The organism is Ruegeria lacuscaerulensis, from assembly GCF_013031245.1.
Classification (GTDB): domain Bacteria; phylum Pseudomonadota; class Alphaproteobacteria; order Rhodobacterales; family Rhodobacteraceae; genus Ruegeria; species Ruegeria lacuscaerulensis_C.
The window spans coordinates 1-56149 of the sequence record NZ_WPZL01000005.1 but is presented as its reverse complement, the minus strand read 5'-3'; the positions used below and the strand labels follow the sequence as shown (position 1 = coordinate 56149).

Annotated in this window: 56 protein-coding genes and 1 pseudogene (1 of these 57 cut by a window edge); 31 read left to right on the top strand and 26 right to left on the bottom strand. The window is 58.4% G+C overall.

The window, feature by feature from the left end:
• The 3 genes from GOX66_RS08475 to miaB all read right to left on the bottom strand — a co-directional run.
• Window positions 1-343: the 5' end (the start) of a PhoH family protein gene (locus tag GOX66_RS08475; RefSeq protein WP_170761564.1), read on the bottom strand. Its footprint begins 680 nt before the window's first position; the window shows 343 of its 1023 coding nt (coding positions 1-343); the start codon lies at window positions 341-343; its stop codon lies beyond the left edge, outside the window.
• Window positions 344-507: 164 nt separating this feature from the next.
• On the bottom strand, window positions 508-1272 hold the full coding sequence (locus GOX66_RS08470) for an outer membrane protein (protein WP_336509460.1): 765 nt from the start codon (window positions 1270-1272) through the stop codon (window positions 508-510).
• A gap of 182 nt (window positions 1273-1454) precedes the next feature.
• Window positions 1455-2774 (bottom strand): tRNA (N6-isopentenyl adenosine(37)-C2)-methylthiotransferase MiaB, encoded by a 1320-nt coding sequence (gene miaB / locus GOX66_RS08465; protein ID WP_170761562.1) that lies wholly within the window; start codon window positions 2772-2774, stop codon window positions 1455-1457.
• 120 nt (window positions 2775-2894) lie between these two features.
• On the opposite strand from miaB, the gene GOX66_RS08460 reads away from it, so the two are divergent.
• Window positions 2895-3758: a hypothetical protein gene (locus tag GOX66_RS08460; RefSeq protein WP_170761560.1), complete on the top strand. Its 864-nt coding sequence runs from the start codon at window positions 2895-2897 to the stop codon at window positions 3756-3758.
• 23 nt (window positions 3759-3781) lie between these two features.
• On the opposite strand, the gene GOX66_RS08455 is transcribed toward GOX66_RS08460, so the two are convergent.
• Window positions 3782-4579 carry a phytanoyl-CoA dioxygenase family protein gene (locus GOX66_RS08455; protein WP_170761558.1) on the bottom strand — a complete coding sequence of 266 codons (798 nt, stop codon included), beginning with the start codon at window positions 4577-4579 and terminating at the stop codon, window positions 3782-3784.
• 86 nt (window positions 4580-4665) lie between these two features.
• Here GOX66_RS08455 and GOX66_RS08450 point away from each other — a divergent pair, with 86 nt between their 5' ends.
• Window positions 4666-5556: a LysR family transcriptional regulator gene (locus GOX66_RS08450; RefSeq protein ID WP_170761556.1), complete on the top strand. Its 891-nt coding sequence runs from the start codon at window positions 4666-4668 to the stop codon at window positions 5554-5556.
• Window positions 5557-5558: 2 nt separating this feature from the next.
• Here GOX66_RS08450 and irrA read toward each other — a convergent pair whose 3' ends face one another.
• Window positions 5559-5978: an iron response transcriptional regulator IrrA gene (gene irrA, locus GOX66_RS08445; protein ID WP_170761554.1), complete on the bottom strand. Its 420-nt coding sequence runs from the start codon at window positions 5976-5978 to the stop codon at window positions 5559-5561.
• 188 nt (window positions 5979-6166) lie between these two features.
• On the opposite strand from irrA, the gene fabA reads away from it, so the two are divergent.
• The 4 genes from fabA to GOX66_RS08425 are packed head-to-tail and all read left to right on the top strand — an operon-like array spanning window position 6167 to window position 8985.
• Window positions 6167-6676, top strand: coding sequence for a bifunctional 3-hydroxydecanoyl-ACP dehydratase/trans-2-decenoyl-ACP isomerase (gene fabA, locus GOX66_RS08440; protein ID WP_058279458.1), 510 nt, complete (start codon window positions 6167-6169; stop codon window positions 6674-6676).
• A 31-nt stretch (window positions 6677-6707) separates the two neighbouring features.
• Window positions 6708-7937 carry a beta-ketoacyl-ACP synthase I gene (gene fabB, locus GOX66_RS08435; protein WP_170761552.1) on the top strand — a complete coding sequence of 410 codons (1230 nt, stop codon included), beginning with the start codon at window positions 6708-6710 and terminating at the stop codon, window positions 7935-7937.
• A gap of 5 nt (window positions 7938-7942) precedes the next feature.
• Window positions 7943-8734: an enoyl-ACP reductase FabI gene (locus tag GOX66_RS08430; RefSeq protein WP_170761550.1), complete on the top strand. Its 792-nt coding sequence runs from the start codon at window positions 7943-7945 to the stop codon at window positions 8732-8734.
• Window positions 8735-8793: 59 nt separating this feature from the next.
• Window positions 8794-8985: a hypothetical protein gene (locus tag GOX66_RS08425; protein ID WP_170761548.1), complete on the top strand. Its 192-nt coding sequence runs from the start codon at window positions 8794-8796 to the stop codon at window positions 8983-8985.
• Window positions 8986-9008: 23 nt separating this feature from the next.
• Here the strand turns inward: GOX66_RS08425 and GOX66_RS08420 are convergent, their stop codons facing one another.
• Complete coding sequence (locus tag GOX66_RS08420) at window positions 9009-9437, bottom strand: FKBP-type peptidyl-prolyl cis-trans isomerase (RefSeq protein WP_170761546.1); 429 nt, start codon at window positions 9435-9437, stop codon at window positions 9009-9011.
• Window positions 9438-9564: 127 nt separating this feature from the next.
• Here GOX66_RS08420 and GOX66_RS08415 point away from each other — a divergent pair, with 127 nt between their 5' ends.
• From GOX66_RS08415 to GOX66_RS08375, 9 genes are all read left to right on the top strand, one after another.
• On the top strand, window positions 9565-10251 hold the full coding sequence (locus GOX66_RS08415; RefSeq protein ID WP_170761544.1) for a haloacid dehalogenase type II: 687 nt from the start codon (window positions 9565-9567) through the stop codon (window positions 10249-10251).
• Window positions 10251-11078, top strand: a complete 828-nt coding sequence (locus tag GOX66_RS08410; protein ID WP_170761542.1) for an alpha/beta fold hydrolase — start codon at window positions 10251-10253, stop codon at window positions 11076-11078. The genes GOX66_RS08415 and GOX66_RS08410 overlap by 1 nt, the downstream gene beginning before the upstream one ends.
• Complete coding sequence (locus tag GOX66_RS08405) at window positions 11075-12049, top strand: threonine ammonia-lyase (protein ID WP_170761540.1); 975 nt, start codon at window positions 11075-11077, stop codon at window positions 12047-12049. Before GOX66_RS08410 ends, GOX66_RS08405 begins: the two co-directional genes overlap by 4 nt.
• A gap of 59 nt (window positions 12050-12108) precedes the next feature.
• Window positions 12109-12897 carry a 3-oxoadipate enol-lactonase gene (pcaD, locus tag GOX66_RS08400; protein ID WP_170761538.1) on the top strand — a complete coding sequence of 263 codons (789 nt, stop codon included), beginning with the start codon at window positions 12109-12111 and terminating at the stop codon, window positions 12895-12897.
• Window positions 12898-12909: 12 nt separating this feature from the next.
• A complete protein-coding gene (locus tag GOX66_RS08395) occupies window positions 12910-13638 on the top strand; it encodes an alpha/beta fold hydrolase (protein ID WP_170761536.1) in 729 nt (242 codons plus the stop codon).
• Between the two features lie 71 nt (window positions 13639-13709).
• A complete protein-coding gene (locus GOX66_RS08390; RefSeq protein WP_170761534.1) occupies window positions 13710-14909 on the top strand; it encodes a TCR/Tet family MFS transporter in 1200 nt (399 codons plus the stop codon).
• Between the two features lie 81 nt (window positions 14910-14990).
• Window positions 14991-16085, top strand: coding sequence for a Zn-dependent alcohol dehydrogenase (locus tag GOX66_RS08385; RefSeq protein ID WP_170761532.1), 1095 nt, complete (start codon window positions 14991-14993; stop codon window positions 16083-16085).
• A 24-nt stretch (window positions 16086-16109) separates the two neighbouring features.
• Window positions 16110-17342 carry a mandelate racemase/muconate lactonizing enzyme family protein gene (locus GOX66_RS08380; protein ID WP_170761530.1) on the top strand — a complete coding sequence of 411 codons (1233 nt, stop codon included), beginning with the start codon at window positions 16110-16112 and terminating at the stop codon, window positions 17340-17342.
• A 111-nt stretch (window positions 17343-17453) separates the two neighbouring features.
• Window positions 17454-17741 carry an ArsR/SmtB family transcription factor gene (locus GOX66_RS08375; RefSeq protein WP_170762003.1) on the top strand — a complete coding sequence of 96 codons (288 nt, stop codon included), beginning with the start codon at window positions 17454-17456 and terminating at the stop codon, window positions 17739-17741.
• On the opposite strand, the gene GOX66_RS08370 is transcribed toward GOX66_RS08375, so the two are convergent.
• Window positions 17738-20734 (bottom strand): ABC transporter transmembrane domain-containing protein, encoded by a 2997-nt coding sequence (locus tag GOX66_RS08370; protein ID WP_170762001.1) that lies wholly within the window; start codon window positions 20732-20734, stop codon window positions 17738-17740. The two genes, GOX66_RS08375 and GOX66_RS08370, sit on opposite strands and share 4 nt — an antisense overlap.
• Before the next feature lie 244 nt (window positions 20735-20978).
• Between GOX66_RS08370 and GOX66_RS08365 the strand changes: the two genes are divergently transcribed.
• Window positions 20979-21338, top strand: coding sequence for a DUF3307 domain-containing protein (locus tag GOX66_RS08365; protein WP_170761999.1), 360 nt, complete (start codon window positions 20979-20981; stop codon window positions 21336-21338).
• 163 nt (window positions 21339-21501) lie between these two features.
• On the opposite strand, the gene GOX66_RS08360 is transcribed toward GOX66_RS08365, so the two are convergent.
• From GOX66_RS08360 to GOX66_RS08335, 6 genes are all read right to left on the bottom strand, one after another.
• On the bottom strand, window positions 21502-22806 hold the full coding sequence (locus GOX66_RS08360; RefSeq protein ID WP_170761528.1) for an NAD(P)/FAD-dependent oxidoreductase: 1305 nt from the start codon (window positions 22804-22806) through the stop codon (window positions 21502-21504).
• Window positions 22803-23477: a TetR/AcrR family transcriptional regulator gene (locus GOX66_RS08355; protein ID WP_170761526.1), complete on the bottom strand. Its 675-nt coding sequence runs from the start codon at window positions 23475-23477 to the stop codon at window positions 22803-22805. Before GOX66_RS08355 ends, GOX66_RS08360 begins: the two co-directional genes overlap by 4 nt.
• A complete protein-coding gene (locus GOX66_RS08350) occupies window positions 23478-25028 on the bottom strand; it encodes a trimethylamine methyltransferase family protein (RefSeq protein WP_170761524.1) in 1551 nt (516 codons plus the stop codon).
• A gap of 2 nt (window positions 25029-25030) precedes the next feature.
• Window positions 25031-27433 carry a GcvT family protein gene (locus GOX66_RS08345; protein ID WP_170761522.1) on the bottom strand — a complete coding sequence of 801 codons (2403 nt, stop codon included), beginning with the start codon at window positions 27431-27433 and terminating at the stop codon, window positions 25031-25033.
• A gap of 112 nt (window positions 27434-27545) precedes the next feature.
• On the bottom strand, window positions 27546-28175 hold the full coding sequence (locus GOX66_RS08340) for a glutathione S-transferase family protein (protein WP_170761520.1): 630 nt from the start codon (window positions 28173-28175) through the stop codon (window positions 27546-27548).
• 18 nt (window positions 28176-28193) lie between these two features.
• Window positions 28194-28691: a class I SAM-dependent methyltransferase gene (locus tag GOX66_RS08335; RefSeq protein WP_170761518.1), complete on the bottom strand. Its 498-nt coding sequence runs from the start codon at window positions 28689-28691 to the stop codon at window positions 28194-28196.
• A 233-nt stretch (window positions 28692-28924) separates the two neighbouring features.
• On the opposite strand from GOX66_RS08335, the gene GOX66_RS08330 reads away from it, so the two are divergent.
• Genes GOX66_RS08330 through GOX66_RS08310 form a run of 5 tightly spaced genes read left to right on the top strand, consistent with a single transcriptional unit; the run spans window position 28925 to window position 36145 of the window.
• Window positions 28925-30697 carry an ABC transporter ATP-binding protein gene (locus GOX66_RS08330; protein ID WP_170761516.1) on the top strand — a complete coding sequence of 591 codons (1773 nt, stop codon included), beginning with the start codon at window positions 28925-28927 and terminating at the stop codon, window positions 30695-30697.
• The gene (locus GOX66_RS08325; protein ID WP_170761514.1) at window positions 30690-32600 is read left to right on the top strand and encodes an ABC transporter substrate-binding protein; all 1911 of its coding nucleotides are present in this window, start codon (window positions 30690-30692) and stop codon (window positions 32598-32600) included. The genes GOX66_RS08330 and GOX66_RS08325 overlap by 8 nt, the downstream gene beginning before the upstream one ends.
• Window positions 32601-32613: 13 nt before the next feature.
• Window positions 32614-33642, top strand: a complete 1029-nt coding sequence (locus tag GOX66_RS08320) for an ABC transporter permease (RefSeq protein ID WP_170761512.1) — start codon at window positions 32614-32616, stop codon at window positions 33640-33642.
• Complete coding sequence (locus GOX66_RS08315) at window positions 33639-34793, top strand: ABC transporter permease (protein WP_170761510.1); 1155 nt, start codon at window positions 33639-33641, stop codon at window positions 34791-34793. The genes GOX66_RS08320 and GOX66_RS08315 overlap by 4 nt, the downstream gene beginning before the upstream one ends.
• Complete coding sequence (locus GOX66_RS08310) at window positions 34790-36145, top strand: CoA transferase (protein WP_170761508.1); 1356 nt, start codon at window positions 34790-34792, stop codon at window positions 36143-36145. The genes GOX66_RS08315 and GOX66_RS08310 overlap by 4 nt, the downstream gene beginning before the upstream one ends.
• Before the next feature lie 89 nt (window positions 36146-36234).
• Here GOX66_RS08310 and GOX66_RS08305 read toward each other — a convergent pair whose 3' ends face one another.
• On the bottom strand, window positions 36235-38628 hold the full coding sequence (locus GOX66_RS08305; protein WP_170761506.1) for a mechanosensitive ion channel family protein: 2394 nt from the start codon (window positions 38626-38628) through the stop codon (window positions 36235-36237).
• A gap of 373 nt (window positions 38629-39001) precedes the next feature.
• On the opposite strand from GOX66_RS08305, the gene GOX66_RS08300 reads away from it, so the two are divergent.
• From GOX66_RS08300 to GOX66_RS08270, 7 genes are read left to right on the top strand one after another with little or no spacing between them, the layout of a single operon-like run.
• Window positions 39002-40216 carry a glycosyltransferase family protein gene (locus tag GOX66_RS08300; RefSeq protein ID WP_170761504.1) on the top strand — a complete coding sequence of 405 codons (1215 nt, stop codon included), beginning with the start codon at window positions 39002-39004 and terminating at the stop codon, window positions 40214-40216.
• On the top strand, window positions 40213-41460 hold the full coding sequence (locus GOX66_RS08295; RefSeq protein ID WP_170761502.1) for a glycosyltransferase family 4 protein: 1248 nt from the start codon (window positions 40213-40215) through the stop codon (window positions 41458-41460). Before GOX66_RS08300 ends, GOX66_RS08295 begins: the two co-directional genes overlap by 4 nt.
• Window positions 41460-42536, top strand: a complete 1077-nt coding sequence (locus tag GOX66_RS08290; RefSeq protein ID WP_170761500.1) for a glycosyltransferase family 4 protein — start codon at window positions 41460-41462, stop codon at window positions 42534-42536. The genes GOX66_RS08295 and GOX66_RS08290 overlap by 1 nt, the downstream gene beginning before the upstream one ends.
• Window positions 42533-43117, top strand: coding sequence for a histidine phosphatase family protein (locus GOX66_RS08285; RefSeq protein WP_170761498.1), 585 nt, complete (start codon window positions 42533-42535; stop codon window positions 43115-43117). The genes GOX66_RS08290 and GOX66_RS08285 overlap by 4 nt, the downstream gene beginning before the upstream one ends.
• Window positions 43114-44253 (top strand): glycosyltransferase family protein, encoded by a 1140-nt coding sequence (locus GOX66_RS08280; RefSeq protein WP_170761496.1) that lies wholly within the window; start codon window positions 43114-43116, stop codon window positions 44251-44253. The genes GOX66_RS08285 and GOX66_RS08280 overlap by 4 nt, the downstream gene beginning before the upstream one ends.
• The gene (locus tag GOX66_RS08275; protein ID WP_170761494.1) at window positions 44250-45023 is read left to right on the top strand and encodes a polysaccharide deacetylase family protein; all 774 of its coding nucleotides are present in this window, start codon (window positions 44250-44252) and stop codon (window positions 45021-45023) included. The genes GOX66_RS08280 and GOX66_RS08275 overlap by 4 nt, the downstream gene beginning before the upstream one ends.
• The gene (locus GOX66_RS08270; RefSeq protein ID WP_170761492.1) at window positions 45020-45496 is read left to right on the top strand and encodes a class I SAM-dependent methyltransferase; all 477 of its coding nucleotides are present in this window, start codon (window positions 45020-45022) and stop codon (window positions 45494-45496) included. The genes GOX66_RS08275 and GOX66_RS08270 overlap by 4 nt, the downstream gene beginning before the upstream one ends.
• Here GOX66_RS08270 and GOX66_RS08265 read toward each other — a convergent pair whose 3' ends face one another.
• The gene (locus GOX66_RS08265; protein WP_170761490.1) at window positions 45497-46636 is read right to left on the bottom strand and encodes an alpha-D-ribose 1-methylphosphonate 5-triphosphate diphosphatase; all 1140 of its coding nucleotides are present in this window, start codon (window positions 46634-46636) and stop codon (window positions 45497-45499) included.
• A gap of 53 nt (window positions 46637-46689) precedes the next feature.
• On the opposite strand from GOX66_RS08265, the gene GOX66_RS08260 reads away from it, so the two are divergent.
• Window positions 46690-47373: a DUF1045 domain-containing protein gene (locus GOX66_RS08260; RefSeq protein ID WP_170761488.1), complete on the top strand. Its 684-nt coding sequence runs from the start codon at window positions 46690-46692 to the stop codon at window positions 47371-47373.
• On the opposite strand, the gene GOX66_RS08255 is transcribed toward GOX66_RS08260, so the two are convergent.
• Genes GOX66_RS08255 through phnG form a run of 8 tightly spaced genes read right to left on the bottom strand, consistent with a single transcriptional unit; the run spans window position 47355 to window position 52625 of the window.
• Window positions 47355-47903 (bottom strand): AAA family ATPase, encoded by a 549-nt coding sequence (locus tag GOX66_RS08255; RefSeq protein WP_170761486.1) that lies wholly within the window; start codon window positions 47901-47903, stop codon window positions 47355-47357. The two genes, GOX66_RS08260 and GOX66_RS08255, sit on opposite strands and share 19 nt — an antisense overlap.
• Window positions 47900-48583, bottom strand: a complete 684-nt coding sequence (phnL, locus tag GOX66_RS08250) for a phosphonate C-P lyase system protein PhnL (protein ID WP_170761484.1) — start codon at window positions 48581-48583, stop codon at window positions 47900-47902. The genes GOX66_RS08255 and phnL overlap by 4 nt, the downstream gene beginning before the upstream one ends.
• A 24-nt stretch (window positions 48584-48607) precedes the next feature.
• Complete coding sequence (gene phnK / locus GOX66_RS08245; protein ID WP_170761482.1) at window positions 48608-49378, bottom strand: phosphonate C-P lyase system protein PhnK; 771 nt, start codon at window positions 49376-49378, stop codon at window positions 48608-48610.
• Window positions 49375-50235: an alpha-D-ribose 1-methylphosphonate 5-phosphate C-P-lyase PhnJ gene (locus GOX66_RS08240; protein WP_170761480.1), complete on the bottom strand. Its 861-nt coding sequence runs from the start codon at window positions 50233-50235 to the stop codon at window positions 49375-49377. Before GOX66_RS08240 ends, phnK begins: the two co-directional genes overlap by 4 nt.
• Window positions 50228-50500 carry a hypothetical protein gene (locus GOX66_RS08235; protein WP_170761477.1) on the bottom strand — a complete coding sequence of 91 codons (273 nt, stop codon included), beginning with the start codon at window positions 50498-50500 and terminating at the stop codon, window positions 50228-50230. The genes GOX66_RS08240 and GOX66_RS08235 overlap by 8 nt, the downstream gene beginning before the upstream one ends.
• On the bottom strand, window positions 50497-51588 hold the full coding sequence (locus GOX66_RS08230) for a carbon-phosphorus lyase complex subunit (RefSeq protein WP_170761475.1): 1092 nt from the start codon (window positions 51586-51588) through the stop codon (window positions 50497-50499). Before GOX66_RS08230 ends, GOX66_RS08235 begins: the two co-directional genes overlap by 4 nt.
• 3 nt (window positions 51589-51591) lie before the next feature.
• A complete protein-coding gene (phnH, locus tag GOX66_RS08225) occupies window positions 51592-52167 on the bottom strand; it encodes a phosphonate C-P lyase system protein PhnH (protein WP_170761473.1) in 576 nt (191 codons plus the stop codon).
• Window positions 52164-52625: a phosphonate C-P lyase system protein PhnG gene (phnG, locus tag GOX66_RS08220; RefSeq protein ID WP_170761471.1), complete on the bottom strand. Its 462-nt coding sequence runs from the start codon at window positions 52623-52625 to the stop codon at window positions 52164-52166. Before phnG ends, phnH begins: the two co-directional genes overlap by 4 nt.
• 103 nt (window positions 52626-52728) lie before the next feature.
• On the opposite strand from phnG, the gene phnF reads away from it, so the two are divergent.
• Window positions 52729-53439 carry a phosphonate metabolism transcriptional regulator PhnF gene (phnF, locus tag GOX66_RS08215; protein ID WP_170761469.1) on the top strand — a complete coding sequence of 237 codons (711 nt, stop codon included), beginning with the start codon at window positions 52729-52731 and terminating at the stop codon, window positions 53437-53439.
• Between the two features lie 90 nt (window positions 53440-53529).
• Here the strand turns inward: phnF and GOX66_RS25765 are convergent.
• Window positions 53530-53875 (bottom strand): annotated as a pseudogene (locus tag GOX66_RS25765) (ATP-binding cassette domain-containing protein); the annotation flags it as partial.
• Window positions 53876-54060: 185 nt separating this feature from the next.
• On the opposite strand from GOX66_RS25765, the gene rpe reads away from it, so the two are divergent.
• Entirely contained in the window at window positions 54061-54747 is a 687-nt protein-coding gene (gene rpe / locus GOX66_RS08205; RefSeq protein WP_170761467.1) for a ribulose-phosphate 3-epimerase, read from the top strand.
• Between the two features lie 69 nt (window positions 54748-54816).
• On the opposite strand, the gene GOX66_RS08200 is transcribed toward rpe, so the two are convergent.
• Together GOX66_RS08200 and GOX66_RS08195 are read right to left on the bottom strand one after the other, a co-directional pair.
• Window positions 54817-55482, bottom strand: coding sequence for a Crp/Fnr family transcriptional regulator (locus GOX66_RS08200; RefSeq protein WP_170761465.1), 666 nt, complete (start codon window positions 55480-55482; stop codon window positions 54817-54819).
• Between the two features lie 205 nt (window positions 55483-55687).
• Window positions 55688-55867: a hypothetical protein gene (locus tag GOX66_RS08195; protein WP_170761463.1), complete on the bottom strand. Its 180-nt coding sequence runs from the start codon at window positions 55865-55867 to the stop codon at window positions 55688-55690.
• Window positions 55868-56149: the final 282 nt, after the last annotated feature.

The following is a 56149-nucleotide window of genomic DNA, read 5'->3' as shown; positions in this document are numbered from 1 at the left end:
ACATCTCAAGCTGATCACCGTCGCGGCTGCCGGTACCGGTTTCGGAACCACCCATTCGCAGTTCACGATCCACATCAGCGGCTTCCACGTCGCGCCCGCCTTCCAGCCGGGTATACAGCGCCTGCAGAACCTCAATTGCCTGTTTCTGGGCGTCCTCGTCGCCCATAACGACAAGCTGGTTGCCGCGTCGCACGATCTGTACAGACAGCTTTTGTTCGATTTCGGTCAGATTGCGGTCATACTCGCCGCAAAGATCAATCAACAACCGGTTGTCAGGAAATTCAACAAACGCCTCTTGCTGGGGCATTTCGTCTTGTGGCGGGGTCAGGGCACCAATGGCCAATCCGTTCTCCTGTCTGGGTGTTTTCATCCCAAGCGTAGACAACTATTCTTAGGAGGCGCAAGCCACAGTTTTAAATTTTCCGTAACAGATGGTAAAACCGCCGATGGCGTATAACACAGCGCTCAAAAATCCTAGTCTGTGCATGCACTTGCTTACTTCTGTACTTAGAATTTGTAATTCAATCCAAATCTCAGGCCACGATAGCGCGGTGTGGATTTTGTCGAGAAACCGTTGGCGAATTCCACGTTTTCCGAGTCGAACTGCACGTATTCATATTCGCCCGTGATCGACCAGTTCTCGCTTAACCTGTGTTCCGCACCAATGCTGGCCGAAAACCCGGTTCGACTGTCGCTGACTTCGAATGATTGGGGCGCAGACACCGAAGAAATACTGCTGGATGTCGTGACGTCGCCACGAACATATCCAACCGACAGGAAATACAATACTTTTCCACTTTTGTTGGTCAGCCCATTGCGAAATCGAACCGACAGCACATCGGAGACTTCCGAACTGCCATTGACAGTCACGCTTCCGATTTGAGTCGATACATCATCTTTCAGCGACCCGAAATCATACCCGAGCTCAAACCCGTAGACATAATTCCGCCCGCCTTTGGCCGGCAGAACACCGCGCCAGCCCCCCCGAATACCGCCGTAGCTGCCCTTCAGGTCCAACTCGCCGATCTCGAAAATACTTGATGGCGTCCTGAGCCCGAATCGGTCAGTGCCACCGGTTGCGTAGCCTCCGCTCAGACCCAGATAAAAAGCGCTGACATCGCTGCCGAACCGTTTCGGACTAACGACGGGAGGGTCTGAAACTCCCTGATCAAGATTGCCGGCGACCGTCGCGCTGGAAAGAACCGCAAGCACCGCCGCAGTCGGCAGGGCAAACCCGAGTTTTGGTTCAAAAAACCGTTTCAGAATCTTCACTCGTACCCTCCATCGTCCCAACCCGGTACTCGGGCCAGCACGGATCTGGACTATCGGGAATGCGGAAATCAGCCCCCGTAAAAACCTGACCCTTCTCGGAACATAGTTCCAAGTGATAAATCAAGGGTAAATTTTGGAAACAACCACCAACTATGGTATTCGTACAGCGCCCAATAACCGGATTAGACCAGTGCTCCGGCCAATGAATTGGCACCTGACGCCGTGATCAGCACGTCCCTGAGTTCACCAACCTCAACTTCTGCATCGGAAACGTGAACCGAGTGCAGGTATTCGGATTTTCCGACCATCTGCCCCGGCAGACGCCCGTTTTTTTCGAACAGAACACGGACCTTCCGCCCGACCATAGAATCCTGAATTTCCCGCTGATGCCGTGTAATCAGAGCCTGCAGGCGTTGCAGGCGATCATCCGCCGCCTTGGGATCAACCTGAGGCCGCTCGGCCGCTGGCGTGCCAGGGCGTGTCGAGTATTTGAACGAATAGGCGTAGCCGTATTTGACCTCTTCCACCAGATCCAGCGTGGCCTGAAAATCCTCTTCGGTTTCTTCCGGGAACCCGACAATAAAGTCACCGGACATCATGATATCCGGACGCGCAGCCCGGATGCGCTCGATCAGACGCAGGTAGCTTTCTGCCGTGTGGCTACGGTTCATCCGTTTCAGGATTTTGTCTGATCCGGACTGAACCGGCAGATGCAAATAGGGCATCAGTTTTTCACAGGTTCCGTGCGCCTCGATCAGGTCATCGGCCATGTCATTGGGATGCGAGGTGGTAAAACGGATACGCTCCAGCCCGTCGACCTTGTTCAGCTCCCAGATCAGGCCCGCCAGTGTCATGTCTCCGTTCGAGCCGGCACCGTGATAGGCGTTGACGTTCTGACCCAGCAGGGTGATCTCGCGCACACCGCGTTCCACAAGATCCCGCGCTTCACTCAGAATGCGATCGGCGGGGCGGCTGACCTCGGCACCGCGGGTGTAAGGCACCACGCAGAAGGCGCAGAACTTGTCGCAGCCCTCCTGAACGGTCAGAAACGCCGTCGGGCCACGCTTTGCCTTGGGGCGGTTCTTCAGTTTTTCGAATTTGTCTTCTTCAGGGAAATCCGTATCCAGCGCCTTGGCACCGTCGCGCGTCTTTGCCTCCATCTCGGGCAGACGGTGATAGCTTTGCGGGCCCACCACGAGGTCGACCAGAGGCTGACGACGCATGATCTCTTCACCCTCGGCCTGCGCGACGCACCCAGCCACGCCGATCTTGAGGTCGGGTTTTTCGGCCTTCAGCCCCTTGAACCGGCCAAGCTCGGAATAGACCTTTTCAGCGGCCTTTTCGCGGATATGGCAGGTATTCAGCAAGATCATGTCCGCATCATCGGGGCTTTGGGTTTCAACATACCCCTTACCACCCAGCGTTTCGGCCATACGCTCGCTGTCATAGACATTCATCTGACAACCATAGGTCTTGATGTACAGCTTTTTGGGTTCCGACATGGATTTGGCCTTTGCGCTCGCGGGATCGGCGTCATCTATACCCTACGAACGCCGCTTGCAATGCCGTGGCGATTACCCGATTTTGGCCGGAGATTCCAGCAAAGTGGAACCGGACAACCGATGCAGTACGACTCCCTCGACGATTTTCTCAGCTCAGGCAAAGCTGCCCTTGCCAAGGGGCCGGTCGCCCTGGTGTTCATCGAAGATGATGTCGAGGTCGACAGCACCATCCGGCACCATTTGAATCTGGGTTTCCAATCCCTGATCGCCTTCATGCCACAGGATTTCGCGTTAAACCCGGATCTCACCGAGCGCATCCACCGCGTCGCTCTGAGCTGCGCGCCCCGAAACGTGGTTTTCGACACGATCAACAAGATCATTCAGGCCGCGTCCGGCATCTGGATGTACTACTGCTACAACGCCGAATACCTGTTCTTTCCGTTTTGTGAGACACGCACGATCGGCGAATTGCTGGCCTTCCACGCTGAAGAGCGTCGGGACGCGATGCTCAACCACGTTGTCGACCTTTATGCCGATGATCTGAATGCTTTCCCAAACGGAGTCGCACCGGATCGCGCGATGTTGGACAGCACGGGCTATTATGCTCACACCCGCCACGACGCCGACGGTCATCCTGCCGACCGCCAGTTGGACATGTCCGGCGGACTGCGCTGGAGGTTCGAGGATCACATCCCCTATGAACGTCGCCGTATAGACCGAATTGCCTTGTTCAAGTCCCGTAAGGATCTGAAGTTATTACCGGAACACACGTTTAATGATCCGGAATACAACACCTATTCCTGCCCCTGGCACCACAACATGACGGCCGCGATCTGCTCATTCCGCGCCGCCAAGGCACTGAAAAGAAACGCCGGGTCCACGTTCGACATCCCTACATTCCGCTGGCGCAACTCGGTTCAGTTTGAGTGGACGTCCAACCAGCTGCTGGATCTGGGGTTGATCGAATCGGGCCAGTGGTTCTGACCCGGTTCTGACACCTGCCGGTTCTAGCGTTGCAGCAGCACCGGGAACCAGTCTTCGCGCAGACGCTGGCCGGGGGTCATTTCGTGGCCCGGAAACGGAGGCGAGGTCCGGCCCGGACGCTCTACATAGCGCGCATCGTCGCCGACCAGACGCAGCGAGAATGCGCGACGGCGACGGTCTGAATGGTTTCCCCGGGCGCCGTGCAATGTACGATAGTTAAAGGCGACCGCGTCACCTGGCTCCATCTCGAATTCAACAACTTTCATGCCTTCGGCATCCGGGTCGGGGACGGGGATGTACTGGCCTTCGTCTGCGAAGAAGCCTTCTTCTGACACCCAGCGCGTCGGCAGCACTTCTTTTTCCCACTGGTGCGACCCCGCCACGCAACGCAGAGTCGCCTGTTTGACTGCGTCCAGCGTCGACCAGAAGCTTATGGTCTGTTGTCCTTCGACAAAATAATACGGCCCGTCCTGATGCCACGGGGTCGCCATCGATGTACCCGGTTCCTTGACCAGAACGTGGTCGTGGAACATCTGCACGGTCCGCGACTGCATCAGGTCCGCAGCCACTTCAGCCGCAGGAGAGGTCTCAATCACTTCGCGGAACTGATCGATCCGCGACCAGTTGCAGTAATCGTCGAAGAACAGCCCGGTTTCGCCCTGTTTCTTGTTCTCGGATGCGTAAGGCCCCGGGTCCGCCATATTCGCGGCAACACCGTCGCGCAGAGCCTCAACATGATCGGCAAACAACCCCTTGATCAGAACAACTCCGTCTTCCTGATAGGTGTCGATCATTTCTTGTGTAACCAGAGGGTGCGTCATGTCTGTCTCCGTGCCAGTGGTGCGCTGATCTGCGCATGGGTTAGCCCTCTGTTCAAATCATATCTTTCAAATGTACACTTAACTTCATGTTATATATCTCCCTGCGCCAGTACGAATATGTTTGTGCCATTGGCCGGCACGGCAGCCTTTCCGCCGCCGCACAACACCTTCATGTTTCGCAACCTGCGCTATCCAATGCCCTGACTCGGGTTGAGGAACAGTTAGGCCATCCTTTGTTCGCCAGAAAACGCGGGTCCGCGATGGCTCTGACGCCACAAGGACGTAGCTTTATAGAAGACGCAGAATCACTGCTGGCAAGCGCCGCGCGACTAGAAAATGCCACCGACTCAGGGTCTGCCAAAACGACACTTCGCCTGGGCTGTTTCGTCGATCTTGCCCCATTTCTGCTAGCACGGGCTTTGCGTCATTTGCGCGATGCAATGCCGGATGTCGCGGTGTCCTACAGGGTGGACGATTTCCAAGGCCTGATCTCTGGCCTGATCGACGGGCGGATTGATCTGGCGCTAACCTACGGTCTGAGCATGGATGCGACGTTCACCCGGCGCACACTTTTCACGCGCACCCCAAACGCCATCATGTCGCCTGATCACGCATTGGCGGTTCGGGACAATGTAACACTGCAGGATCTGGCCGCTCATCCCCTTATCCTATCCAACGAGGGACTTTCGGCGCAGCATGTTCTGGGCTTGTTTCGACAGATTGGCCAAAGCCCGAACGTTGCCCACCGGGCAACCTCGCTTGAAATCCAGCGCAGCCTTGCGGCGCATCAGGAAGGGGTTGCGATCAGCTACGCTACCCCACCGGCTAATATCAGCTATGACGGAATGCCGCTGGTTACCCGGCCTGTGTCGGATCAGATCGCTGCGGAACCTGTGGTACTGGCGCGGCACGGAACAGGGCCAGCAGACCCGCAAACAGCCGCTGCAGAAAGCGCATTATTTGAACTATTGGCGTAAAGTTACTTCGTTTTCCGAAGGCGGATCACAACATCGACCGATGCAATCTCGACCCCTTCGGGTGCGTCGGGAAGGCGTTGAATCACCAGCTCCTCGGACGGCGCATCGCTCAGGCGGCCCTCATCCTCCCAAAAGAAATGGGGGTGATCATATGTGTTGGTATCGAAATAGCTTTTCGATCCGTCCACGGTGATTTCCTGAAGAACCCCGGCATCGCAGAAAGCGCGTAACGTATTGTAAACGGTCGCTAAAGAAACAGCGTCCCCGTTCTTTTTAGCCGCATCAAACAGGCTTTCCGCCGTGACATGGCGGTGCTGTCCGTCGCCAACCAGCAGTTCGGCCAGGGCCACCCGCTGACGCGTCGGACGCAATCCGGCATGAACCAACCAATTCGTGGCTATGTTCTGGCTCTGAGGTGTCATGAATCCGATACCTGATAGTTGCTGAAGTACATATAAGTGCTCTGGCCGGGTAATTTCAAATGAAATTCATTCGCAAAGAATGGTCTGAACACAACATGATGTGGGCGACCGCTCTTGCAGGACCTTGCATACGGGTGCTAGGTGAGGCCAGATTAGATAAACGGACCCCTGGCAGGAGAGGCGGCAGAATGGCCCAATTCCCGAGCAGCTTTGACAAGGACGATCTGCTGAAATGCGCCCGTGGCGAATTATTCGGCCCCGGCAACGCGCAGCTGCCTGCCCCGCCGATGCTGATGATGGACCGGATCACCGACATCTCGGCCGATGGAGGCGCGCACGGCAAAGGCCATATACTGGCAGAATTCGATATCACTCCTGACCTTTGGTTCTTTGATTGTCACTTCCCCGGCAACCCGATCATGCCCGGCTGTCTCGGGCTGGACGGTCTGTGGCAGCTGACCGGCTTTAACCTTGGCTGGCGCGGCTGGCAGGGTCGCGGGATGGCTGTGGGCGTGGGTGAGGTCAAGCTGACCGGCATGGTACGCCCGGACCGCAAGATGCTGACTTACAAAATTGATTTCAAAAAAGCGATCCAGACCCGCCGCCTGACCATGGGTGTGGCGGATGGTATCGTCGAAGCGGACGGTGAAATGATTTACGACGTCAAAGACATGAAAGTCGTTCTGTCCGAAGCCTGAGCCTGACCGGCCTGAAATAAGGAGCACGCACATGCGTCGAGTAGTTGTCACCGGCTTGGGGGTCGTCTCCTCCATCGGGAACAATGCCGAAGAGGTTCTGGCCTCACTCAAAGCTGGCAAGTCCGGCATCGAGGCCAACGAGCAGATGGTCGAGCATGGCTTTCGCAGCCAGATTGCCGGGACGCTCAAGATCGACGTGGCAGAACATGTGGACAAGCGCACCCTGCGCTTCATGGGTCCTGGCGCGGCCTATGCCCATATCGCGATGAGCCAGGCTATTGCCGATGCGGGTCTGACCGAGGATCAGGTTGTGAACCCGCGCACCGGCCTTGTAGCGGGATCCGGAGGGCCATCCACCAGCGCGATGCTGACAGCACATCAGACAGTGCTGAAAAACGGCGCAACCAAACGGATCGGTCCCTTTGCGGTGCCAAAATGCATGTGCTCGACAATTTCCGCCAATCTTGCCACGGCGTTCAAGATCAAGGGCATCAACTACTCGATCACGTCGGCCTGCTCGACCTCACTGCACTGTATCGGCAACGCGGCCGAACAGATCATGATGGGCAAACAGGACGTCATGTTTGCCGGCGGGGGCGAAGAGCTGGACTGGACCCTGTCCTGCCTGTTCGACGCGATGGGTGCGATGTCGTCGAAATACAACGACACGCCTAAGAAAGCCTCGCGCGCGTTTGATCAGGACCGCGATGGTTTCGTAATCTCAGGCGGCGGCGGCATTGTCGTGCTTGAGGACCTGGACCATGCGCTGGCACGCGGTGCCAAGATTTACGCCGAAGTTACCGGTTTTGCCGCCACATCGGACGGCCACGACATGGTGGCCCCGTCGGGAGAAGGCGGCGAGCGCGCGATGCGTCTGGCCCTGTCCACGCTGCCCGAAGGGCGCAAAGTCGGTTACATCAACGCCCACGGCACCTCTACCCCTGTCGGTGACGTAGGTGAAGTAGAAGCCGTTCGTCGTATTTTCGGTGAGGGTACCGTGCCGCCAATCTCATCGACCAAATCGATGACAGGCCACGCACAGGGCGCGGCCGGTGCGCTTGAGGCAATCTTCTGCCTGCTAATGTTGCACCATGATTTCATTACGCCGTCGATTAACGTCGACACACTTGCCGAAGGCATCCTGCCCGGTGAAATTGCAACTCAAGTGGTTGAAAATGCAGGCTTGGACAGTGTCATGACCAACAGCTTCGGCTTTGGCGGCACAAACGGGTCCATGGTTCTGTCCAAGTATAACGGGTGAAAAAGATGTCGGATCAATTGAAAGGCAAACGCGGCCTGATCATGGGCGTGGCCAATGACCGCTCGATTGCATGGGGCATTGCCAAAGCCATGCACGAAGCCGGTGCAGAACTTGCTTTCACCTATCAGGGCGAGGCATTTGGCAAACGGCTGGAACCGCTGGCCCAAAGTCTCGGCAGTGATTTCATGGTCGATGCGGATGTCACAGACGACGCTTCGCTGGACCGCGCGTTTGAGGAACTGGGCGCGCGCTGGCCGACGATTGATTTCGTAGTCCACGCGATTGCCTATTCGGACAAGTCCGAACTGACAGGTCGCTTCCTGAACACCACCCGGGCGAACTTCAAGCATTCGATGGACGTATCGGCCTATTCCTTTATCGAGGTCGCCCGTCGCGCCTATCCGCTGATGAAGGACAATGGCGGCACACTGCTGACCCTGACCTATCAGGGATCGAACCGGGTCGTACCAAACTACAATGTCATGGGTGTGGCAAAGGCGGCACTGGAATCTGCCACGCGCTATTTGGCCAACGATCTTGGTCCAGAAGGCATCCGCGTCAACGCCATCTCGCCCGGACCGATGAAAACGCTCGCAGGGGCTGCCATTGGCGGCGCGCGCAAGACTTACAAGTTCTGCGACCAGAATGCGCCCATGCGCTCGAATGCGACGCTGGAAGCCGTTGGCGGGACGGCCGTATACCTTGCCTCGGATGCCGGTGCCTGCACCTCGGGTGAGATCATCAAGGTCGATGGTGGCTTCCACGTTCTGGGAATGCCGCAGCCTGACTTCATGTGACCCGAACTTTCCCCGCCGGTGCCAAGATTTTACCATCTTTCACCGGCAGGGATATCGGCATGAGCAAAGCAGACCAAATAATCGCAAGTAACGCGCGGGGTTCACGCTCGCGGCGCAAGTCCGGCTTTTTGGGCCAGCGTGGCCGTGTCGCGTTGCTGACCCTGACCATGTTGCTGATGCTGTTTGTGTTTTTCACACAACCAGATGTGCGCGCAGCCTTCGAATCCTGGGCCAGCCTGATAACAGGCTGACCCGACGCTCTTGTTCAGAGCAGTCAGTTGACCGAGACGACCTCAATCTCAAATACCAGATCCTGACCAGCCAGCGGGTGGTTTGCATCCAGCGTGACCGTCGCTTCGTTCACCTCGACCACCGTCACAGGTAAGGCCTGCCCGTCTGGCGTCTGCATTTGCAATTGGGTGCCAGGGTCCAGAGGGATGTCGTCCGGGATACCCTCGCGGGGAATCTCCTGACGCATCGCCGGGTTGATTGGACCATAGGCTTCGACGCAGGTAATCTCGACGCGCTTTTTCTCACCCACCGTCAGGCCCGTCATCGCCGAATCCAATCCGGGAATGATCTGGCCGGAACCGACCACGAACTCCAGCGGGTCGCGTCCCTCGGAACTGTCGAACACATTCCCGTCCAGCAGCGTTCCGGTGTAATGGATGCGAACTGTGTCGCCTTGTTTGATTGCGGTCATGGGTGGCCTCCGGCCGTTGAGAAATTGAACGGCCAAGCCTAGGGTGTAACACGGTATTGTAAACCCTTGCCTCTTTTGCCGCACACACTGTTGTGCCAACCTGCGCCCGACCGATGGAGGGGAAATGATGCCAATCACAACATGCGTTTTCGATGCCTATGGCACGCTGTTCGATGTCGCCGCCGCTGCGCGTCAAGCCGCGGCAGAGCCGGGTTTTGAGGCTTTGCAGCATAAGTGGCCGGATCTGGCCAAACATTGGCGCCTGAAGCAACTGCAATACACCTGGCTGCGCGCGATCACCGACGCCCACACCGATTTCTGGGATGTAACGCAAGATGGTCTGGACTGGGCGCTTGAGGCCACCGGCTTGCAGGGCGACGCGACCCTGCGTCAGCGTCTGCTGGACTTGTATTGGGAGCTTCAGGCCTATGCCGAGGTCCCCGAGATGCTGGCGGCGCTAAAGGCAGGGGGACTGCAAACCGCTATTCTTTCAAACGGATCGCCACCAATGCTGGATGGCGCGGTGCAATCGGCAGGCATCGGTGCTGTTCTGGATGACGTCCTTTCGGTCGAAACCGTCGGCGTCTTCAAACCCCATCCCTACGTCTACGATCTGGTGCAGCAACGATTTGGCTGCCCCCGGGACGAGGTTCTGTTCGTCAGCTCAAACGGATGGGATGCAGCCGGGGCCAGCGGCTATGGATTCGTCTCAGCCTGGGTCAATCGGGCGGGCGAGCCGATGGACCGCTTGCCATGGAAGCCGGCACATGTACTGTCCGACCTCACAACCATCCCTCAAATGGCTGGACTTTAATGGCTTTTTTCACCACATCCGATAACAGGAACATCTACTTCGAAGACACTGAAACCGGAGTCCCCGTGCTGTGTCTTGCCGGGCTGACTCGCAACAGCCGGGATTTCTCATTCCTGACACCGCATGTCACAGGTCTGCGCCTGATCACGATGGATTACCGGGGGCGCGGAAAGTCTGATTATGACCCGGACTATTTGAACTACAACGTCCTCCGCGAATCCCAAGATGCGATCGAGCTGCTGGATCATCTGGGACTGGATCGCGTGGTGGTCCTGGGCACGTCGCGCGGCGGTCTGATCGCCATGGCACTTGCAGGCAGCCACCCCGAGCGGCTGTCCGGCGTGATTCTGAATGATGTCGGTCCGGTGGTTGAACCAGCAGGCATTGCCAAGATCATGGACTATGTAGGCAAGCAGCCGGTCTCAAAAACCTATGACGACGCGGCCAAAGCTCTGCAACACCTGATGGAGCCCCAATTCCCGGGTGTTACTCTAGACCGTTGGCGGCAACAGGCGGAAATCCAGTACGATCAGACGGCTGAGGGTCTGACGCTGCGCTATGATCCGGCCTTGCGCACGTCACTGCTGGAACAAGCTGCGGTTGGTTCAGCAACGGACTTATGGGCATTCTTCGAAGCTCTGCGCGACATCCCGACCGGCGCTATTCGGGGCGAGAATTCGGATATTCTTGGCAAAGAAACGCTGATCGAAATGCATAACCGCCATCCCGGCCTTATGTCTGCAGAAGTTCCGGATCGTGGGCATGTTCCTTTTCTGGACGAACCGCAGTCGCTCGACCTCATTCGCAAGGTATTGGACGCCGTATGAGTACATTGGACAGGATCGAAGCCGCCGCCGGGCGGTTGAAGGGCTATGTTCGGGAAACGCCCCTTCTGTCTTCTCCGTTTCTGGATGAACTGGCGGGGCGGCGGGTACTGGTCAAACCGGAATGCCTGCAACACACCGGCAGCTTCAAGATTCGCGGGGCGTGGTCGGCGATTTCGGCGCTCAGCGAAGCGGACCGACAGCGGGGCGTGATCGCCTATTCCTCGGGCAACCATGCGCAAGGCGTGGCCTATGGCGCCGCACAACACGGGGTCTCCTCAGTCATCGTCATGCCATCGGACGCGCCGCAATTAAAGATCGACAACACGCGTGCGCTTGGGGGTGAAGTTGTCCTTTACGACCGCGCGAATGAAAGCCGGGAAGAGATCGGCCAGGCGTTGGCGGCGGAGCGTGGCCTGACCCTGATCCGACCCTATGATGAGCCGCAGGTGATCGCAGGCCAAGGCACCACTGGGCTGGAAATCGCGCGACAAGCGGCCGAGATGGGCGTCGATCAAGCTGATGTTCTGGTCTGTTGCGGTGGCGGTGGATTGACCTCGGGGATTGCACTGGCGCTGGAGGGGCACGCGCCTGGCCTGCGTGCCCGCCCATGCGAACCTGAAGGGTTCGATGACGTGAAGCGGTCCCTTGCTGCGGGCCGGATTCTGAACAACAACGCCGCCGCAGGCAATATCTGTGATGCGATCCTGACGCCTCAGCCTGGAGAAATCACCTTCCCGATCCTACGCCGTCTGTGTGGGCCTGGCTTGTCGGTCACTGAAGAAGAGGCGATGCACGCCATGGCACAGGCCTTCCTGCGCCTGAAAATCGTGCTGGAACCGGGCGGAGCGGTATCTCTTGCCTCGGCTCTTTTTCGAAGGGATGAAATCGAAGGCGATGTGGTGATCGTTGTGGCATCTGGGGGAAACGCTGACCCGGAAGTCTTTGGAAAAGCGCTGGAATTCCTGACCTGACAATACTTATGAGTTGGGTCAGATTGATACTTTGACGTGTGACGACAGGGGATTGTGTCATGCAAATCGCGGACCTTGGGGACATAAAGCTACATTACCGGATCGACGGTGATCCGAATGGTGCGCCGATTGTCTTTGCCAACTCACTGGGCACCGATCTGCGCCTTTGGGACGCGGTGTTGCCCCATCTTCCGGCAGGGTTACTGGCCATCCGCTATGACAAGCGGGGACATGGCCTGTCGTCGCAGCCCCAGGCCCCCTATTCAATGGGCGCGCTGATCCGTGATGCCGAGGCTCTGCTGGATTACCTGGGGGTGCGGGACAGTGTCTTTGTCGGCCTCTCGATTGGCGGCCTGATCGCGCAGGGGCTGGCTGTCAAACGCATGGATCAGGTGCGGGGGCTGGTACTGTCAAACACGGCCGCCAAGATTGGCACGCCGTCGATCTGGAAAGATCGGATGAACGCAGTACGTAAAGGCGGCATCGATGCGCTGGCCGATGCGACCATGGATCGGTGGTTTTCCCGTGACTTCCGCGCGTCCCCAGATTATTTGCTATGGCGCAATATGATGGTCCGGCAACCGGTAGAGGGGTACCTGGGGTGCTGCGCTGCTATCTCGGGCACGGATTTCTATACCCCGACCAGCGGCCTTCGTCTGCCGACACTGGGCATTGCGGGTAGCGAGGACGGCTCGACGCCGCCGGATCTGGTGCGCGAAACGATCGAGTTGATCCCCGGTGCGCGGTTTGAGCTGATGCGCCGGGCTGGTCATCTGCCCTGCGTTGAACAACCGGCGGAATACGCGGCCCTGCTGCGTGGCTTTCTGGCCGATATCGGACATATTTGAAGGAGCAAGAAATTGGCAGATTTCCTGTTGGTCCATGGGTCCTGTCACGGTGCCTGGTGCTGGCGCGACCTGATCCCGGCACTTGAGGCTGTTGGCCATACCGTGCGCGCCATTGATCTGCCGAGCCATGGTTCTGACCCTACGCCGATTACGGATGTCACGTTGGACAGCTGTCGTGATGCAGTGCTGGCGGCGACTTCGCGTCAGACGATTATCGTCGGTCATTCCTGGGGCGGTTTCCCAATCAGTGCTGCCGCCGAGGCAAACCCAGAGGCAACGCGCGCGCTCATTTTCCTATGCGCCTATGTTCCGCAGGACGGGCTGTCCATGGCTGAGATGCGCAGGCAGGCACCACGGCAGATGATCGTGGACGCGATCGATAAATCCACCGACGGCCTGTCCTACACAGTCAGGCCGGACAAAGTGCAAGATTTGTTCTACCACGATTGCCCACCTGAAACCGTGCCCTACGCCTTCGCGCGCCTGTGCCCGCAGGCCATCGCCCCGCAAGAGACGCCGCTGCCTGTGACCGAACGTTTCGCGCGCGTTCCCAAAGCGTATATCCGCGCCACGGACGACCGGACGATCCCACCTGAGTATGAGGAGCAGATGAGCCACATCGCCCCAGAGGGGTTGCGGCGAACAATCGACAGCTCTCACTCACCGTTTTTTGCGCAGCCCCGACATCTGGCTGGAATCCTGAACGACCTCGAACAGAAACTGCCACCTCACGCAGAGTAAGCTCAGACGAGCGGCCCTTCACACACCAACCGAGCGTGATAAGGTCCCGGCAAAACTCTCGAGCGGTTGGTATGCGTCTGCCTTTTCTATTCGTTCTCGGCACGGTCATGATCGATGCGATGGGCATAGGTCTGGTGCTTCCAATAATGCCGGAGCTTATCGTTGAGGTTCAAGGCGGTACGCTGGCCAATGCGGCGATATGGGGTGGAATACTCAGCACCGCCTTCGCCGCGATGCAGTTCGTTTTCGGACCCATCCTGGGAAATCTATCCGACGCCTACGGTCGGCGCGCTGTGCTGTTGGTGTCACTGTTCATCATGTCCCTGGACTATATGGTGATGGCGGTCGCCGGCAGCATGTGGCTTCTGTTGCTGGGACGTATCGTCGGCGGCATCACTGCCGCCACCCACGCCACAGCTGCGGCGTTCATGGCAGATGTATCCAAACCACATGAAAAGGCCGCGAATTTCGGCCTGTTGGGCGCTGCCTTCGGGGTCGGCTTTGTGCTTGGGCCCGTTATCGGTGGCCTGCTGAGCGAGTACGGAACGCGTGCGCCTTTCTGGGCAGCGGCAGCCTTGTCGGCGCTAACCTTTCTGGTCGGTCTTCTGGTGATGCCGGAAACGGTGACTGCCAATACGCTCCGGGTTTTCAGCCTGAGGCGCGCCAACCCGGTAAATTCTCTGCGCGCCATCGCCGCCTTGCCCGGCATACGCCCTATGCTATGGGTCTATTTCCTCTATTCGGTATCTATCTACGTCTATCCCGCGATCTGGGCCTATTTCACCATCGAGCGGTTCGGCTGGTCACCGCAAATGATCGGGTTGTCGCTGGGTGTCTACGGCATTGGGATGGCCGCAGTGCAAGGCGGCCTGATCCGCCCCGCGACCAGGCACTTGGGTGAGCGTGTCACGATCATCTACGGCATGTTGTTCGAGATTTTCAGTTTTCTGTTGCTGGCTTTTCTGACCAACGGTTTTGTTGCCCTCATGCTGATCCCGATCACCGCGCTAGGGGCTGTCGTTTCCCCTGCCCTGCAGGCCCTGATGTCCCACGCAACACCGAATTCGCAACAAGGAGAGTTGCAGGGTGTTCTCACCTCTCTGAACGCGCTTTCAATGGTAATTTCTCCATTGGTCATGACGGGCGTCTTCGCACAATTCGCGCGGCCAGAGGCGGCAATTTATCTTCCCGGCGCTCCATTCCTGTTGGCCATGCTGCTGATGTTTGTTGGATTCGCGTTGTTTTTGCGTTCGCGCCCAGTCGTAGCGTAACAACGACGCATTCATGACGGTTTCCATCTTGCGGCCCTCAAATTCCCGCGCCACCGTGGCAGAAAGGGAGCGAGGGAAATCATGCAAACCATCAAAGCCGCCGTCTGCCGGGTGTTTAACGAACCTCTGGTCATCGAAGACGTTTTGATCGCGCCTCCCGGCGCGGGTGAAGTCGAGGTGACGCTGGATGCGGTTGCAATCTGCCACTCGGACATCACGTATGCCAGCGGCGCGTGGGGCGGGCATTTACCTGCTGTTTACGGGCACGAGGCCGCAGGGGTGATCACCGCAGCCGGCGACTCGGTGGGTGAGTTTCAGGTCGGCGATTCGGTCGTAGTCACCCTGATCCGCGCCTGCGGGTCCTGCCCCTCATGCGCAGGCGGCAAGCCGACGATCTGCGAAACGCCCTATGACACTATCAACGGCCCCCTGCGCACCGCGAGTGGCGAACCATTGGAACAGGCGATGGCTTGCGGTGCCTTTGCGGAAAAAGTCGTGGTCAGCTACCGCCAGATCGTGAAAATTCCCGAGAACCTGCCGAAAGACGTGGCGAGCCTTTTGTCCTGCGGTGTGATTACCGGGGTCGGTGCTGCGGTGAACGCAGCGAAACTGCGACCGGGGCAGGATGTAGTGGTCATCGGTTCAGGCGGCGTCGGACTGAACGCCATTCAGGGCGCGCGCCTTGCGGGCGCGCGGCGGATCGTGGCCGTCGACATGACCGAAGAGAAGCTGGAAATCGCCAGGGAATTCGGCGCAACCCATGGCGTATTGGCAAGCGTAGAGGCACCATGGAAAGCCGCTTACAAGGCGTTGGGGGGACGGGGCGCGGATGCGGTGTTGATCACCGTTGGTGCCATCCCGGCTTATGATCAGGCGCCGCGTTATCTGGGACGCGGCGGCAAGGCGATCATGATCGGAATGCCCCATTCCGGCGATATGGCTAGTTATGAGCCGGTTATCCTGGCCGCGCTGGGTCAGGGGATTGTGGGGTCCAAGATGGGGGATGTGGTCATCCAGCGCGATATTCCGTGGATGATCGACCTGTATGAACAGGGCCGGTTGAAACTGGACGAACTGATCTCGGGCCGTTGGTCCCTGTCGCAGATAAATGAGGCGATTGCGGATACGAAAACCGGAACTGCCAAACGCAATGTGATCGTATTCGACAGGGGCTAAGGCCACCGGAGGGAAGGAGATCGTATGAAACTGCAGGACCTCGACATCATCGTCACCGCGCCACCTGCTCCGGGCTGGGGCGGGCGCTATTGGATATTGGTCAAGGTGACGACCGATACCGGGATAACGGGCTGGGGCGAATGCTATGCCTCCTCGGTCGGGCCCGAGACGATGCGCCATGTTATCCGGGACGTATTCGAAAGGCACATGCTGGGCGAAAACCCCGAAAATATCGAGCTGATGTTCCGTCGCGCCTATTCCAGCGGCTTTACCCAGCGCCCGGATCTGACCGTGATGGGCGCGTTCTCGGGGCTGGAAATTGCCTGCTGGGACATTCTGGGCAAAGATCGGGACCGTCCTGTCTATGCCCTTCTGGGTGGCCTGATGAATGAGCGCATCCGGGCCTATACCTATCTGTACCCCCTGCCTCAGCACGATTTGACCGATTTCTGGACCTCACCCGATCAGGCTGCGGAATGCGCGGCGGAAATGGTGCGGAGGGGGTTCACGGCGGTCAAGTTCGACCCGGCTGGCCCTTACACGATCCGCGGCGGTCATATGCCCGCGATGTCCGATATTTCAATGTCGGTGGCATTCTGCAAAGCAATCCGCGAGGCCGTGGGCGACAGGGCCGATCTGCTGTTCGGCACGCATGGTCAGTTCAATACCGCTGGCGCCATTCGTCTGGGTCAGGCTCTGGAACCTTACTCCCCCCTTTGGTTCGAAGAACCCACGCCCCCGGACATGATCGAGGATATGGCCCGCGTCGCGCACAACGTCCGCATCCCCGTAGCGACCGGAGAGCGCATGACAACCAAAGCTGAATTTGGGGCCGTTTTGCGCGCAGGCGCTGCGGAAATTCTGCAACCTGCCTTAGGCCGCGCAGGCGGCATCTGGGAGATGAAGAAAGTCGCGGCTATGGCCGAAGTGTTCAACGCGCAGATGGCACCACATCTTTACGCCGGGCCGGTCGAATGGGCAGCCAACATTCATCTTGCCGCCTCGATTCCCAATCTCTTGCTGCTGGAGACCATTGAAACGCCGTTTCACGACAAACTCATCAGGGGCTCGCTGCGCGTCGAGGACGGATTCGTGACTGCTCCAACCGCTCCCGGTCTGGGAATTGAGGTAGATGAGGAACTTGCCCGCGCGCGCCCTTACACCGGCGATGGCCTGCACCTGCAAATGCAGGAGGAGCCGTGCGACTATGTCGACGGGAATGCCTTTCAGGGCGGCGCGCCAGCGACCGAGGGGTGACAAGCGCGCCTGTGTTGGGGCATATTGTGCCGACTCCTAGTTGCAGACAGGACGCGCGTGACCCCTAAAGACAAAGACATTCAGGGCACACACCCGGAAAACCTGGCGGACATGCAAGAAAGTGCTGCCCGGGCGGCGGCGTTTCTGAAAACGCTGGCACATGAGGGTCGGCTGATGATTTTGTGCCATCTGGGCGACGGTGAAAAGTCGGTTAGTCAACTGGAAGACTTGCTGCAAATCCGTCAGGCCGCCGTCAGTCAGATGTTGGCCCGATTGCGAGAAGAAGGGCTTGTTTCAACACGCAGAGACGGCAAGACGATCTATTACTCGCTTCAGGACGGGAACACGGCCCAGGTCATCGGGCTGCTGTATGACCTTTTCTGCAAACCCGACGCTTAGTTGGAGACATAGCCTGCAATCACCTGCAACAGCTTGAACGCGGTCGCGGCATCGTTTTCGACGACGGCCAGAAATTCTTCCTCGCCGATCCGCAGACAGGACAGTTCAGTTTCCGCAATCATGCTGAGTGCGCGCGGCTCTTTGCGGATCAGCCCCAGCTCACCCACCAGGGCACCCGGCCCGACCTTGGTGATCAATTGATCCGGTCCTTCCATCTGAGGCAGATACAGCCCGGCTTCTCCCTCAAGCACGACATAGGCGCCATCGGTCGGTTGGTCGTCTTTCAAAAAGACGATCTCGCCGGGCTTCGCATCGAACCAGCGCGCACCAAAGGCCAGCAGGCGCAGCTGTCTGCGGTCAAGACCGGAAAACAGCGGCGTCTGTTCCAGCGCACGCAGTTTACGCGCCAGATCGGCTGAGGCTGCACTGTCTTCTTCCACTTCAGCAGGTCCTTCGTCCGAGACCACCCGACCTTGCCGGATTTCGACATACATGTCGAATACGTCCGGGTTTTCAAACTGATCGTTCAGGTAGATCACCGTGGTATCCGGCAGCAGCGAACGGAGGTTTTTGTAAACTGCGACCTTGGTTGCCATGTCGTAGCTGGCCAGCGCGTCTTCCAGGATAAGAATGTCCGGTTTTTTGATTGTCGCGCGGGTAAAGGCCAGAGGTTCTGCAAACACCGCAGGCAAATTCTGACCACCAAGAGCCACGGGAACGTCATAGATCAGCTCAACGACCAGCGGGCGCGCTCCGTTCCCGTCAAGTACATCGACAATCAGTTTGCGCACTTCGTCAGATCGTGCGCCGCCGATCTGGCTGACCTTACCGAACAATGCGTTTTCCATAACGGTCAGCCCGGGCGCGAATTCGTCTTTTGTCAAAGGCACAAAGACACCGTGCAGGCGATCAAGCAGCTTTTCGGAATGGCTGTGACGCAGTTCAAGTATGCGATTCTTGAGTTCGTCCGTGAACGCAGGTCCGATCTGTTCGGCCGAGATCACAAACGGAACGGCCAGCAGGCTGGCCAGTTGGTCATCGTTCAACCCGGCCACGCCCTCGTTCCGGGTCCGCTCGACCAGTTCCATCGCAGCTTCGTAAGTCTGCGCTTCGAGCCCCAGTTTGCGGAACAGGGGATGGTCCGTGCCATCAAGGCCAAATATCTGGCGCAGCATTTCGATCACATCCCGGGTCAGGCTGACCAGAGTTTCATCCAGCCCCAATTCGCGAAGCTGACCCAAAAAGACGGTCTGGCGCGCCAGAAGCTCTTGCGTGACTGGCACGCGAGGGGTGGCGAACAGCAGGTTTTCTGCAACCGGCAATGCCGGGTTGTATGAACCGCGGTCAAAGACCAGCGCCTGCTGTTCCAACCCGGCCTTTTGCACCGCCTGTTGAACCAAAGGGCGCAACTCAACCAGCTTATCCGCAAGTTCGGAGTGTTCTTTGGCGTCGAAGGCCTGTTCAGCCCCACGCTGGAAAAGGGCGGCCCCCGATCCCATACCGTCGATCAGATTAAGCCACCAGTCCCGCAATGCAGCCGGGCTGTTCAGACCGGCCAGAGATGGATCAAGCCAGTTCACATTGAAGGGATCGGCACTGTTTCCCGCCCGCTGTGTCTCGGCAAAATCGGGGTCATCTGCAGGGGCCGACAATGGCTTGAACCGCATTGGCATCATGACGTTGTCGCCCAGCGTGCCCTTGAACATGACAGGACGCGAAGATGCGTAGCCGATGCGCGCAGCCACGACGCTCTGGTGCAGGCCGGACAGGCTTTCGCCGCCAATCCCGACCTTGCCCGAGCTCGGCAGAATTTCCCGTGTCAACAACTCTGCAACGGCGCGCCTGTCCTCTTCGCTGGGGGCGGCGATACCAATGTTTTTCCCACCCGGAAAAGTAAGGTCAAGATCGTCCAGAACATGATTTCCGTCCATGTCCCGAACCGAGACCCGATCCAGAACAATGTCGCCATTCAAATGTGGCCGCGTGTCGGGTTCGCCTTCGAACAGCTTTTCATCCAACATACCGGGTGGGGCGAAACGCTCGATTACAACGTCCCACCGCAGCGACATGTCCTGTGTCTGGTTGTAATAGGTCAGCAGTTCCTTCCAGGGCGAGCTCAGGTCTTTGTAGGCCGCCAACGCCGCAACCAGCGCACCAAGCGATACCGACCCCTGCAGCACCAGAAGGCCGCCAACCAGATAAAACATGAAGGGCGTCAGTTGCGAAATGAAGTTGTTGATGAACTTCATAAAGAACTTTTTCTGGTAAATCTCGAACCGGATACCAAACAGCCGCCCCAGTTGTTCCGAGATCATAGCCCGGCGATAGCGCCACCCGCCGTTCGCACGCAGCGTCGAGGCTCCGGCTGCGTTCTCACCGATCTGCGCAGCCAGTATCCGCACTTCCTGAATACGCTTTTTGTTCAGCAGGTTGATCTGGCGCTGCAACTTCGGGATCAACCAGGCTTGTAACGGGATCAGCGCAACGGCCGCGAGACCGAACCAGACACTCTGCAGAAACAGAAACGACAGGATTGTGATCATCTGCCCCGCTTGCAGAACCGGCTGGCTGATCGCATCTCCCATCAGCCCGCCCATCGGTTCGCTTTCGGCGGTGATCATCGACACCATCTCGCCCTGACTGACACGTTCGAAATAGGGCTGAGGAAAGCGCAGGGCGCGGCTGATCAACTGATACCGGAACCGGCGCAGCATCCGTTCGCTCAGCACACCTTTCATGGTGTTGATGCGCATTTTCATCAGCCCATGCGCAAGCACGGCCAACAGAAAAGCGAGACACAAGATGATCAGGAATGTGGTCTGCGGCAGGCTATAGCCTAACACATCGACCACGGGGCTGGCTGCACCAATCGCGTCGTTGATGATGCGTTTGGGTAATTCCAAGGTCAGGTAAAGCAGAGGAAACAACGTGGACGTCACGGCCAGCAGGATCAACTGCTCGCGTTTTGAAAACTTCCAAATAAATCGGAAAATCGTGCGTTCTATGGAACCTGCCCCTGCTATGGATCACCGATCCGATCTTGACGAAAGTGTCGCAAATCCAACTGCCCGAAGTTACCGCAATCACGGCCGAAGACGCAAATAGTTTCCAAATTGCTCAGATTATCGCCACGTGTGAACAAGTTCATTTGCGCCATCCCGGTTTAGCCCCTAAAGTTCGCAACAGGACGATATCGGGAGGAAAAATTTGACTGCCACTTTTGGCGCAGTGTTTTTGATGCTCTGCTTATTGCAGATCAAACATATGTTTGCGGACTATTACCTCCAGACGCCTAAAATGCTGTCCGGTCGCGGTGAGTACTTTCACTGGGGCCGCGCGCAGCACGCGGGCGTGCATGTCGTCGGGTCAGTGATTGTATTTCTGATCTTTGGCGCGCCTTGGTCCTTTATTCTGATCATTGCTGCGCTGGAATGGATCGTCCATTTCAATATCGACTTTGCCAAAGCCAGCTATTCTGACAAGAAACAGCTGATACCAAGCCAGGCCGCTTTTTGGCGTGCAGCTGGTTTGGATCAGTGCATGCACAACCTGACATATATCGCCATGGTCTGGGCCTGGGTAAAGTTCGCTAACTGAAACGACGCCCGGCTTCCGAAAAGGGTATCAGCGCTGGCAGCACCGGGATTCAATCCATAGGCGAGAAAAGAGCCGGATTTTCCCGCGCGAAAGTGGTGTGCTTAGTCTTCCTGATCCCTGCTATAGCAGAGGCCAGGAAGACGCAAACATGTAAGGGCGCTGACTAGCCAAGAACCGAAAAGCTGCTTTCTTCGTTGATCGATCGCTTGCGCGAGTAGAATCCAACGTCAATCGAACGCTTGATATAGGGCAGCTCAAACTGCAGTGGTTGGGCGTCGTGGTCGGCCCCTCCCTCGCAATAGTCAATCAGGGCAGTCATCATCTTGCCGGCGATCGGAGCGTTCTTGTACTGGTTCCCGCTGGTTCCGCAGGCCATATAGAATCCGGGCAGGCTGGATTTGTCATAGATCGGAATCCAGTCGGTCGACGCGTCATACAGGTCAACAACCCCACGCGTTTTGGACGGAATGCCAAGGCTGGGAACCCGCTGCGCATAGCGCATGGCCTGAGTAGTCCATTGATCGGTGAAATCGTGATTGTAGTGCACGTCATCCTCACACCACTGATGCGGGTCGCATTCCGGGTCTTCCGAACCGACCAGAATGTGGTTGCCGTGTTCGGGGCGGCAGTAACAGGCAATGTCGCTGTCCGAGACGATTGTGCCATCGTTTTCGAAATCAAACCCTTCTGGCGCGGGCACATGCACCACTTCCTGCCGCAGCGGGCGCGTTTCGATAGTCATGTCATCAAGAACGCCCGCCATCTTATTGATGATCGCTGAACCGGGGCCTGCGACATTCACGACGACCTTCGCGTGGATTTCCTCGCCCGAGGCCAGTTTGACGCCTGAGACCCGACCCTCCTTGGTCAAAATTTCGACGACCTCAGAACCGGTGCGCACCTCTGCCCCGTGCAGCTTGGCCGCGTCCATCAGGTTCTGCGCCGACAGGGCCGGATCGGTGACATAACCGGCCTGCGGCCAGAACACACCGCCCTGCATCTTTCGTCCGTTCGGCTGCCCAAACTGCGGGTCGTCCATGCGGCGCGCAGGGGCGAAACTGTCCAGAGAATAAACCGGCAACCGTTCAACGACTTTCTCAGCCGACCATTCTTCGAACGGACAATCCAGATCGGCACTGTTCTTCATGTGCTTTTCCAGCATGCCATTGGCGTCCGTCTTCATCACCAGACAGCCCGTCTCGCGGAATTGCGCCAGATTGCCGTCTTCAGGCAAGCCCAGATATTCGGCCCACTCTCGCCAGTAATGGTATCCTTCCCATGCAAAGGCTGTGCCGTCGAAGGTCGAATAATGCATCCGGATAATCGCACAGGACCCGGCGGTCGATCCGTGACCAACCTGGCTGTTGCGATCCAGCGACAGGGTTTTCCAACCCGATTTAGCCATTTCAAAGGCTATGGCCGCGCCGATCACACCTGTTCCGATGATAATAGCGTCAGGTTTGCTCATGATGGGTCTCCTTTCCAGTAGCGCTTGGAGTAGGCGCTGAATTCTTTGACTTCTTCGGGTTTCGGTTCGACCCCGGTGAAAACGTACAGGTAATGCGGAACCATGGATATCCGCGTGGACATAGGCTCGTTAAGCTGTGCAAGATCGTATCCGATCTGCATGTAGTACAGCACACGCGCGCGGGTCTCGGCCTCAATCTCGGAATAGCCGTAGCGGGCAAACATCGCGTGCAGCGCCTGAAGCCGCCGCTCGTCAGACTGATCCAGCGCGCGCCGCACCTTGCCCGACTTTCGCGCCCAATCCCGCACGGCAAAGTCCAGCGCGGTATCGAACAAGCCTGTATTCACCACACAGCGATGCACATTGCAGACAGCGGCTGTGATCGTGTCCGCCGGGGCTTCGGCTTGGGCAATCAGGGCGGCCGTGTTGGTGGCTTGCCACCGGGACAGCAACGCATCCAGCAATTCCTGCCGGGACTTGAAGTACCAGTAGAACGAGGATCGAGACACGGCCATCCGTTCGGCCAGGTTCAGAACCTTGATCTGATCAACCCCGTCCGAAATTAGGACATCCATTGCCACGTTCAGCCAGTCGTCGCGCGTGACCTTGACGTTACCGACCAGCGGTTCCGCTTCGGGGTCATCACGGTGAAGGATGGGTTTCGTGCTCATTCAACTCTCTGGCGGCGCGCCGCCCCCCTCTGTGCGCCGGGCGATGAATTCGTGCAGCGCGCCCAGTCGATCGTCGTCCTGTGTTGGTGCTTTGAAATTGGCCAGAACATCCTTCCACACCCCCGTCGCCCGGTGGTTGGCGTCCTCGGAGCCACGCTCGGTCCAGGTGCCAAAATTGGCGTAGTCATGCACATGCGGTTCATAGAACGCGGTGTTGTATCGCTCCATGGTCTGGCTGGTTGCAAAGAAATGCCCGCTGGGTTCAACCTCAGCCAGTGCTGTGTCGAATCCGATCTCGGTGATTCCGGCCTGTGCACCGGCGCATAACTCGGCCACCATGTTCAGCACTTCGGCGTCACAGATCATCTTTTCGAACGACACGGTCAACCCGCCTTCCAGCCAGCCCGCAGAATGGATGATCACCGTTGCCCCGGCCATCAGGCAACCCCAAAGCCCGAACTGGTTTTCATTGGCGGCCTGTACGTCGTTCGAATTGGACGCCGACCCGGCTGCAGAGCGCCAGGGCAGTCCCAGATGCCGCGCCAATTGCCCCGCTGCAAGCGAGGCCTGAAAATGCGAGGGTGTGCCGAATGCGGGTGCTCCGGACTTCATGTCGACATTGCTGGTGAATGTCCCATAGCAGACCGGTGCGCCGGGGTTTGCCAACTGCGTCAAGGTCAGCGCAGCCAAAGCCTCGGCATGAGACAGAGTGATTGCTCCGGCCACAGTGATCGGCGCCATGGCACCCATCAGCGTGAACGGGGTGATGATCGACATTTGGCCATGTCTGGCAAAATCGATCAGCCCCTGCGCCATGGGGATGTCCAGCGTGCGCGGGCTGTTGGTGTTGATGATCGTGTAACAATGCGCATTGGCGCAAAAGTCGTCATCGGACAGGCCTCGCGCGGTCGACAACATCTCGAAGCAGTCCATCACCTGCGGCGTCCCGCGTGAGTAGAAGAACGGGAACTTGTCCGTCAACTCCATCTGCGCCTGCGTGGTGAAATAGTGCCGCAGGTGGGTCGGCACATCCTGAGGTTCGACCTGCGGCGAAATCATCTGGAAGACGTCGAAATGGTGGGTGAGCTTCAGGAACTCCAGATAATCCTGTCCGGAAGCCGGGCGTCGGCCGCGCTCCAGGTCTGTGGCGTTGGGCGCGCCCGCCCCGGGCTGAAACACAAGACTGCCGAGCTCAAGCGTAAAGTCTCGTTGGCGCGCGCCCGCTCGACAGTCAATCGATTTGGGGGCCGATGCAACCGCAGCTTCAACCATATCGCGCCCGATGAAAACCATTTCACGGTCTTCATCCACACGTGCACCGCCCTGCGCGAAAATTCGCCGGGCTTCAGGCAACAGGACTTTGACCCCAAGCTCCTGAAGTGTCCGCAAAGCGGTTTCGTGCATCTCCGCAATCTGATCCGCCGGGAAAACCTCCATCAACGGGAACGGGTTCCTGAGCTGGCGATAGTTCACGTCACGATTGGCAGGCGGTGCGGCCTCGGCCCTACGCCCGCGCCGTCGACGGTCACGTTCGGATGTCTGCGAAATCATTGTCAGCCCCTCATCGCTGTACCCTGAGGGTCGTAGGGGGACGGAGCGATAACCCGCGCGGGGCGTTCAACACCTACGACGTGGACCGACAATTCGGTGCCCGGCTCTGCCTTGTCCCGGTTTACCAGCGCCATGGCCAGCGACTTGCCAGTGTAGTGGCCGTATCCGCCCGAGGTCACAAATCCGACACGCTCACCATTCGACCAGATCGGCTCGTACCCGCTGGCATCGGCATCCAAGGCATCCACCTCCAGCGTCACCTGCACTTGCGCCGGTCCATTGCCGTCTCGTTCGGCGACGGCGGCCTCTTTTCCGACGAAATCCTTGTCCCAGTCGATCCAGCGATCCATGCCGGTCATGCCCGGCGTGTAAAGTTGGGTGAATTCCGCCGACCAGATGCCAAAGCTCTTCTCAAGCCGAGTTGAGAGCATCGCGTTGAATCCGCATTCGCGAATGTCTTCCCCGGCCCCGGCCTCCAGCAGCATCCGCCGCAGCTTGATGTGATCGCCATAGCGGCAGTTGACCTCGTACCCTTTTTCACCTGTCACCGACATGCGCGCAACACGGGCGCGGACAAGGCCAATATCGAAGTCACCGCACCCCATGAAATTCAGGCCCGAAATATCCTGTTCCGCCAGCTTTTCGATCACGGCCTGCGATTTCGGACCGACAAGACCGAACCCGCAATATTCCTCACCCAGATCGCGGACGGTAACACCGTCGATCATGTGGTCATCAAACCAGCGCATGTGCCAGGCCCGCAGATAGTAGCTGCCCATGATCCACCAAGTGCCATCGCCCCAGTTCAGAACGGTCAGATCGCCCTTGAGCCGACCATTTTCGCCCAGCATCGGCGCCAACTTAGCCCGACCAGGCGCAGGCAATTTCGACGCCATCACTTCGTCGAGCCAGACCTCGGCGTTCGGTCCGGTGACCTCGAACCGCGAGAAGCCTGAGATGTCCATCAGGCCGACACCTTCGCGGATCACCTTGCATTCTTCGGCGACAATATCATGCGCGTTCGACCGTTTCAGCGTTGGCGTCTCTTCAAACCCTTTGGGCGCGAAATAGAGCGGCACTTCCAGATCCCAGCTGACGCCCCACTTACATCCGGCCTCGGTCATCGCGTCATGGGCCGGGGCCATTTTCAGCGGCCGGCCCGCCGGCAGTTGTTCGTTCGGATAGGTCATAACGAAACGGCGCGAATAGAACTGGCCTGTGGTATCGCGGATATAGCGTTTGTTCTGGGCAAAATCGCCATAGCGCGCCACGTCCATCGGCCAGGCATCGGCCTCGGGCTCACCATGGATCATCCACTCAGCCAGCGTTTTGCCGACACCGCCACCCTGCAGAAAGCCCGCCATCACCGCACAGGCCGACCAGTACCCGCGCTTGCCCGGAACCGGACCAACCAGAGGGTTGCCATCGGGCGAAAAGGTAAAGGCGCCATTTACCCATGTCTTGATGCCGACATTCTGGATCGACGGATACCGCTCAAAACCCAGCGTTAACTCATTCTCGATCCGGTCGAGCTGTTCCTGAAACAGCTCCTCGCCATAATTCCACGGCGCGCCATCCATGGCCCAATGTTCGTGGTCGACCTCGTATATGCCGACCAGAACGCCCTTCTGGTCTTGCCGCATATAGGTGAATCCTTCGAGGTCCACGGTCATCGGCATCTCGAAATCCGCCGCCGCCACCTCAGGCACTGTGTCAGTGATCAGGTAATGATGCTTGAGCGGCGACACAGGCAGTTCGATCCCTGCCATGCGCCCGACCTGCTTGGCCCAAAGGCCGGCGGCGTTGACCACATGTTCGCAAGTGATGGTGCCTTTGTCGGTGACGACCTGCCAGCCATCATCGGTCTGAATCAGCTCCTCGACCTTGGTCTCTTCGTAATATTCAGCGCCGCGTTTCCTGGCCGCCGTCGCATAGGCCTGAACCGTGCCGGTCGTGTCGATATACCCCTCCCGGTCGGCCCACATCGCGCCCAGCACGCCCTCGGTGGACATGATCGGGCAACGTTTCTGCGCCTCTTCCGGGGTCAGCAGCTCGCAATCATCGATACCGATGGACTGGAAGATGCGATAGTTGGCCTGCAACCATTCCCAGCGCTCCGGCGTTCCTGCAAGTGTCAGGCCGCCAGTCATGTGAAGACCGATATTCTGACCAGATTCTTTTTCAATCTCGCTGAGCAGGTCGATGGTATAGGACTGCAAGGCGGCCATGTTTGGATCTGCGTTCAGAGCATGAACGCCACCCGCCGCATGCCAGGACGACCCGGACGCCAGACGCCGCCGCTCCAGCATGACCACATCTGACCAGCCGAACTTGGCCAGATGATACAGAACCGAGGCCCCGACGACACCGCCCCCGATGATCACAACGCGATACTGAGATTTCATCTCTGCCCTCCCCTGCATGACTCGGATAGGACGCTAATCGCACTGTTCACTTCTGTCTAGACATTTCTGTACAGTTCTTAAAATGCAAAAACTGCCAACAATAAACACAGCTTTAAAGTTGCGCGCTGGGGCGAACGCCGACCTTTTCAAACCACGCCAGAGTTGCAGGGTTTTCCTTTGGAATCCGCATCTTGATCACACGGGCAAAGTCCACAAAAACAAAGGTTGAAATATCCGCCAGACTGAAGTCTGGCCCGGCGATATAGGCGCTTTCCACCAATCGCGTCTCAAGAAGGCCGAAGAAATGCGCAACCCGCGCCCTTCCTCGCTGGGCCAATTCGGGAATCTGCGCATGATTCACCGGCCCTGGAATCGCTCTGTCTGCAAAAGCCGGATGCGTATTGCGCAGCGTTTCCGCGATTGGAGCACCGCCCTGTTGTTCGACAATACTGTTCCACATCAACACCGACCCTTTTTCATCCGGTGTACGGCCCATCAGCGGCGGCTCGGGGAAGCAAGCTTCGAGATAGGCCGCTATGCCAAGGTTTTCGGTTAGCACCGTTCCGTCATCGGTGATCAGAACCGGAACGGTCGCGTTCGGATTTACCGCTTTGAAAGCGTCACTCAGTTGCTCACCCTTGGCGATCGAGACCTCCTGGGTTTCGATATCCAGACCCTTTTCCGCAATGAACATGCGGGCACGCCGTGGGTTGGGGGCCGTTGAACAATCATAGAACCGCATCAAAAAGTCCTCTACCTGTCAGCGACGATAGACGAAACACCGGCCTTCGACCGCTCCGGGCGGCAATGGCTGTTCGACCAAAGTTTGGAAATACATCCTGTCGCTTGAAACCATCAGGCCGCCATTGGCCAGCAACGGCTCGATCAGCGGCGAGACGAACCTGGCGAACGCGTCGTTCTTTTCCCGGTTATGCCCGCCAAGGTCTGCGTGGATCAGGCTGGCAGTAGCCCCGAAACGGTCCAGCGAGGCTGGCAGGGTTTCCCGAACATCCCCCAGAATCACCAGATCGTCGGGCGGCGTCGATTCCGGATGCGACGCCACCGCGCGCTCAAACACGTAAACGGGACGGTCCTGAACATATTGAACCATGTGGTGATAGGTGCGCCCGTTGCCCAAACCCAATTCGAACACAGGCCCCGGCATGCCGTTTGTCTGCGCGATGGCGTAATCCAGACAGGCGCGCTGAGACACCATGCGGTCGATGAACAGATCCAGGCGGCTTTGGTTGTCTGGCACGGGGAAATCTCTCCTTGATATCAATCGACTTGTAAACTGAGGCCGACACCGCGTTTGATGACAAATCCTCAAGACTTTGTGTAGGCAAATTGGTGTCAGTTTCACAATTTCGCGACATTTCGGCCCAAGAACGGGTTTGACTAGCCCGCACCAACCGCGCGAAACTGCTTCAAAAAACACAGGGAGTTGATTTAGCCGATGCCGAACCACGGCCTTACGGGTGGAAGACCCGCATGACAGCGTTGTTGTCTGTCCGGGACCTCAGCATCGGTTTCGGTGCAGGCGAGTCCGTTGTCCAAGGTGTAAATTTCGATGTGGAAGCCGGGCAGACGCTTGCTTTGGTTGGTGAGTCCGGGTCGGGTAAGACCATCTCGTGTCGGGCGGCCTTGCGCATCCTGCCGCGTACCGCGCAGATTCGCAGCGGAACAATTACCCTGAATGATTCCAAAGGCGTAGAGGAGCTGACACAGATCACCGAGCGCCAAATGCGGGATATTCGCGGCAATCGGATTTCGATGATTTTCCAGGAACCGATGCGGTCGCTGTCCCCCTTGCACAAGATCGGCAATCAGGTCAGCGAAGTTCTGTGGCTGCACCGCGGTGCCTCTGAAGCTCAGGCTCGCAAACAAGTCCTGACCCAATTCGAACGCGTAGGTTTCCCGGAGCCCGAACGCGCCTATGATTCTTATCCCTTTGAATTGTCCGGTGGTATGCGTCAACGGGCAATGATCGCGATGGCAATGGTGTCCAAACCGGAATTGCTGATCGCGGACGAGCCGACAACCGCGCTTGACGTGACGACACAGGCGCAGGTGCTGGGATTGATCAAAGAACTGCAGCGCGAAACCGGAATGGCGCTTATCCTTGTGACGCACGATCTGGGCGTGGTCGCCAACATGGCCGAGCAGGTTGTCGTCATGCACAAAGGGCGCGTGATGGAGTCAGGCGCGGCCGCGCCGATCCTGACCGCGCCCGCCCATCCCTACACCCAGCAATTGTTCAATGCGGCCCCTGAGATTCCGGACGAAGAGTCCGTTGGGTTGCCCATGCCGCGCGAGGATCTGATTCTTCAGATGAAGGATGTATCGAAAACCTATACGATGCGATCCAGCAAGGGCTGGCAGGGTGATAAACTCATCCATGCCTGCCGCGGCGTTGATCTGAATCTCGCACGCGGTAAAACGCTGGCCGTCGTCGGAGAAAGCGGTTCGGGCAAAACCACCGCCGCCCGCATCGCACTTGGAGCCGAACCACCAGATCCTGGCGGTGAGGTTCTGTTTCGGACGTCTCCCGACAAAGATCCGATCACCGTGCACCGAATGGCGCGCGCCCAGCGCACCGCCTTTCAACGCCAGGCGCAGATGGTTTTTCAGGACCCATACAGCTCGCTCAGTCCCCGCATGCGCATTCAGGACGCCATGACCGAGCCGTTGGAGATTCACGGTATCGGCTCGGTATCGGAACAGCGGGACAAGGCGGCAGAGATGCTGCAGCGTGTCGGGCTGAATTCTGACATGCTGAAACGCTACCCGCATGCATTCTCAGGCGGTCAGCGTCAGCGTCTTTCCATCGCCCGGGCGATGATGCTGGACCCGCAGTTGATCGTCTGCGACGAGCCGACCTCGGCCCTGGATGTCTCTGTTCAGGAACAAATCCTGACTTTGCTGGAACATCTGCAGGATAGTCTGAACCTGTCCTACTTCTTTATCTCCCACGACCTGGCCGTCGTGGCGCGCATTGCCGATGAAGTCGCCGTCATGCGCCGGGGGCTTGTTGTCGAGCAGGCCCCACCAGAAACGCTTTTCTACAATCCCCGCCACCCCTACACCAAGGCGCTGATTGCCGCTCAGCCGGAACCCGACATCAACCGGCCCATTGACCTGAAATTGGTTGCTTTGGGCGCAGGTTCACCAGACAGTTGGGATGACGCCTTCCGATTTACCGACTCCGTGATACCCTCGCTGGTAGAGATGGAGCCCGGACATAAGGTACGATGCCATGTTTAAGACCCCTCGCCCGATACTTCTGGCCGCCGCGCTGGCCGCCTCATGGATGCTACCTGCCACGGCAGAAACTCCAACTTTGCAGGAAAGCGAGTTTTGGGCCACTGAGGTTAATGCGGGGAACCTTCCTCCTGTTCAGGACCGGCTGCCAACCGAACCTTTGATTGTGGATCTGGCGGCCAAAGGGCGCGAATTCGGAACCCCGGGCGGCACATTGCGAACCATGGTAACGCGTTCCAAGGACATCCGTCAGATGGTTGTATACGGCTATGCGCGACTGGTGGGGTTCAACGAAAACTACGAGATCGTACCTGACTTGCTGGAGTCGTTTGAGAACGAGAACAATCGCAAATTCACGTTGAACCTGCGGGAAGGACATAAATGGTCCGATGGCTCTCCGTTTACGTCCGAGGATTTTCGCTACTGGTGGGAAGACGTCGCCAACAATGAGCTCCTTAGCCCCTCTGGTCCCCCGGATTTCCTGATCGTTGAAGGCAAAACGCCAACTGTAACTTTCCCTGACGAGACCACCATCGTCTTTGAATGGGAAGACCCGAATCCGGACTTCCTGCAATCTCTGGCGCAGGCGCGCCCGCCTTTCATTTACCGGCCCGCCGCGTTTCTGAAGCAATATCACGAGAGATATGCAGACGCCGAGGAACTGGCGTTTTTTGTCGAAGACGCCCGTGTCAAAAGCTGGGCCGCGCTGCACAACAAACTGGATAATCTCTATAAGTATGACAACCACGAACTTCCCACGCTGCAACCTTGGCTGAACGCCAGTTCGGGTAAGAAAATCCGCCATAATTTTGTGCGCAATCCCTACTATCACCGTATCGACAGTAAGGGCGTTCAGCTGCCTTATATCGACGTGGTCGAAATGGAGATCGTGGCCCCCGGGCTGGTCGCCGCGAAAGCAAATGCCGGGGAGACCGACCTTCAGGGACGGGGGCTGGCGTTTCGGGACGCCTCGATCCTGAAAAAGGGTGAGGCCGGGGGCAATTACAAAACATTGCTATGGAAAACCGGTGTCGCTTCGCAGATTGCGATCTATCCGAACCTGAATTTTGCCGATGACGGTTGGCGCGAAGTCCTGCGCGACGTCCGCGTGCGCCGCGCCCTGTCTCTGGCAATCGACCGCAAGACGATCAATCAGGCGCTCTATTTCAAACTGGCCCAACCCCGCGCGATGTCGGTTCTGCCCGCCTCACCCTTCTATAACGAGGAAAATGCTCAGGCCTGGGCACAATATGATATCGACATGGCCAACGCCCTGCTGGATGAAGTCGGCCTGACCGAGCGAAACAAAAATGGCGTTCGCATGTTGCCTGATGGCCGCCCGATGGAGCTGGTCATCGAAACCGCCGGCGAACGGCAGGAGGTCGAGAACGCCCTGCAGATTGTCACCGACACCTGGCGCGAGATCGGCGTTGACCTTGTCATGCGTCCGCTGGATAGGGATATTCTTCGCAACCGGGTATTTTCAGGCAATACCATGGCCTCGGTCTGGTTCGGCTGGGATGATGGCATCCCGCAGGCTCACACCTCGCCCGCCTATTTGGCGCCGACCGATCAGGTCTTTCTGGCCTGGCCCAAATGGGGACAGTACTACCAGACCGGCGGGGACGTGGGTGAAGCTCCCGACATGCCCGAAGCCGAACGGTTGATGCAACTGGCCCATGACTGGGAGGTCGCTTCCACTAACGAAGAACGCGAGGCGGTCTGGGCCGAGATGCTGAAAATTCACGCCGATCAGCTTTATGCTATCGGCATCCTGAACGGAGCACCCCAGCCCGTTGTTGTGTCCAACCGCCTGCGCAACGTGCCCGAGCAAGCCATGTGGGCGTGGGAGCCCGGCGCGCATTTCGGTATTCACCGCCCGGACGAATTCTTCTTCGCCGACTGACAGGAGCAGCCAAATGGTCATGCTGCGCTATGCGGTGTATCGCTTTTTCACGATGCTACTGACGCTGTTGGTGGTGTCGGTTCTGATCTTCGTGATCATTAACCTGCCGCCCGGCGATTATCTGAGCAACCAGATCGCAGAATTGCAGGCCTCGGGCCAGTCGGCCGGTGTAGCCAAGGCTGAGTTCCTGCGAACGGAATACGCGCTTGATCGCCCCATGTGGGAACAGTACCTGATCTGGATCGGGTTCTGGCCGGGCCCGCACGGGTTCGAGGGACTGCTGCAAGGAAACTATGGCTGGTCTTTCGAATTCGATCGCCCTGTCGCTGAAATTGTCGGTGATACCCTGTGGCTGACCGTGGTGGTCAACCTTGCAGCCATTCTTTTCGTTTACGCGGTTGCCCTGCCCCTTGGCGTTCTTGCCGCAGCGCGGTCACGGACTTGGATCGACTACACCTCTGCCTTCGTCGGATATCTCGGCCTGGCGACGCCAAACTTCCTGTTGGCATTGATCTTGTTTTATTACGGACATCGCTATTTCAACCTGCCTATTGGCGGTTTGATGGACCCGATGTTCGAAGGTATGCCGATGAGCTGGGAGAAGATGAAATCCATCCTGATCCACCTGATCGTTCCGACCTTCGTGATTGGCACCTCGGGCGCGTCAGCCATGATGCAGCGTCTGCGGGCCAACATGCTGGACGAGTTGGGTAAGCCCTATGTGGAAACCGCCATCGCCAAAGGCATGGCCCCGTCGCGAATGCTGACGAAATATCCGTTGCGCGTGGCCTTCAATCCCTTTGTCGCGGATATCGGGAACCTGCTGCCTTCGATGGTGTCAGGATCGGTTCTGGTTTCGGTCGTACTGGGCTTGCAAACCATTGGCCCGACACTGCTGACGGCGTTGAAAACACAGGATCAATTCCTTTCCGCTTTCATCCTGATGTTTGTGGCCCTGCTGACTCTGATCGGCACCATGATTTCCGACATCCTGCTGGTCATGCTGGACCCGCGCATTCGATATGAGGGGCGCGAAGCATGACGCAACACCCGGATGGTCGCTTCGTCGACGACGCCCCCTATGACCCGGATGCCGCGCTGCAGCAGTTGGAACGCGCCGACCTGGACGCGCCAAACTGGGTTCTGGTCTGGCGCAAGTTCAGGACACACAAGCTGGGCCTGATATCAGGTATTTTCTTGCTGCTCTGCTATCTGATGTTGCCCTTCGCTGGCTTCATCGCGCCCTATGGCCCGAATGAACGAAACGGAGAGCACCTGTACGCCCCACCCCAGAGCGTAAACTGGTTCCACGATGGCCAGTTCATCGGACCTTATGTCTATCCCATCGTGGCCGAAGCGGACCTTGAGACATTTCAATGGAAATTCGTACCCGACACCGAAGATCCGCGTCCGGTCCGATTCTTCTGCGAAGGCTCGGAATACAAGCTGGCCGGTCTGATCAAATCGGATACCCGCCTGTTCTGCGCGCCCGAGGGAGCGACGTTGTTCCTATGGGGTTCTGACCGTCTGGGCCGAGACGTGTTCAGCCGCATACTTTACGGCGCGCAACTGTCGCTGACTGTTGGTCTGATCGGCATTTCGGTTTCGTTTTTCCTTGGCATCCTGTTCGGATCGATGGCCGGGTATTTCGGTGGCAAAATCGACTGGGTCATCAACCGTGTGATCGAAATCCTGCGCTCACTGCCTGAATTGCCACTCTGGTTGGCGCTGTCCGCGGCCGTGCCGTCGAACTGGAGCCCGGTCGCGGTGTTCTTCATCATCTCGATCATCCTGGGGATTCTCGACTGGCCCGGTCTGGCACGATCCGTTCGCGCCAAATTCCTGTCGCTGCGAGAGGAAGAATACGTGCGCGCGGCCGAGATGATGGGCGCAAGCTCAGGTCGTGTCATCCGCAAACACCTGCTCCCCAACTTCATGTCGCATCTGATTGCCTCGGCTACATTGTCAATCCCGGCGATGATCCTTGGGGAAACCGCGCTCAGTTTCCTGGGGCTCGGCCTGCGGGCGCCTGCGGTCAGTTGGGGCGTCATGTTAAACGACGCGCAGAATCTGGCATCCATCGAGATTTACCCGTGGACGGCGATCCCGATGCTGCCGATCATCGTCGTCGTGCTGGCTTTCAACTTCCTTGGTGACGGGCTGCGCGACAGTCTGGACCCGTATCAGCAATGAGCCTGCTTTCCGCACTCCCAGCCTCAGACAGCTACAAGACATCGGGGACCGGTACGCGGCCCAGCGCATTCGCAGTGTCCGAACTGGCAACGGCCGGTTTCGCCGCCGTTGGTATGGAACTGGCGCGCCTTATCACCGCGCTGAATCTGGCACCCAGCGCACCAGACGTTTCAGTCGATCACAGGCTGGCTTCACTTTGGTTCGGGTTTTCGTTCAAACCGGATGGATGGGACATGCCGAGCCTTTGGGACGCCGTGGCCGGGGATTATCAAGCGTCAGATGGATGGATCAGACTGCACACCAACCTGCCGCATCATCGGGCCGCAGCCCTGAAAGTTCTGGGTGCAAAAGACGACAAGGAAGCCGTTTCCCAGGCTGTGAAGGAATGGGCCATCGCGGATCTGGAAGCGGCAATCGTCGCCAAAGGCGGCGTTGCCGCTGCAATGCGCAGTCGGGCGGACTGGCTGGATCACCCTCAGGGCCGGGCAGTATCCCGCGATCCGTTGATCGGCTGGCACAGCCCCAGGAAAATCACCCTGAGAGAACGCCCCGAAGCAACGGCCAATCGTCCACTGGCAGGCCTGCGCGTCCTCGACCTAACCCGCGTGCTGGCCGGGCCGGTCTCGACCCGGACCCTGGCTGGGTTCGGAGCCGAAGTCCTGCGCATTGACCCGCCCGGCTGGGACGAACCCGGCGTCATCCCGGACATTTCCCTAGGTAAGCACTGCGCTTACCTCGACCTGAAGTCACCCGCCGGGATGGAAAAGCTGCACGGTCTGTTGTCTCAGGCAGATGTCTTTGTCCACGGATACCGGCCCGGCGCATTGGATGCTCTTGGTCTGAACAAGGTCAAACGGGATGAGCTTGCCCCCAACAGGGTTGAGGTCGCCCTGAACGCCTATGGTTGGCAAGGGCCCTGGTCTACCCGGCGCGGCTTTGACAGCCTCGTTCAAATGAGCGCCGGGATCGCCGACGCTGGACGTGCATGGGCCAAGGCCGAAAAACCAACGCCACTGCCGGTCCAGGCACTGGATCATGCGACGGGGTATCTCATGGCGGCTGCGGTGCTGTCGGCCATGGCCGAAGCTGCATCTGGAAACTCGATCATGCACGCTCAACTGTCACTGGCCCGCACCGCCGAGTTGCTGGCGGCATTGGGAAAATCAGAAACTGGCGCAGACATCACGGAACCCACTCCGAAAGATTATGCTCAGGGCCTCGAATCTTCCGACTGGGGTCCGGGCCACCGCCTTAAGCCCGCGCTGGTCGTAGGAACAGCGCAGATGGCCTGGTCCATGCCCGCATCTAAACTTGGAACTGCCCAACCGACCTGGCCATCGCTACCGACCTGAGCCAACCGCCGCGCGAAACGCGCGGCCCGGCCCAACGCTTTGGTGGGCGTCGCGTCAGCGACGCATTCCAAAGGGGCGGGAGTACCCCCCTACCGATCATCGCCGCCGCCAGGGCCGATATCATCCAGATAGTCCTCGTCAATCGCAGCTTGTACTGCGCCGGTTACCGCTTCGCGCTCTTTGGGCGTCAGATCCTCGGTCTCTTTGCCATCCGCCAGACGAACCGTGACTTCGCGGTGCGCAAAACGGATACCTTCGCGCGCGAATAGCTCGCGTATTTCCTGATAGACCTTCTTGCGCACCAGCCATTGATCACCCGGCTTGGTCATGAATTTGACCCGGATGATCATCGCGGAATCCTGCATCTCGATCACACCCTGCGATTTCAGCGGCTGGATGAAGTTCTCACCGATCACCGGATCGCTCAGCAATTGCTGGCCGAGTTTCTTTATCAGCTTACGGACCTTTTCCACGTCGGTGTCATACGTCACCCGCAACGGCAGCTTCATGATCACCCAATCGCGGGAATAGTTGGTCAGAACCTTGATCTCTCCAAACGGGATGGTGTTCAACGCGCCCAGATGGTGGCGCAGTTGGAATGAACGGACCGATATCTTTTCTACCGTCCCTTTCACGTCCCCGATGTCGATATATTCTCCCTTGCGAAACGCGTCATCCATCAAGAAAAACGCGCCAGAAAATATATCGCGCACCAAAGTTTGCGAGCCAAAGCCAACGGCCAGACCCACGACACCGGCACCCGCGAACAACGGGCTGACATTGATGCCCAGCTCCATCAGCACAATCAGTACGATTGTAACGACGACCACAGCCAGTATTGCTCCGCGGAACAACGGCAGCAGCGTCGCCAGCCGACTTTGCCCGGCTTCACCCCCCTCATCGCCCAGCTCGGCCTCGGCTCCGCCATCATCGATTTCCTCGGCGATCTTCGTGTCGATCCAGATGCGGAAAAAATGGAACAGAATATACCCGATGAACAGGATGACCATCACGTCCAGGGCGCGTTCAACCGGCAGGTCTTCGCTCCAGCTGGCTTCGGGGTTCCAGATGACGACAAGCGCATAGAGCCCGACAACAAACGCCAGAATTCCTGCCACGCGACGAGCCAGATCCTCATATGTCAGGATCGAGTGCTTCCGCATTTCCGCCTCGGCTGTCTCTGCAGGTGTTTCTGCTTCTGCTTCCTGTTCCGCGTCGGCGTCGGCGTCGAAATTAATTTCCTCCATCTGGCGGTTGCGGTCGAAATAACGTTCCAGCAGGTAATTCATCGCCCCATAGGCGATGACCACCGACATGAAGATCGCATAGCTGCTGGCCACGATCGGAATCGAGTTCTCATTCTCAAGCACGAGATCGACAGCCAGCTTGAACCAGCTGAAAACGATATAAACGATCAAAACCGGCGCCCAGGCGTAAGAGATGAAGCGCGAAATCCAGGACACCTGATCCGCCGACCTGCCACCGCGGATTGCATTCGAAATGGCACGGGCGTTGAAAAGGATCATCAGCACATTGCCCAGCGCGCCGAACATGGTCAGACAGCCGTACACCATCGCATAGACGTTATAGTTCAGCCCAAAATCCGCGACCCAGGTTGCGAACAGCACGACCGAGATATCATAGGTCGCAAGGGCCGAAGCCCAGAAATACAATCGTTTTGCATCCCGGTCGGAAAACGGTGGCAGACGGTATTGGCTCAGATAGGGCGACAGCACCATCCGCCACAGATCCGATACCGTCCGCGACAGGAAATAGGCGGAGAAAATAGCCGTGACCGTGAACTGGATCGAGATATCTTCTGCCTCGCCAAAGAACAGATATCCCACGATCAATGCCATCAGCATGGCGAAAATCGTGGCCCCGACGCCCATGACAAAGCGAAAGACCAGAAACGGCATCTTCTCGCGATAACCCTGCGGGTTGTCCTTGGACCGCGCTACGACGAGCCTTCTGGCAATGCGCTTTCCGTAAATCTCGATTGACAGCCAGCGCCCCAACAGCAGGAACAGAATGTTCCAGATCAAAACCTCGACATAGGTCTGGATCCGGCCATCAGGGCTGGTCTGGCGCAGCACATACTGAACTTCGAAAATCGAATACGGCAAAGCCTCCAGCCGGGAGTTCATCGACTCGCGGAATCTTGAGAACCGCTCCTGCGCCTTCATCAACTGCGAGCCGTCGCCCATTGGATCATGCGTTCCAGCGGCGTCGGCTCCGGTGCCTTGCTGGCCACCTGAGGAAACGATCTGTCCTGCGCTGTCGATCACAATCACGCTTGCCCCGGCTTCGGTGGCGGCTTTTATCGCGGCTGCCAGTTCGCCGTCCTGGCTTGTACCGGTTTCAGCTTCCGAACCCGAACTGTACCCGGGGATCAGAGACGTTTGCGCCGCCGCTCCGGTAGCAATGGCCGCTGTAAACGCCCAGATCGTCAGGACTATTCCAACAAGAAGTTTGAGTTTCATCGGGTCTTCTATCCAATTCGCGTGCTGCACAACAGGTTATAGAAGCACTTGATCGTGTTCAAATCCTCCGCCTCTCGCTTCTTGATATCGGTACAGGTCGTGTTCCCTGTGCAATGGCCCTGATTAGACTGCTTGCAACCGCGAAAAAACTGAATATGACCAATCTGGTGAAATGTGTAGGGATGATGAGGTCAATGTCCGGTGAAAGGGGCCAAGGCAGCCTTGAAAACACCGTGGCTCAAGCTGTTGCCAATTCGCAATGATTGGTGAATTTGCATGATTTCAGAGCCCCCTTTGGCAAGCGGTCATAAAGAATATACGGTAACTGGTGTAAACGCGCGGATTTGCATCGAGAAACACGACAGGCGAAGGCATGAGCCTAGGATTACATAACGAGACAACCGGCCGGGCGCCGCGCATTTTGTTCTACAGTCACGATACGTTCGGGTTGGGTCATTTGCGCAGGTCACGTGCTTTGGCAGGCGCAATTACGCAGGCGAACCCGCAGGCTTCGGCACTGATCCTGACCGGATCGCCTGTAGCTGGTCGTTTTACATTTCCGCGCAGGGTTGACCATGTGCGCCTTCCAGGCGTGACAAAACGTGCCGACGGCTCGTATGCGGCACGGACGATCGGCATGGGAATCGAAGAGGTGACCGAGCTGCGCTCCGGGCTCATTCAGACTGCGGTCCAGCAATTTGAGCCGGATTTGCTGATCGTGGACAAGGAACCTACCGGCTTTCGCGGCGAATTGCTGCCCACATTGGAAAGCCTGCTGCGGTCGCAACGCACCAAGCTTGTTTTGGGCCTGCGCGACGTCTTGGACGAACCCGAGGTCCTTGCCGCCGAGTGGGAGCGGAAAGAAGCCGTCGCCGCTACCGAGAGATTCTATGACGAGATTTGGGTTTATGGATTGCGCTCAATCTACGACCCGACCAAGGGGCTGCCGCTCAGCCCTGCTGCACAGGCGCGCATCCACTGGACCGGCTACCTGCGCCGCGATCTGGGGCCGATAGGGGAACCGCCCGAGCAACCTTATATCCTGATTACGCCGGGCGGCGGAGGCGACGGCAAGGCGATGGTGAACCTTGTCCTGACCGCCTATGAAAAAGACCCCAACCTGTCGCCGCGCGCGGTGTTGGTTTACGGTCCTTTCCTATCTGGCGAATTGCGCGAGGAATTCGAGACCCGTGTCGCGGCACTGAACGGCCGGGTGACGGCAGTCGGCTTCGAATCCCAGATCGAAACGTTGTTTGCGGGCGCGGCCGGAGTGGTCTGTATGGGCGGCTACAACACGTTCTGCGAAGTTCTGTCCTTTGACAAACGCGCTGTCATCGTTCCGCGCACTACGCCGCGGCTGGAACAATGGATACGGGCGTCGCGCGCCGAAGGTCTGGGGCTCGTTCAAATGCTCGACGAATACCGCGACGGGTTGACGACAGATGCGATGATCCAGGCCATCCGCGACCTTCCACGCCAGCCTCTGCCGTCTCAGACAATGCGCGACGGGTTGCTTGACGGGCTGGATTACGTGACCGATCGCATTGACGCCCTGTTGAGCCCGGAACAGGAACGGGCCACCGGATGACTCCAAACCAGCCGAAACTGGCGGTGCTGGTCAAAGGTTGGCCGCGCCTGTCCGAGACGTTCATTGCTCAGGAACTGGTCGCCTTGCAGGAGGCGGGCCACAGCTTTGACATCTGGTCCCTGCGCCACCCGACGGACGTCAAACGCCACCCGCTGCACGACCGGTTCGAGGGGCAGGTGCATTACCTGCCCGAATATCTGTACCAGGAGCCGCAGCGCGTCTGGGCCGCGCGACGGGTTGCACAGAGCCTGCCCGGCTATGCCGAAGCCTATAAGGTCTGGCGCGCCGATTTGCGCCGCGATCCGACCCGCAACCGGATACGCCGTTTCGGTCAAGCCTGTGCGCTGGCCGCAGAATTGCCCGAAGTCACACGGGCGATGTACGCACATTTCATGCATACGCCGTCCTCAGTCGCGCGTTACGCTGCGATCATGCGCGGCCTGCCATGGAGCTTTTCAGCCCACGCCAAGGACATCTGGACCTCTCCGGAATGGGAAAAGACTGAAAAGCTGCAGGCGAACACCCACGGCGCGGCCTTTGGGGCAACCTGCACCGCTATCGGTGCCGATCACCTGCGCAGCCTGGCCGACGACCCCGCGCGGATCGAGTTGATCTATCATGGGCTTGACCTGGACCGCTTTCCCGCCCCGCCCGAGCGCGCAGCGCGTGCGCCGGACGGGCCTTTCCACATGCTGTCCGTTGGCCGTCTGGTCGAGAAAAAGGGGTTCGACCGTTTGATCGGCGCCTTTGCCATGTTGCCGGATGCACTCGACTGGCACTGGACGCATATCGGAGGAGGAACGCTCGGCGACGTTCTGCGCGACCGGGCCGAAGCAGCAGGGATTTCGCACCGGATCACTTGGAGAGGGGCTTGTGACCAGCCCGAAGTCATCGCGGCAATGCGTGTGGCTGACCTGTTTGTGCTGCCCAGCCGGGTCGCGGCGGACGGAGACCGCGACGGGTTGCCCAATGTGTTGATGGAGGCTGCCTCGCAGTTCCTGCCGATCCTGTCGACGCCCGTGTCCGCCATTCCGGAGTTCATTGAAACCGAAAAGCATGGGGTGCTGTCCGACGACGATCCTGCATCGCTGGCTGCTGCAATCTCCCGTTTGGCCGCGGACCCCGACAAAACGGCGACGATGGCTGCTGCAGCCTATGACCGCCTGATCTCGGACTTTCGCATGGACCCGGGTATCGCGCGTCTGTCCAAACGGTTGAGCGCCCTGGGCGCGGAAATAGACTAATGGCTCGTATCGCGTTTTACACTCCGATGAAATCGCCGGACAGCCCGGTGCCGTCGGGGGATCGCGAAATGGCGCGCAACCTGATGCAGGCGATCGGAGCGCAAGGAGATAAGGTCGAGCTTGTGTCCCGCCTGCGTGTTTACGACAAGCATGGCGATCCACAGGTACAAGACGCTTTGCGCACCGAGGCGGACGCAGAGGCGCAACGCCTGATCGCCGAATTGTCTTCCGACACGGCGCTTTGGGTGACCTACCACAACTATTACAAGGCGCCAGATTTGCTGGGGCCGCGTGTAAGCGCAGCCTGCAAAATTCCCTATGTCCAACTGGAAAGCACCCGAGCAACCAGCCGTCTGAACGGTCCCTGGGCCGGGTTTGCCAAATCAGCGCATGACGCCTGCGACGCGGCGCAACTGATTTTCTACCACACCGCCAATGACCTGATCACACTGGAGCGCGAGAAGTTCGGGGGTCAACGCCTTGTGGAACTGCCTCCGTTTTTGCCTGTTTCCGAATTGCCGCCAGCATCATCCTGCGATGGTCCCATGCTGAGTGTCGGCATGATGCGGCACGGCGACAAGCTGGCATCCTACGATATCCTTGCGCAGGCATTGCGACATCTGACTGGCGAGTGGGCCCTGAACATCGTCGGCGATGGCCCTGCCCGGTCCGAGGTCGAAGCCCTGATGGCGCCATTCGGCTCAAAAATCCGGTTTCTGGGGCAACTCGACCGCGACGCTTTGCAGGCAGTGTACCGAGAATCTTCACTTCTGGTCTGGCCCGGCGTCAATGAGGCCTATGGCATGATCTATCTGGAAGCGCAGGCCCACGGCCTGCCGGTTGTTGCACAGGACAGGCCGGGCGTAAGGGATGTTCTGACACTGTCTGATTATCCATCCGTTGACACTGGTCCCGAGGGTTTGGCGGCCAGGATGCGCACCTTACTGGATGACCTGCCCCTACGTCTGTCGCGGGGCAGAGATGCACGTGCACACGTGTCAAAGCGTCACCTGATGCCTGCGGCAACCGACCGGTTCTGGCAGGCGGCCCGACCACTGATGGAGCCCCTGCCATGAGCCAACTTGCCCTGCTTCGCCATGGTCACACGCATTGGAACCGCGCGGGTCGCATTCAGGGACGCAGCGATATTCCTCTGGACGACGATGCCCGTGCCGAACTGTCGGGAACTTTTCTGCCCTCGCCATGGGAGACTGCAACTCTCTGGTCCAGCCCTCTTCAACGGGCCAGCGAGACAGCGCGGCTTGTCGCCGGCCGCGATCCGTTGGTTTCGGACGCATTGACGGAAATGAACTGGGGAGAGTGGGAAGGTCTGCGTGGCGCCGATCTGATAACAGACCCGGATAGCGGATATCGTCATATCGAAGAGTGGAGCTGGGATTTCCGGCCTCCGAACGGCGAAAGCCCGGCAGAAGTCTGGACCCGCCTTCAACCGTGGCTCTCGGGGCTGAAAAGTGACACAGTAGCCGTATGCCACATCGGCATCATGCGGGTCATTCTGGCCCGCGCCTGGGGATGGGATTTCAATGGGCCTGCACCCTTCAAAATCAAACGCAACCGCCTCTATATCGTTGATTTGCCGCCCCTGAGGGTCCTGCCAGACCCTGTTCGCCTGCTGAGATCGGAGAAACCCGAATGAAGGTGATGATCGTCGTCACGCATCTGCTTGGCACCGGACATCTGAGCCGCGCCCTGACGCTGGGCCGGGCCTTTGTGCAGGATGGTCACGACACCTTTGTCATCTCCGGCGGGATGCCCGCGTCGCAGCTGGACAGTGCAGGGATGACACTGCTGGGATTACCCCCGCTGCGGTCAGACGGAACCGATTTCACCCGGCTTTTAACCCAAACGGGAGAAGTTGCAGACGCCCCCTATCTGAAAGCACGCGAGACTGCGTTGGTCGAGGCCATTCGGAGCTTTAGCCCGGATGTTCTGATTACGGAGCTGTTTCCTTTTGGCCGCCGATCTCTTGCTGCCGAGTTCAACGCCGCGCTGAAGGCAGCCCAAAACCTGCCACGCCGACCTGTCATTCTGGGTTCAATCAGGGACATTCTGGCACCGCCATCGAAACCGTCGAAGGCGGAACGCGCTGAAGAGATCGTGTGTCAGTTCTATGATGGTATCCTCGTCCATTCCGACCCAGACGTTGTACCGCTGGATGTCAGTTGGCCGGTTTCTGATCGTTTGAACCAACGCCTGTATTATACCGGGTTTGTTGCCCCTAAGGCTCCTGCTCCGCACCCCAATGAGGTGGGAAAAGGCGAAGTGTTGGTCAGCGCGGGCGGAGGATCGGTGGGCCAACCGATCTTTCAGGCGGCCATCAAGGCCGCCCGAAAGATGCCCAACAGGCGCTGGCGCCTGTTGGTGGGCGGACAGGACGCACAGGAGCGCATCACCCATCTGTCGCAATTCATTGGCGATGCCCCGGTAACACTGGAGCCGGTGCGCCCGGATTTCCGCCAGATGCTTCCCCTTGCCGCGGCCTCGGTCAGCATGTGTGGCTACAATACTGCCCTGGACATTCTGCAATCCGGCACTCCGGCCGTTTTCATCCCTTTTGACGATGGCAAGGAAGTCGAGCAGAGCCTGCGTGGCAAGAGCCTGTCGGAAATGCCCGCTATTGAAGTACTGCCCAGCAAGGACCTTGACGGTAACGCATTGGCGCGCGCCGTCGCGAAAGTCGTTTCGGCTGGTCCTCGCAGCGTGTCAGACCATGGCTTTGATGGGGCTGTAAAGTCGGTTGAAATTGCAAAAAGCCTGGTAGAGCGCACATGATTGCAGACTGGCGCCCTTTGGAAACTGAGCTTGAGATCTGGCAAGCGAAGGGGCTGCAATTGCCAGTGTGGTGGCGCGACGACGATGCAGCTACGAAAACTCCTCAGCTAGAAACTTTGGCCAGGCTGTCAGAAACGCTGGCGCTGCCCGTTCATCTTGCGATCATTCCCCGAGATAGCGAGGATGTATTGGCGGACTACGTCGAAATCCACACGAACCTGATCCCCGTGGTTCATGGCTGGGCGCACCTGAACCACGCACCCTTTGATGAAAAAAAATCCGAATTTCGGCTCCACAGGCCGATGGATGCAATCCTTACCGACGCGCGATCTGGTTTGGCGCGATTGCATAAGCTGTTTGGTGGCAGGCTTTGCCCGATGTTTGTTCCTCCCTGGAACCGCATTGCATCCGACGTGGTTCAGGAGTTACCCGGGGTCGGTTATCACTTCATCTCGACCGCGACCCCCCGAAAAACGCAATATCCCGTAGCCGGGCTGGAACAGGTAAACACCCATCTGGACCCGATCGATTGGCGTGGGACGCGCGGATTGGCCGCCCCGAACGCTCTTATCACCAAGACGGTGAACCTGCTGCGCGACCGGCGTGAGGGGAGCACCGACAACACTGAACCGTTTGGCGTATTGACCCACCACCTCGTCCATGATCAAGACATCTGGGCCTTTACTGACGACCTGCTGCGCAGACTTCTGGACGGGCCCGGTTTTGCCTGGGCAGCGACGAATATTGAACCAAGCGGGAGACCCGAATGAGTCGACTGGATTCCATGCTGCGCCGCCTGACGGCCCAACGCGACGGGTTGAACTGGGCGGTGGCTCAGATTTCGAATCTGACCGGTGACATTCTGGATATGGGCCTTGGCAACGGCCGCACTTACGACCACTTGCGGGAAATTCTGCCCGACCGGCGAATCTGGGTGATGGACCGGGTGCTGCAATGCCACCCGTCCAGCACCCCCCCTACCGAGGACTTTTTGCAGGGAGAGGCCGAACCCATGCTTGAAAAGCTGGCGACCGGCGGCCCAAGGATCGCAATGGCGCATTATGATTTCGGGCGCGGCATCAAGGATGAGGACGTGGCCGAGGCGGCGCGGCTCAGCCCTTTGATTGCTCGGGTTATGCTGCCCGGAGGGTTGCTGATCTCGGGCCAGCCTCTGGTGGGATTTGAACAGGTCAGAGGCCCGGATACGATCGCGCCCGACCGGTATTTGTTCTACAGGGCCTGATCACGATACGCGTCGTCCGCGCGACCAGATTCCATTCAGCGCCGGCACATCCCCTCGCATCCGGAACCGGATCACATCGGCGCGTGCACCGGCCCGCAATTCACCCCGGTCGCCCAAGCCAACAGCCTGCGCCGGGGACAAGGTAACTGTCCGCAGACCCCGGGCCAAATCGCCCCACATCTCACCCAAACGCACCGCCGACAACAAAAGCGCGGCGGGTACGTAATCCGAGGATAGAATGTCGAGATGATCCAGCTCGGCCAATTCCCGTGCCGCAACATTGCCGGAATGCGATCCGCCCCGGATCAAATTTGGCGCTCCCATCATCACCTTGATCCCGTGATCATGGCAGGCGCGAGCCGCCTCGACCGTGGTCGGAAACTCGGCCAGACGAATGCCATGACCGGCCGAGACGCGCACCTGTTCATCCGTCGTATCATCATGGCTTGCCAGCATCGCGCCAAAGCGTTGCGCCGCCTTCACGGTCTCGGCCTCATGCTTGTCGCCATTTCGATCCCGCATCGCCTTTAGATCCGCAACATGCTGCAGAAAACCGTCACCTTCCAACCCCAGCTTTCCTTTCAAATATCCCTCGAGCTTCGAGAGGTCGCGAAACTGCCGCTGTCCGGGCGTGTGATCCATGAGTGAGACCAACCCAACCCGATCTTCAGGCCCGAACTCGTCCAGTTCCTCGATAAGTGTCTCGGAACAGACTTCAGCCCGCAGGTGCAGGAAATGGCTGATCTTCAGCGCATCCTGCTCTCGCAGATGCCACAGCTCGCGGGACAGGCCACGCGCGTATTTTATGTAGCGCTGACCGGACGGGATTGAACCCACGCGCATCGCATCAAACACGGTGGTGATCCCGGTACTGGCCAATTCAGCGTCATGGGCCAGGATGGCTGCCGCGTGGGGCCAGTCGACCTTGGGGCGCGGCTGGATGTGCCGCTCAAGATTGTCAGTGTGTAACTCGACCAGACCGGGGCAAACAAATTCGCCTTCGCAATCGACCGCGCCAGCCGGAACTGTCCCACCGGTCGCGACCTCGGCAATCGTTTCGCCGACAATCCGTACGCTGCCTGTCACCGTTTCGTCCGGGAGCACAAGCGTGGCATTGGCAAGGATCATTTCTTCTGTCATCTGAAACTCGCACGGGTTGAGTTATTGGCGAAGGTCACCCACAGGAGGCCAATGTGACATTCACGCGATACGCGATCTATTTTGCACCGCCAGCCGGGGCTGAGTGGGCAAAATTTGCAACAAACTGGCTGGGCTGGGACATGGAAACCGGGCAAGAGGTTCCGCATCCGGCCATTGAAGGTATCGACGTTGCCTCTGTGACCGACGTACCGCGCAAATACGGGCTGCATGCGACGATGAAACCGCCTTTTCAGCTTCGATCGGGACAAACGATTGATGCGCTGACTGAGGCCTGCGCGCGGTTTGCCGAAACTCAGGCGCCTGTCACGCTGGACGGGCTTGAGGTCGCCCGGCTGGGGCGCTTTCTGGCCCTGCGCCCGTTGGGGGATGAGGCCGCGCTGAACGCGCTCGCAGCTGCCTGTGTGCGTGCTCTGGACAGCTTTCGCGCCCGAGTCACCGATGCCGAACTTGACCGTCGCCGTGCTGCTGGCCTGAGCGCTGAGCAGAACGCCAACCTTGCTCAGTGGGGGTATCCCTTTGTTATGGAGGCGTTTCGTTTTCACATCACGCTCAGCGGAAAACTGGACAAAGCGACACTGGCGACGGTTCAATCCGCGCTGCAATCGCGGCTTGCCCATCTGCTGCCTACACCGTTTAGGATCCATGATCTGGCCCTGATGGGTGAGGCTGAAGATGGGCGGTTTCACCTGATCCATCGCTACGCCCTTTCCGGCTGAAGCCTGGCGAGAATAACATCAATCGTCTCTTCCAGCGGCCCCGAGTTGTCGATCTCGATCACGCGGTTCAACCCGTCCGGCAAGGGGACTTTGGCGCGCTCAAGCCGCCGCGCCTGATCCGGCGCGCTTTCCCGCCCGCGCGCGGAAAGGCGGCGCGCCAGAACTTCCAGGTCGGCTGTCAGCGAGATTACGATCAGATCGCCAAACGCATCCTGCGCCTGCAGTAAAACGGATCGAGACAAGTTCACCAGCACCGCATCAGCGTTCTGACGAAGCTCCTCGATGCTCGTGGGCACACCGTAGAGCAAACCATGCGCAGGCCAGTGCAACGCAAAGGCGTTGTCCATAACCATCTGCCGGAATTTCTTCACAGACACATGATCGAATTCTTCCCCTTCTTCGCCGTCGGGACGTGTAATCACCCGGCGGGCTCGATAGATGTTCTGTGCACGTGCGACTATCGCCTTTATCACGCTGTCCTTGCCGACACCCGAAGGACCCACGACCGCTATGACCGGCGCGAGGCTCATTCGGCAACCTCCTGATTAAAGTCCGACACGTTGATCTCGCGATCGCATACCCGTTCCCGCGCTTCTATATCGTGGAAAATGCCAACAATCGCCGCGCCGCGTGCTTTGGCCTCTTCAATCAGCGTCAACACAGTTTCCCGGTTCTGCGTGTCCAGCGCGGCCGTGGGCTCATCCAACAGCATCACCGGATAGTCATGCGCAAAGCCGCGCGCTATGTTCACCCGCTGTTGTTCACCGCCTGAAAAGGTTGTGGGGCTGAGCAACCAAAGGCGCTCCGGGATGTTCAGCCTTGACAGCAAGCCTGCCGCCTTGCCCAGTGCCTCCTGACGGTCACAGCCAAGAGCCAGCAATGGCTCGGCCACCACCTCCAGCGTCGGTACACGCGGTACGACACGCAGGAACTGGCTGACATAGCCCAGCGTCTCGCGCCGCAGCGCCAGAATCTCTTGCGGCTCGGCTTTCGCGACATCCAGACCATCAACCAGAACCTGGCCCGACGCAGCCAAGAAATTACCATAGATCACCCGCATCATCGTCGATTTACCTGCCCCCGAAGCACCTGTCAGCGCAACGCATTCGCCGGGCACCACTTTCAACGAGGCACCTTCCATCACCGGGATTACAGCGCCGCCCTTATTGTGCAGGGTAAAGCGCTTGCTGACTTCGATAAGTTCAATCATCGCACTTCATCTTTTCATAAATACTCAAACCTGCAGAACGCTGGACACAAGCAACTGCGTATAGGCATGTTGTGGATCGTCCAGCACCTGATCGGTCAACCCGGCTTCAATCATGTGACCTTCCTTCATCACCATCAGCCGGTGCGCCAACAGGCGCGCAACGGCCAGATCATGAGTGACAATGATGGCGCTCAGCCCCAATTCACGCACCAACCCACGCAGCAGGTCCAGCAGCCGCGCCTGAACCGAGACATCCAGCCCGCCGGTCGGTTCATCCATGAACACCAGCCGAGGGCTCGTGACCAGATTGCGCGCGATCTGCAGGCGCTGTTGCATCCCACCGGAAAAGGTTGTGGGGCGGTCATCCACGCGGGTTTCGCTGATTTCGACGCGGCCCAGCCAGTCAATGGCCCGATCACGGATCGCGCCATAGTGGCGGTCGCCGACGGCCATCAGCCGCTCGCCAATATTGCCCCCGGCGCTGACCGACATGCGCAGCCCGTCGCGGGCGTTTTGATGTACAAAGGCCCAGTCGGTGCGACGCAGCATCCGCCGTTCAGGCTCGGACATGTTCACCGTATCCTCCGGACCGTCCGCGCGGGTGTCAAAGATCACCTGCCCCGCATCGGGTGCCAGATGTCCGGCCAGGCAATTAAGCAACGTTGACTTGCCCGAGCCGCTTTCGCCTACGATCCCCATTACTTCGCCAGGGTAGAGGTCAAAACTCACGTCCGCGCACCCAATCTGCGCGCCATAGCGTTTCCCGATGCCTTTGACCTGCAAAAGAGGTGTCATGCTGCGCCCTCCCCGGCCAGTCGGCCAACATGGCCTGCTGCACGCCGTGACCGGCAATAATCGGTGTCCGAGCAGACAAACATCCGGTTGCCCGTGTCATCCAAGATGACCTCGTCTAAATAGCTGTCTTCGGCCCCGCACAAGTCGCAAGGGTGATCGGCTTTGGTGGCCTCGAAAGGATAATCCTCGAAATCGAGGCTGACGACCTCGGTGTGCGGCGGCACTGCATATATCCGCTGCTCGCGCCCTGCCCCGAACAGCTGAATCGCGTCCATCTCAAGCTTTGGGTTGTCGAACTTTGGAATCGGTGACGGGTCCATCACATAGCGACCCGAGACCTTCACCGGATAGGCATAAGCGGTCGAGATCGCACCGTGTTGGCTGATATCCTCGTAAAGCTTCACATGCATCAGGCCATATTCCTCAAGGCTGTGCATCTTGCGCGTCTCGGTCTCGCGCGGCTCCAGAAAACGCAAAGGCTCCGGAATCGGCACCTGATAGACGATAATCTGATCCTCGCGCAACTTCGCCTCGGGGATACGGTGGCGGGTCTGGATCACCGTGGCCTTTTTAGTTTCCTCGGTCGTCTCGACGCCAGCGGTGATCTCAAAAAACTTGCGGATCGAGACAGCGTTGGTCGTATCATCCGCGCCCTGATCGATCACCTTGAAAGTATCCTCCGGCGTCAGCGTTGCAGCCGAAATCTGCACGCCACCGGTTCCCCAGCCATAGGGCATCGGCATTTCGCGGCTGGCAAAGGGCACCTGATAGCCAGGAACCGCTAGCCCCTTCAAGATGGCCCGACGGATCATGCGCTTGGTTTGTTCGTCCAAATATGCGAAATTATACTCATTCATTTTTTGTAACGTTTTGTTTTTTGGTGTTGTTGTGGACGTATTCCTGAGTTGTTTGTTCTTTTTCGTTCTTATAATTTATTTGATTTTGCATCGGGGACACGCCCGGCGACGGCGCAATGCCATACGACGAGACAAGACCGATCAATGGAGCGCCATCGGCACTTCGTCTCGTGACCCGGCCGCGTGCAAAAACTCGATTGAAGGGGGGCACCAGCAGGAAATCGCTTATGAAAACAGGGGGAACCGGTAGGGAAACGAGGCTCATTCCGCAACCTCTTTCGGTGAATTTCGTCCCTCAGCTTCACGGCGCAGTTTGCGGACCAGTTCCAGTTCGGATTGAAAGTCCACGTAATGCGGCAGCTTGATGTGTTCGAGGAACCCGGTGGCCTGAATGTTGTCCGCATGGCTGAGGACGAACTCTTCGTCCTGTGCCGGCGCGCCCAGATTGTCCTCGCCCAGCTCTTCCCAGCGCAGCGCCCGATCCAACAGCGCCATTGCGATGGACTTACGCTCTGACTGGCCGAAGACCAGCCCGTACCCGCGCGTGAACTGGGGCGGTTCGGTCTTGGAACCCTTGAATTGGTTCACCGTCTCGCATTCGGTCAGTTCTACTTCACCGATCTCAATGGCGAAGCCCAGTTCGGGAATATCCATTTCGACCGAAACCTTGCCGATCCGCAATTCACCCACGAAAGCATGGTTTCGCGCGTATCCCCGTTGGGTTGAGTAGGCCATGCCAAGCACAAACCCCTCATCCCCGCGCGCCAGCGATTGCAGGCGCAACGGGCGGTTTGACGGAAACTCCATCGGCTCACGTGTCAGATCGCCCGGCGCATCATCGCTGCGGGGCTCGTCCTGGATGATATTCTCGCCCCGCAGGAATTCAGTTATATGAAGTGTTGGGTCTTCGCACGGGGGGTTTTGCGGCGCGGGAGCGACCTCGCCATCGGCGGCCAGTTTAAAGTCCAGAAGGCGATGGGTGTAGTCGAAAGTCGATCCAAGCACCTGTCCGCCCGGCGCATCCTTGAACGTGGCCGAGATGCGGCGGTCACAGGCCATCTGGCCGGTTTCCATCGGTTTCGAATAGCCGAACCGGGGCAAGGTTGTTCGGTAAGCGCGGATCAGGAAGATCGCCTCGATCAGGTCACCACGCGCTTGTTTGATTGCCAGCGCGGCCAGTTCCGGGTCAAACAGGGACCCCTCGGCCATCACCCGGTTCACCGCAAGGCCCAGCTGCTCGCGGATCTGAGCGATGCTCAGCTCAGCCACGTCAGTCGAGCCACGCCGCTCCTCGGCCAACCAGGCATGGGCGTTTTCGATCGCCTTCTCGCCACCTTTAACGGCAACATACATCGTTCAGCCCTCCGCCCGGATCTGGGTACTGCGTGGCAGGGCAGCGACCTTGTCACCAGAGGTGAAAAAGAAATCGCAACCCAACGGATACTGCGCCGCGTTTTTTCGAAAAGCCGCGCCATCTGGCAATGACAGACGCGACGTGCCCCTTATCCCCGGCCCGCTCAGTTCCGCGCCTGTTTGTTGCAGGACATCGCACTCGACAATCAGCGTCGCAGAGCGGTCCGGATATTCTGCCGTCCCGATGCGGTACCTGCCCAGCGGTCCAAGCGCCTGCCAGGTCCCGACCGCAAAATCTGCATCCGACGCAGCAACGAATGGCGCGCCGGTATGGAAGGTCAGCCACTGGCGCACTGCATCCGTATCCGTCGCCCCGGCCAGATGCACCGTAGTGTCCGGATCGCAGAGCGTCAGCAGCAGCGTCCCAGCCGCCACTGACAAGGGTGCAGGCGGCTGGCTGCCGGACAGAGACCGAATTTCGCCCGGGCGCGCCATGACGGTCATGGCCACACGAAATGCATGGGCAGCATCAATCGGCGCGTTTTGGAATCCACCGGAGAACTGTATCTGCGCGTTCATCGATCCTCTCCCCGAACCATCGTGAAGAATTCGACCTTCGTGGCCGCAGCTTTCGCTGCGCGTGCCGTTTTGGCTTCCTGCATTTGCTGGCGGAGCGGTGCGAGCACGCGAGCGCGGATGACTTCTGCGGCCTCTGTCTGCATCAGTGCGTCGATCACAGCCGCCACCTCTGCCTTGGTTTTTGACCGACCCTGCACATAGCCATGCCCGACGGTGCCATCTTCAAGCACCAAGGAACAGCGTGTGACCGTCATTTCCCCAAGGTTGAACGGCGAACCAGTGCCACCGGTCCGTCCTCGGACCATGACGCCGCCTACCTCAGGTCTGCGCAACCATTCATAAGTAGGGTGGGCCTCATATTCTCCCCATAACGCCGTCAGCACCTCTTCCGGAACACGGGCCAACAGACCCATCCATTCCTGCCGCTTTGTATTCGCCAAAATTGTGTGATCTGCCATCAAAGCCTCTTGGCCAGGTTGTCCATATTTACTATACAACTAGACAAATAATACACCCCTGCGCGGCTTCACGCAATCTGTGACAATGTGAAAGATTGATGACATGAGCAAAACACCCGTCTGGAAAAGCATCGCGCTGGGCCTGACCTCGGAAATCGCGGAAGGTCGGTACAGCACTGGCGACAGGCTCCCGACCGAAGCACAGCTTGCGGCGCAACATGGTGTCAACCGGCATACTGTGCGCCGGGCATTGGCCGAAATGGCCGAACAGGGGCTGGTACGTCCGCGGCGTGGTGCGGGTGTGTTTGTCGCCGCCCGGCCAACCGATTACCCAATCGGAAAGCGCGTCAGATATCACAAGAATATTTCAGCCAGTGGTAAATTCCCGGGCAAAACGATCCTTTCGCTGACGACTCGTAAGGCGGACGAGGCCGAGGCCGAGGCTCTGCACCTCGAGCCAGGCGACAATGTCCATGTATACGATGGGCTTTCTTTGGCAGACGGGCAGCCGATTGGATTGTTCCAAAGCGTCTTTCCTGCAGATCGACTGCCTGACATCCTCGCTGCGTTGTCGGACACGCAATCGGTTACCAAAGCGCTGCAACGATGCGGCGTCGAAGACTATACACGCGTTTCAACCCGCCTGACCGCCCGAGCCGCGACGGCGACACAGGCACTGCATTTGCAGATTAGCGAAGGTGCCCCGGTGCTGTTTTCTATTGGGATCAACGTCGGTCCGGCCGGCGAACCAGTGGAATATGGCCGCACTGTCTTTGCGGGTGAGCGGGTTACGCTTACGATCGACGAAGATTAAATCCGGGATCCTCCTTCCCGTCACCATCACCCTTTGCGTCGTCCCAGTAATTCACCGAGCAGTACAGACATTGGTGAAGACGCGTTTTTTCATCGGAAACAGATTGAACATCAGGACGGCGTCTTGTGACGCTCCAGCGTGCCGTGCAGCACGTTCGACACCACATCCATGCGCGGCACCAGATTGAACTGCTGGAAGATCATCGCGCAATCGGTTCGCAATGGACGTTTCTCACGACCTTTCAGCTTTGCAACGCCGTGGCTTTCGAAAAAGATCTGACTTCGGAGGCGCCCGTCAGGCGATGGAACATCCGCAACAGTGTCAACTTACCCGCGCCAGACAGGCCAATGATCCCGATCATGCAAGGATTACGCACATCCAGCGTCGCGATGTCCACGGCCACATTGTCATCAAAGCGATTGGTCAGTTTATCAATTCCAAGTGCGTGCTACCCCCAATCGTACAGGCATTCAGCTGCAGACACCGTTCAACGGGCATGTGTCGATTGCGTGAACGTTAAGTAAACGTACCGGGGGTGCAGTGTCGCTGTCAGAGGGGCCTACCCATTGGTGTCCATCGCAGGTATATGCGGGCCGACTCCATTTTGATACGAGGCCACCCATGAGCTTTGACCGCAGCATCAAGATCGCCCCGTCGATCCTGTCCGCCGATTTCGCTAATTTCGGCGCCGAGATTCAGGCGATCGAGGCACAGGGTGCCGATTGGGTCCATGTGGACGTCATGGATGGGCATTTCGTACCGAACCTGACTTTCGGCCCACCCGCCGTCAAAGCGTTCCGCCCGCACGTCAAAACCGTGATGGACGTGCACCTGATGATCACGCCGGTCGATCCCTACATTCAGGCTTATGCCGATGCTGGTGCCGACATCCTGACCGCGCATCTCGAGGCTGGGCCGCACACGCATCGCACGCTGCAGGCCATTCGAGCAGCCGGGATGAAAGCGGGCGTTGCCCTGAACCCCGGCACTCCTGCCGAAGCGGTCGAGCATCTGCTGGACCTGACCGATCTCGTCTGCGTCATGACCGTGAACCCGGGCTTTGGCGGCCAGAAGTTCATCGACATGACCGGCAAGGTGCGCCGATTGCGCGACATGATCGGGGATCGCCCGGTGCATATCGAAATCGACGGCGGAGTTGATCCCGAGACCGCGCCTCTGGTCGCAGCAGCGGGGGCAGATGTACTGGTGGCCGGTTCCGCAGTATTCAAAGGTGGATCGGTCGAAAACCCCGGCGTTTACGGCGACAACATAAGAGCCGTTCGGGCCGCCGCGGAATCCGCGCTTTAGGTACACTGCAAATGCTATCAGCTTCCGGCTTGCTCACGCAGGGCGGACATTCGATTTGAAACCAGTAGCCTAAGAACTCTGCAACCTGGCGGTTTGCAGGAAGCGAGAGATTTCGAGTCCGAGGCTGGCTTCTATCGAAATCTCCAGTTCAGGTTGCTTTTGAAGTTCCGTGCTCAGGTGCGGCCGGCTCCATGTAATGACGCGAGAAGGCTTCAGGGCCGTGACAGTCACCGGTGCCTTGAATCCTTCATCTTTGCTAAGAAACGCCGTTCCGCCAAGAAATCGACCCTCGCCCAGAGTGTCGATACGGTTTTCGTCCATGTCAACGCCGAACGCACCTTCCACGATGAGTGACAGGCTTTGAACGCTTTCACCCTGCACCAAAACCCTGGTCCCGGCCGGGACGGTTTCCGAGGCACCCATTCTGAGAAGGTTAAAGGCATCCTGCTCGGAAAAATTGCGCAACGCAGTTTCGTAAAGATGCCGCTCGGTGTCGGTGAACGGCGCCGGGCGGCGTTCAAGCAAAAGACGCACGATCCAAAAGATGTTAATGCCCGTGAAAAACAGGTTCCATCCTATCGGAGCCCAGAGCGGTGAACTTTGCAGATAGTAATATGGCAGCAAGATGAGCGCTCCGATCACAGACAGAACGCGCAGCCAAAAGATGTCCCTTACAGAATAGGATATCAGGTAAAAGACATTTGCCGCATTTACCAAAAGGTCCAGTCCCACCATGCCCTTACCTCATAAGCCATGCGCGCTGAACAATGTCAGCAGCGCGTTCAATGATGCATGTTGAGATTAGCCGCCCATTCACCCTCAGTGGAAGGTTTCTGAGCGGTTCCTGATCAGGAATGTCGGAAAGCGGAAGTGCGGCGATCCGTCGGCTGCAGCCGCCCAAAACCATAATCCAGATCGCGGCGACGTCGAACGGTGGAACTCAGTCCCGTTCAGGCAAATGGACTACCCGGTCTTCATGGCGGTGACTCTCTCGGCGAGGATCGGCTACGCCATCCCCGTCAACTTGATCATCCTCGCTCAGGATAGCCGTCCGCATATCGTCCAGATCTTTGCTGTGCAGTATTCGCGTGCTGTAATTTACGAACTGAAGGCCGAACATAATTTACTCCTTTTTCTGACAACCCGGTGCGTCGGCCATCGTGTCAGGTGAGCCGTCAACGCATTTAAGCGGGTGCGTTTTCAACAAAAAAAACAGATCGCGCTGTTCAGCCCTTTTTCGGACCTGCGTTCCGCACTTCTTGTTTCAAGGGTAAATTAGACCAGGCTTTTTTCATTTAGGTGGAGACCGGATTAAACCGATTTAACGGCACAGCGACCTTTCAAACAAAAAAAGGGCGTCCCGAGGGACGCCCTTTCCACAAGTTCTCGCGGGTGCGAATTA

Excerpts from the sequence above, each read along its gene's own strand:
- miaB (WP_170761562.1), bottom strand. The coding sequence starts at position 2,774 with ATGTCGGAACCCAAAAAGCTGTACATCAAGACCTATGGTTGTCAGATG.
- GOX66_RS08460 (WP_170761560.1), top strand. The coding sequence starts at position 2,895 with ATGCAGTACGACTCCCTCGACGATTTTCTCAGCTCAGGCAAAGCTGCC.
- GOX66_RS08455 (WP_170761558.1), bottom strand. The coding sequence starts at position 4,579 with ATGACGCACCCTCTGGTTACACAAGAAATGATCGACACCTATCAGGAA.
- GOX66_RS08450 (WP_170761556.1), top strand. The coding sequence starts at position 4,666 with ATGTTATATATCTCCCTGCGCCAGTACGAATATGTTTGTGCCATTGGC.
- irrA (WP_170761554.1), bottom strand. The coding sequence starts at position 5,978 with ATGACACCTCAGAGCCAGAACATAGCCACGAATTGGTTGGTTCATGCC.
- fabA (WP_058279458.1), top strand. The coding sequence starts at position 6,167 with ATGGCCCAATTCCCGAGCAGCTTTGACAAGGACGATCTGCTGAAATGC.
- fabB (WP_170761552.1), top strand. The coding sequence starts at position 6,708 with ATGCGTCGAGTAGTTGTCACCGGCTTGGGGGTCGTCTCCTCCATCGGG.
- GOX66_RS08430 (WP_170761550.1), top strand. The coding sequence starts at position 7,943 with ATGTCGGATCAATTGAAAGGCAAACGCGGCCTGATCATGGGCGTGGCC.
- GOX66_RS08425 (WP_170761548.1), top strand. The coding sequence starts at position 8,794 with ATGAGCAAAGCAGACCAAATAATCGCAAGTAACGCGCGGGGTTCACGC.
- GOX66_RS08420 (WP_170761546.1), bottom strand. The coding sequence starts at position 9,437 with ATGACCGCAATCAAACAAGGCGACACAGTTCGCATCCATTACACCGGA.
- GOX66_RS08415 (WP_170761544.1), top strand. The coding sequence starts at position 9,565 with ATGCCAATCACAACATGCGTTTTCGATGCCTATGGCACGCTGTTCGAT.
- GOX66_RS08410 (WP_170761542.1), top strand. The coding sequence starts at position 10,251 with ATGGCTTTTTTCACCACATCCGATAACAGGAACATCTACTTCGAAGAC.
- GOX66_RS08405 (WP_170761540.1), top strand. The coding sequence starts at position 11,075 with ATGAGTACATTGGACAGGATCGAAGCCGCCGCCGGGCGGTTGAAGGGC.
- pcaD (WP_170761538.1), top strand. The coding sequence starts at position 12,109 with ATGCAAATCGCGGACCTTGGGGACATAAAGCTACATTACCGGATCGAC.
- GOX66_RS08390 (WP_170761534.1), top strand. The coding sequence starts at position 13,710 with ATGCGTCTGCCTTTTCTATTCGTTCTCGGCACGGTCATGATCGATGCG.
- GOX66_RS08385 (WP_170761532.1), top strand. The coding sequence starts at position 14,991 with ATGCAAACCATCAAAGCCGCCGTCTGCCGGGTGTTTAACGAACCTCTG.
- GOX66_RS08380 (WP_170761530.1), top strand. The coding sequence starts at position 16,110 with ATGAAACTGCAGGACCTCGACATCATCGTCACCGCGCCACCTGCTCCG.
- GOX66_RS08375 (WP_170762003.1), top strand. The coding sequence starts at position 17,454 with ATGCAAGAAAGTGCTGCCCGGGCGGCGGCGTTTCTGAAAACGCTGGCA.
- GOX66_RS08365 (WP_170761999.1), top strand. The coding sequence starts at position 20,979 with ATGCTCTGCTTATTGCAGATCAAACATATGTTTGCGGACTATTACCTC.
- GOX66_RS08360 (WP_170761528.1), bottom strand. The coding sequence starts at position 22,806 with ATGAGCAAACCTGACGCTATTATCATCGGAACAGGTGTGATCGGCGCG.
- GOX66_RS08355 (WP_170761526.1), bottom strand. The coding sequence starts at position 23,477 with ATGAGCACGAAACCCATCCTTCACCGTGATGACCCCGAAGCGGAACCG.
- GOX66_RS08350 (WP_170761524.1), bottom strand. The coding sequence starts at position 25,028 with ATGATTTCGCAGACATCCGAACGTGACCGTCGACGGCGCGGGCGTAGG.
- GOX66_RS08345 (WP_170761522.1), bottom strand. The coding sequence starts at position 27,433 with ATGAAATCTCAGTATCGCGTTGTGATCATCGGGGGCGGTGTCGTCGGG.
- GOX66_RS08340 (WP_170761520.1), bottom strand. The coding sequence starts at position 28,175 with ATGCGGTTCTATGATTGTTCAACGGCCCCCAACCCACGGCGTGCCCGC.
- GOX66_RS08330 (WP_170761516.1), top strand. The coding sequence starts at position 28,925 with ATGACAGCGTTGTTGTCTGTCCGGGACCTCAGCATCGGTTTCGGTGCA.
- GOX66_RS08325 (WP_170761514.1), top strand. The coding sequence starts at position 30,690 with ATGTTTAAGACCCCTCGCCCGATACTTCTGGCCGCCGCGCTGGCCGCC.
- GOX66_RS08320 (WP_170761512.1), top strand. The coding sequence starts at position 32,614 with ATGGTCATGCTGCGCTATGCGGTGTATCGCTTTTTCACGATGCTACTG.
- GOX66_RS08315 (WP_170761510.1), top strand. The coding sequence starts at position 33,639 with ATGACGCAACACCCGGATGGTCGCTTCGTCGACGACGCCCCCTATGAC.
- GOX66_RS08310 (WP_170761508.1), top strand. The coding sequence starts at position 34,790 with ATGAGCCTGCTTTCCGCACTCCCAGCCTCAGACAGCTACAAGACATCG.
- GOX66_RS08305 (WP_170761506.1), bottom strand. The coding sequence starts at position 38,628 with ATGAAACTCAAACTTCTTGTTGGAATAGTCCTGACGATCTGGGCGTTT.
- GOX66_RS08300 (WP_170761504.1), top strand. The coding sequence starts at position 39,002 with ATGAGCCTAGGATTACATAACGAGACAACCGGCCGGGCGCCGCGCATT.
- GOX66_RS08295 (WP_170761502.1), top strand. The coding sequence starts at position 40,213 with ATGACTCCAAACCAGCCGAAACTGGCGGTGCTGGTCAAAGGTTGGCCG.
- GOX66_RS08290 (WP_170761500.1), top strand. The coding sequence starts at position 41,460 with ATGGCTCGTATCGCGTTTTACACTCCGATGAAATCGCCGGACAGCCCG.
- GOX66_RS08285 (WP_170761498.1), top strand. The coding sequence starts at position 42,533 with ATGAGCCAACTTGCCCTGCTTCGCCATGGTCACACGCATTGGAACCGC.
- GOX66_RS08280 (WP_170761496.1), top strand. The coding sequence starts at position 43,114 with ATGAAGGTGATGATCGTCGTCACGCATCTGCTTGGCACCGGACATCTG.
- GOX66_RS08275 (WP_170761494.1), top strand. The coding sequence starts at position 44,250 with ATGATTGCAGACTGGCGCCCTTTGGAAACTGAGCTTGAGATCTGGCAA.
- GOX66_RS08270 (WP_170761492.1), top strand. The coding sequence starts at position 45,020 with ATGAGTCGACTGGATTCCATGCTGCGCCGCCTGACGGCCCAACGCGAC.
- GOX66_RS08265 (WP_170761490.1), bottom strand. The coding sequence starts at position 46,636 with ATGACAGAAGAAATGATCCTTGCCAATGCCACGCTTGTGCTCCCGGAC.
- GOX66_RS08255 (WP_170761486.1), bottom strand. The coding sequence starts at position 47,903 with ATGAGCCTCGCGCCGGTCATAGCGGTCGTGGGTCCTTCGGGTGTCGGC.
- phnL (WP_170761484.1), bottom strand. The coding sequence starts at position 48,583 with ATGATTGAACTTATCGAAGTCAGCAAGCGCTTTACCCTGCACAATAAG.
- phnK (WP_170761482.1), bottom strand. The coding sequence starts at position 49,378 with ATGACACCTCTTTTGCAGGTCAAAGGCATCGGGAAACGCTATGGCGCG.
- GOX66_RS08240 (WP_170761480.1), bottom strand. The coding sequence starts at position 50,235 with ATGAATGAGTATAATTTCGCATATTTGGACGAACAAACCAAGCGCATG.
- GOX66_RS08235 (WP_170761477.1), bottom strand. The coding sequence starts at position 50,500 with ATGAGCCTCGTTTCCCTACCGGTTCCCCCTGTTTTCATAAGCGATTTC.
- GOX66_RS08230 (WP_170761475.1), bottom strand. The coding sequence starts at position 51,588 with ATGTATGTTGCCGTTAAAGGTGGCGAGAAGGCGATCGAAAACGCCCAT.
- phnH (WP_170761473.1), bottom strand. The coding sequence starts at position 52,167 with ATGAACGCGCAGATACAGTTCTCCGGTGGATTCCAAAACGCGCCGATT.
- phnG (WP_170761471.1), bottom strand. The coding sequence starts at position 52,625 with ATGGCAGATCACACAATTTTGGCGAATACAAAGCGGCAGGAATGGATG.
- phnF (WP_170761469.1), top strand. The coding sequence starts at position 52,729 with ATGAGCAAAACACCCGTCTGGAAAAGCATCGCGCTGGGCCTGACCTCG.
- rpe (WP_170761467.1), top strand. The coding sequence starts at position 54,061 with ATGAGCTTTGACCGCAGCATCAAGATCGCCCCGTCGATCCTGTCCGCC.
- GOX66_RS08200 (WP_170761465.1), bottom strand. The coding sequence starts at position 55,482 with ATGGTGGGACTGGACCTTTTGGTAAATGCGGCAAATGTCTTTTACCTG.
- GOX66_RS08195 (WP_170761463.1), bottom strand. The coding sequence starts at position 55,867 with ATGTTCGGCCTTCAGTTCGTAAATTACAGCACGCGAATACTGCACAGC.